This window comes from Roseobacter sp. AzwK-3b, from assembly GCF_000170875.1.
Classification (GTDB): Bacteria; Pseudomonadota; Alphaproteobacteria; order Rhodobacterales; family Rhodobacteraceae; genus Roseovarius; species Roseovarius litoreus.
In genome coordinates, this window is the sequence record NZ_ABCR01000015.1 from 1 (window position 1) to 54,429 (window position 54,429).

A 54,429-nucleotide genomic window follows, 5' to 3' on the forward strand; every position below is an offset into this window, starting at 1 on the left:
GCGCAGCTGGTCAATAGAAAGCAGCTTAACCAAGTTTGCCGTGTTCCTCGTGGAACATTTTAAGTATTAGGATTGTTCCAGAGTAATAATCACACGATTGACGTGCGTTACTCCCGCCCATACTGCTCATCCAGCAGCTTGACGGTTTCATGCAGACGCTCGGATGCAAGGTGAGCATAACGCTGCGTGGTGGCAATGTGACTGTGGCCAAGCAGCTTTTGAACTTCGTAGATGCTGACACCCGCATTGATTAGCGTGCTGGCATAGCTGTGGCGCAGATCATGCAGTCGAAGGTCAGGCAAATCCGCTTCTATGCGCACCCGTTTCCACGTTTCCCATATGTTGTGATAGGGTAGGAGTGTTTGAGGATTGGCGAATACTGCCGACACCTGCTTTGCCTGCTTGCCATAATGCCGTTGCTGATAGCTCCGCGCGGATTGAAGAATGGCGACAGCTTTCTGGCTTAGGATCACAGTGCGTGGTTGCCCGTTTTTACTAAGGGGAATACGCCACTCACACCTGTCCATATTGATGCTGCGCCATTCCGCGTTGAGCACTTCGCTTTTTCGAGCGCCAGTATAAAGCAGAAACAGGATGGCGAGGTTGACGGGTGTAGCGCCCCGTTTCCGCAACACGACCTGCAATTTCTGTGCTTCGTCACGTGACAAAAACCGCTCGTGTCGTTTTGTGTCAGGCAAGAGATTTGGCGGTTTGTGCAGGCTGTGATGAATGCGACACAGGCCCCAGTCATCCGCCCGTCGCAACATGCCGCGCAGCACAACCACAGTGGTGTTGACCGAACCGGGCGCATAGCCAAGCTGCTTCATCTCGTTTGTGAGCTGTTTCAAATCGGTTTGACTGATCGAGTGCAGCTGGCGGTGGCCAAATCGCAGATGGAAATTGCTGCGATACATTTGCACGATATTAGCGCTGGCACGCCGATAGGTCTTATACCAAGGCAAATAGTGGTCTTCGTAAAACTGATCCAGTGTGATGCTTTTGGTGGACTTGGCCAGCTCGTCAGCAGACGCCCCAACACTGATTTCGCGCTTGTGTTTCAGGCACAATTGGCGGGCATCCTCTGCCGAAAGCTCTGGAAAACACCCCAACTTGATCACCCGCATTTTGCCGTCAATGCTACTGCGTAGATTGAACGTGGCGGAACGTCTTCGGATTTCCACAAAGAAGCCTTTCACCGCTGTATCGGTCAGCGTAGCACGGCCATTGGTGAGCTGCTTTTGGTGCTGTTTGATCACATGATCTGTCAGTCGCGCTTTCATAATCCGAAGCCTTTTCAGCAGTTTACGGTCATATCGGAATAGTCGCGACTGAAAAAACAGTCACATGAACTCAACGACTTACGCTTAAAACAATAGTCGACATGCGTTTGCGGTGTAGTCAAACGCTGGTCGCAGGTGGCTTTTGCCGCCTTGTGTGGGTGTTAAGTCATTGAAAACACTGAGGCGTGTTCGCCCGGTTCGTTCGAGACATGGCTAAAGACTTTGCGGAACTCAACCGCTTGGAAAACGAGGCTGGTATTCAGGCACCTGAAGCCGGCACGAAAGAACAACTTGTCAACAAATTCGTTAAGGCATGGGAAAACGAAACGGCACGGCGTGCTGTTAAAGGTGGTACTGGCCTTTCCATGGCACTGACACTGGCCGCTTGTGGCGGCTCCAGCGGTGGTGGCTTTGCTTTTGCCCCTACTACGCCAGTAGACACTGTCACACCTGAGGCGTTGACGGTTGACGCATTCGTTGCTCAGGCTTTGGCCGGTACGTTGCCTGCCGCCTACACAATCGATATTTCCACATCGCCAATCAATGTTGGTCCGCTCTCCGCGGCGGAAGCTCTGGCTTTGGATGCTGCGGCCCAGAACGCGGTAAACTTTGACGAATATCTGCAGCAGACAACCGACGGAACGCTTGTTGCTAACGTTGCCATTGAAGATACTGTTGCCGCGTTTGTTGAGGGCGAGGCGGCTCTTGCTGCAGAAGCGGCGACCGCTGGTGGCGCAAACTTCAACTTTACCGTCGTCGACACCGCCGAGAACATTCTTGCTGGTGTCGCCGATATCACAGACGCAGATGGTGCTCTTTCGCCATTGCTGGTCGGTGTGAACGCGATTGATACTGAAATCACCGTCAACGCTGCAGATGCGCAGACTTTGATTGCGCTTGGTGTGAACCCTGCAGAAGGCGTTGTGCCCACAGTAGAAGATACTGCTGCAAGCATCGTCGCTATTGCTGCTGATCTTGTTGACGCAGATGGCGCGCCTCTGGCGGCTGTTTCGGTGACGGGCGAAGCTGTGACCGTATCGGTTGCTGATTTTGGTACACTGACGTCGCTGGGTGCCACATTCGGTGAAACTGCTGTTGTGACGGTTGAAGACACAGCAGAGACCATCATCGCCGCTGCCGCTGATCTTGTCGACGCAGATGGCGCGCCTCTGGCGGCTGTTTCGGTGACGGGCGAAGCTGTGACCGTATCGGTTGCTGATTTTGGTACACTGACGTCGCTGGGTGCCACATTCGGTGAAACTGCTGTTGTGACGGTTGAAGACACAGCAGAGACCATCATCGCCGCTGCCGCTGATCTTGTCGACGCAGACGGTGCGCCGATTGCGCAGATTGCTGTAACGGATGACGCAGTTATCGTTACGGCTCAGGATGCTCTTGTTCTTGATTCCTTGAACGTGGCTTTTGCTGCCGAGGCGGTAGTCACCGTTGAGGACACGGCTGCAGAAATTTTGGCGGTTTCTGATGCTATTGCAGCTGAGATTGCTGATCCGGAAGGCGTAAATGTTACAGTTTCAGTAACTGATGCTGAAGTCACCCTGACTGTTGCGGAGTATGAGACGCTGACCGGGCTTGGTGCAACATTTGCAGATGGCGCTGTTGTAACCGTTGCGGACACCGCTGCGAACATTCAAGGCGCTGCTGACCTTACAGGCGTTACAGTTTCAGTAACTGATGCTGAAGTAACGCTGAACGTCGCTGAGTTCGAAGCACTGGAAGGTACCTTTGCACCTGACGCCGTTGTATCTGTTCAGGATACTGCAGCAAACATCTTGGCCAGTGCGGCGGATTTGTCGGTCGCAGTTGTATCCGTAACTGACGAAGTGGCGCCTGAGCTCACTGTTGCGGAGCTGGGTGAGTTGAATGCTCTGAGCGCAACCTTTGTTGCGGCGCCCAACGTGGTCGACACCCTTGCTATCAGCGAGGTTGAAGGTGCTCTGGTCGCAGATGCCGTCGCAGTGGCTGGTGCCAACGACGTTAGCCTCACTGTCACGTCGCCCACTGCTGCTGCAGATTCGATTGCGCTGGACATCACAGCCACGGGTGCTGGCACGCTGACATTTGACTTTACGCAAGATGCTAACGACACTGTTGTTCTGAGCGCGACCAGCTCGATCACAGGTTTCACCACGCTGGCTGTTGTTGCTGGTACTGTTGATGTGACCGCAGCAACCATCGGTGCAGGCGTCACTCAGATCGACGTTGCTTCGGGCATCGTCCTCACTGCAGAGCAATTCCTCGCACTTGAGAATGGTGTTGTGGGTGGTTCGGCTGAGGCTGATGTGACTGTGATAGTGAGCACTGCAGCAGAAGCGGATGCGGTTATTGCAGCTGCGGCAAATATCACTGGCACTTTCGCGGCCAACGGCATCGTGATCCAGGGTGCTGAAGGCAGCGGTATCACGGCTGCTCAAGCAGACGGGTTTACCGGAGAATTGGAAGCAGCTATTCAAGCTGTTGCCACTGCTGACGGTCTGCCCCTAGCAATTCAGGCTGTTGTCGACGCTGCGGCTGCGCAAGACGCATTTGTCGCAACTGGGCTTGCAAATGATGCAGTCGTGGTTGAGCTGGCAAATCTGCAGCCTGCTCCTGTTCTCCAGGCAGACGCTGGCTTTATCGATGTTGATGCAGCAATTGATCTGGCTGTAATCACCGCAGAAAATGCTATTAATGGTGCATTGCCTCTAGGCGTTACGCCTTTTGATGGTACCAACAGTGCTGCGATTGTTGCGGAGTTTGACGCAGAGATCGGTGGTGCAACAACGGGTTTGACGGGTGCTTTGAATGATGCGCGCGATGCGCTGAGCGCAATCGATCCTGAGTTGGTGACCTTGGCTAACGCCGTGATTGCTGCTCAAGATGTGGCGGACGCTGCGAATACTGCACAGACGGAAGCCGAGGCGGCAACCGACGCTGCCATTGCTGCTGCTGTAGATGGTACCGCCGCAAGCATTACCTTCGCCAATGATACGCTGACGATCGATGGTAACGATGATGGTCAGAATCCGGTTGATTTCGCGGAGCTTGATGTCAACGGCAACCTCGTGTTGAACGCTTCTGTGACGCTGGACGCGCAGGCGGGTACGTATACCGTTGACGGTGTCGAGTTCGCGGTGGCAGATCTGGACGCGGTTGTTACGGCAGCCCAAGCCGAGCTGGACGCGATCGCGGCTGCGACTGACGCGGGCACGTCCCTGACGGATGCTGAAACCGCTTTGAACGACGCGGAATTCCTTGCCATTGCGGAAGCAGAGGGTGAAGCCTACATCGATGCAGAAGCTGCTCTGACGGCAGCGCAAGATGCCAAGGCTGCCTTCGAGGCTGGCGTTGCGAACTATGACGCGCTGGTTTCTCTGCAGGACCAAACCACGACCCTTGTTGATGGTTTGGATGACGCCGTTGCTGGAATTGAGAATGCTCCAGACGCTGATCCTGCAGGTTTCTCGATCGATGTTGTCACGGGTGCTGTCGGGGCCGTCGATATGGAAGACGGTGGTAATGCGAATAGCGAAGACGACCTTTACATCTTCGACGCTGATGACGCTGTCGCCGGTGAACTGACCGTGACTAACTTTGGTGCAGCAGGCACGGATAACATCTACTTCGGTGGTGCGGATTATACGTTCGTTGATCTTGGTAACGATGCTGATATTGCTGCTCCAACTGGTGATGTTGGTGTTCTGGAAATCTTCTTGAGCATCGACAGCCAGTCGGGTGACGCCACTCTGTTCGTGGAAGATATTCCGACTGCGGGGAATGGTACAACCACCGAGGATATGACGGTTGTCACATTGACGGATCCGAAGCTGCAAGGCGCTGAAGTTGGTCTGTCGTTCGATGAGAACACCGGTATCCTGACTGGTGAAGCTGCAGTCATCGCCTAAGCCAACCTAACCATTGACCTCGCCGTACGCGGCGGGGTCTTCCAAAGGCAGTATACCTGTCCCCCATGACAAATCGCACTCATACTGCCCCAGTGACGAGTTTGCTGAACTTTTACGCTCCTTATGAAATCAGCAGCAGAGGTCCTCAGGTTGTCCTGGGGGCCTTTGTATAGTGTAACACCTCGCAAATCGGACCAAGGAGGCCATACGATGATCCCAACCGATGATCTGCCGGAAACCATCACCATTGGCGACCAGGAATACGTGGTCGCGGAGATGAATGAACAGGCCTTGGCACAGCTGCGTGGCATTCAGTTCTGTGATCGCCAAATCCAGCAGCTGAACAATGAGTGGGCCATCGCGGATACAGCACGAATTGGCTATCAACATGCGTTGAAGCTGGAAATGCCTCAACCGCAGGCGCAATCATCCGAGTATGACGATGCCTGAGTATGTGAAATTCGGTGGTAAGACCTACGACTTTTCGCTGCTCAGCGCGGAAGGACGCAGAACCTTCGACATGCTGAAATACACAATCGACCGGCTTCACGAAGCACAGCAGAAAGAAGAGGCCCTGAAGCGAGCGAAGAACGCTTACGTGTCGGATTTAAGGAATGAAATCGTCAAAGGCACATCGGGCATCGATTTAGATGCGCTGCTTGGCGACTGACGGAAAGGACGAACCAATGCCTAAAATCACCGTGGATGGTCTAGAATACAACAGTGAAGACCTCACCGACAACGGCAAGGCGCAGCTTGCCAGCCTGCAGTTTCTGGAACAGCAGATGGCGAAGCTGAAAAGCGAGATCGCCGTGTATCAGACAGCCCGCAACGCATATGCACAGGCGCTGAAGGCCGAACTGGACAAAGCGCAGCAGAGCGAAGATGCCTGACCCTGTCCCGACGACAAGGACCTTGCTCTTTACACGGATTGCTTAGGCATCATGGCAGAAAAAGCAGCAGTTATCGTGGCACTGATCCTGATCTGCAGCATTGGCTTGGTGGTTGCTGAGCCACTGTTCATGCTTGGTGACCCTGTGGAATGGGATGAGATAAACTGATGCGCTGGCTTGGCCAAATCTTGCGATTCCTGCTGCTGTTGTCGTCACGTGTGGTGCTGATCGGTGGCGTGATAGGTGGCGCAGCAGCGGCGTGGGGCTATTACGGGTATCAGCGCATCGGCTGTCATCCCATGTTCTCCTCGGCCAATATCGAGTGCGGAACAGTACAGGTGATGTCGGCCGAACATTCCCTGGCCATGGTACGTGTGCTGGCGCCTTACCAACAGCAGCTCAGAGACAATCAAACCGAGCTGATGTTGTATGGTGGTATCGCTCTCCTCTGGGCTGTTGTGATTGAATTGGGGTTCAGTATCGTTGCCATCATTCGACGACGCAGGTCACAGCGCGAACAGGCTAGAAGCGCCGCTGCCTTGAAAACGCAAGAGAGCAACGTTCCAGTATGAGTGTTGAGAAAGAGCCGGTCCAGGTAGTCGCGTTGTCCGCCACCGCAATCGCGGTGTTCGTGAGCTGCCAGCTCGTAACATCTTATCTGACAACATATGTAGGCTTGCCCGTACAGGTGTTTTCCACGTCCATGCTTGAGCTTAATCTGGTGCACTCGGAAAATCGCGGTGTGAACTTTGGCTTGATGGCCGGTGACGACAGCCGCAACCAATTTATCCTGGCCGGTATCGCCATCGTGGTTGGCGCTGTCATGGCCACGATACTGCTGGGCAAGCGGCGAGTGTCTCACGCCATTGCGGGCGGTATGATCTTCGGCGGTGCGCTGTCCAACGTGATGGATCGACTGACGTTTGGATATGTGTTCGACTATATCAACACTCCGTTTTTGGGTTTGACCAACCCGTTCAGCTACAACATTGCCGACATCTTCATTGTGCTGCCCATCATTTGGTGGGTGTTTAAATCGTGAGGGCACAGAAACGATGATCAGTATCTGACCCCGCGTCACTATACTGGTAAACTGTTTGCCCCAGAAAACCTGGCCTGTTGACCCGTTCGTCAAGAAAACTGCGAAATCCCCGCACAAAGCACGTCTCGGTTGTTGACCGCTACATGACATGCTGAGCGGCATGGTCCGCGCATCGCAGGGCGCCGACAGCGTGTCGTTGACGCTGAACGCAACCCCAAGCGTACTCTGCCCAGTCAATTACCAGTATTTGAGCGCACCGCTGACGGGATGGGTGTAACGGGCACAGTGACGCTGGATCCGATCCAATTGAGATGCGCCTCAAGCTCGTCTCGGAGTTGATCGCTCAGTTTGAGCGTCTTGCGACTTTTCTTGGTAGAGCTGACCACAACAAGGGACCCTTCAGCGATCCGGTCCCGGATAAAGTTTTGCATTGTGAGATTTGTACGCCTGTTCGATCTGACACGATCAACGTAGTCTCCGATGCCGTAATCGGGATCGCCGTCACACGTATAAATCACAAGAAGCAGTTCCCAATACTCGACAGCGTGGGTGAATCTATAAAGAAAGGTCGTGCGCTTCCTGCTCGCCAAACGCTGCAGCTCGCGTCGCGCCATGATTTTTGTGAAACACTTTCCCATATATATTTAATACCAAAATGGGACATGGATACCAAAGTCTACTTTGCATAATAAACCTATAATTTTCATAACAATCATGGACTTGATCGCTGTACGGTGCAATCAGAGCGGGAAGCGCGGTCGATCTATTAGGTACTAAAGTGCAACAGGTGGTGTGATTATAGAGGTGGTCCTGCTTTTTCGACCAGATTGCAGCCCAGTTAAGGTGGATCAAGGTTTCACATCAGGCTGCAATTCTCATGGGTTCCGTTTTGCTTGCATGGACCTCATCCGGGGTCAAGATGCCATGGGTCGAGTGGGGCCGCTCGGCGTTGTAATAGGCCAGCCATCGCCCGATACCCTCCCTGGCTTGTGACCCGGTCTCGAAGGCACGCAGGTAAACGCACTCGTATTTCAGCGACCGCCAAAGGCGCTCTATCATTCGATTGTCGATCCAGCGGCCCTTGCCATCCATCGATATCTTCACCTTGGCCTCCTTCAGTTCATCGATCCAGTCGCTGCTGGTGAACTGCGATCCCTGATCGGTGTTGAAGACCTCTGGCGGGCCATAGGTGGCCAGCGCCTCTTTCAGCGCCGCGACACAGAAGTCTGCCTCTAAGGTATTCGACAGACGCCAGGCCAGAACCTTGCGGCTATACCAATCCATGATGGCGACCAGATACAGGAACCCCCGCTCCATCCGGATATAGGTGATATCGGCGCACCAGACCTGATTGGGTCGGGTGATCGCCAACCCCTTGAGCAGGTAGGGGTAGATCTTGTGCGCCGGGTGTTTCTTGCTGGTGTTGGGCTCCTGGTAGATCGGCACCAACCGCATCAGACGCATCAGGCGCCGCACACGATGACGGCCGCACTTGTGACCCTGCCGCTTCATGTGACGCGCCATCTGGCGAGAGCCATACCACGGGGTCTCCAGGAACTGCTTGTCGATGATCTCCATGAAACGTAAGTTCTCAGCGCTTTCACCCTTGGGACGATAATACAGCGTAGAGCGCGACAATTGCAGCAGCGCACATTGCCGCCGCTGGCTCAGCTCATGATCCTTGCTCACCATTTTTTGCCTCGCGTCCCGAGCAGCTGAACCGAGGCATTGGCTAAAAAATCCCGTTCCACCACCAGCTGCCCGATCTTCGAATGCAGCTTCTCGATCTCAGCCTCGTTAACCTTCCCGGGATCAGCACCCCGCCGGGTGAACGCCGTGGCCATGTTCTCAATCGCCGCCCGCTTCCATGTGCTGATCTGGTTCGGATGCACGCCATACTTCTTCGACAGCTCGGCCAGCGTCATCTCTTCGCGGATCGCTTCAAGCGCGACCTTCGCCTTGAAATCAGGCGTATGCGTCTTTCTCTTTGCCATTTCGGATCGTCTCTTTCGTCATGCGATCCACCTTAACGCTTGGTCCAAGTTTCCGCGACCACCTCTACCCAAAGCGGCCCTTGTTTGAAAGTCAGAAGGGCGGGCATTTCTCAGCCAACACCATGTGCCAGCTGTTCTTGGACATATACCGGGCTGTTGGGCTCAGGGACGCTTCCAGCCATTCGGGGCGCAGGACCTATATCACAAGATTGGCAAACAAGGGTGTGGGTGTCCGGTTGCTGGCCGAATTGGCCGGACACAGCCACATCTCAACCACGCAACGCTATATCGACGTCAATGTGGAACAGCTCAGCGCGGCTGTGGAGCTGTTGTGACTTGTATCACTGCAGGCGCAGCTCTTGCTTGAGCCACTCGACCCAAAACGCCAGAATTGCTGCCCTTCTGAAACTTGTAGACGCAGGACTTCGTAAAGCGTGCTTCAGCTTGCGGAGCCTCTTGCTCCGAGCATCTGGGTTTCATTCTGAAATCAGACGGAATACTTTAATGCGGTTTCATAACACCTATTTGCTATTAATCTCGAAGGAAAGTATCGTCCCGACGCATGATGGGAGATAAGATATTCATGAAAATCGATGGCATCGCTGCTTTGCGGGGACTGTTGCTGGACGCAGAAAAGTCTTTTGGATTAGAGAGCCTTAACCAGCATGAGCGCGATATTTACTATGCCACCGTTCTTTTAAGCAAACAGCACGTCGAACTGTCTGCTGGCAATATTTACTCGCACGAGCTGGTCCGTGATTTACCAAGGACTACCTTCTACCGAGTTTTAAAAGGGCTGGCGCAGAGGAACTTGCTCGTCGCACCTGAAAGAAAAAATGGGGCATATAAAGTGGTTCCGCATTAACATCTGAATGCGAAGATGTACTTGGGGGCTTTCGAAAATATGCAAACCCATATCCTGCGGATTTTGGTGCTCTCAAGTGCTTTTACTTTCAGCTATTTCGTCACCACCCTTCTACCGACAAATTGGGGAGACATCAGCGCAGTACAGTCGGCAAGCCTAATATTTTTGCCGCATGGAATTCGCGTGATTGCTGCATGGCTGTATGGGTGGACATCTGTGCTCTACCTGCTGCCGATACAAGCATACCTGCACTGGGCTCGTGTCGACCTCGTGGGAGCTGACTTGGGTGTGATACTGATGCCAGTATTTGGCTTAATTTGCGTTCCTCTGGTCTTTGAAATTGCATCGAGATTAGGGACCGATATGCGGCTCAGTGCTGGATACATCACCAGCTGGCGGAACGTCGTTGCCGTTGGGGGCGTCGCATCAGTGATTAACGCAGTAGGATCCAATGCCATCACGGGAAACTCTATGCAGACAATGATCTTTTATTTAATCGGCGACATCATGGGGATGCTGGTATTGATCACGGCGACCATGCTATTTTTTCGTATGCTCAGAAAAGCAGGCATATGAAACAAGATTTTATTTTGACTCAGGCCCCCTGCGCTCGCGCCACAACCGTTAGAACTGCTGGATTTTCTCGCAGTTGATGCTGCACACATACTGAGCGTCAAAGAACGGGATCAGATAGCGTTCACTGTAGACGATATGGCCGTGGTATACCTTCTTGTCCGAGCCTGTGTCCAACTGATTGGGTCGTCACATCTCAACCACGCAACGCTATATCGACGTCAATGTCGAACAGCTCAGCGCGGCTGTGGAATTGCTGTGAATTGAGCAATTAAATAAGGTCATCAACCGTGACGGCCAAAGCATCTGCCAGTTTGCGCAGTGTTTTAACAGAACCTGTCTTGCGACCGATTTCAATTTCTCCAACAGTCACGCGGTTTACGTCCGCCTTTTCCGCCAATGCGGCCTGTGTATAGCCACGCAGTTCACGATAAACTCTCAATGCATTTTCACCGTTTAAAAGCCGATTGACAAATTCTGCGGGGATCAGCTCGTCGTCACCACTGTCCAAGGCAGCTATGGCGCTGTCATAGGCTTTGAGATCAGCGAGGTCTTCTGCTGCCGCGCATAGCCGATCGTATTCCTGCTTTGTGATTGTAACCATGTCGTTCATGTTGTTTCCCTTCAGTCATAGACGCTGCTGCGATGCCCAATCTCAAGTACGGCCAAGACGTTACCCTGATTATCCATAATTACTCGCCAGTCGCCTACTCGCAGACGCACCCCCTCACGACCTTTCAGTGCCTTGATATTATTGTTCGGAGCAGCGGGATTGCTTGCGAAAGCTTCGATCTTTGTCCGGATAAGAGATGATGTATTTGCTGGCATTTTGCGCAGGGCACGCAACGCCGATTTCGTATATCTAATCTCTTTCATTGCGCAGCTCTAGGCTACAATAGGCGATGTGTCAAATAAATAGTAGCGTTTAGCTACAGATCTTGCATTGGGCATCACTCCAGCCCATACCCGGCATCCACCAACTTGACGGTTTCATGCAGACGCTCACTGGCCAGATGCGCATAACGCTGCGTGGTGGTAATGTTGGTGTGCCCAAGCAGCTTCTGCACTTCGTAGATGCTGACACCCGCATTGATCAGGGTGCTGGCATAGCTGTGGCGCAGGTCATGCAATCGAACATCAGTCAAATCGGCTTCCGCCCGAACTCGTTTCCAGGTCTCCCAAATATTGTGATAGGGCTGACGGGTTTTGGGATTGGCAAATACAGTGGAGACTGAGCGGGCTTGCTTGCCGAAATGGCGCTGCTGATACGCACGGGCCTGCTCCAGAATGTCAACAGCGCGATCGCTGAGAATGACTGTGCGCGGTCGACCGTTTTTGCTGATGGGTATGCGCCATTCCTGCCGCGCAAAATCCACATGTGCCCAGTCTGCGTTGAGCACCTCGCTTCTGCGAGCACCGGTGTAGAGCAAGAACAAGATGGCAAGATTTACGGGTGTGGCACCGCGGCGCTGCAAAACGGCCTGCAGTCTGTGCGCTTCCTCGCGCGACAGGAACCGCTCATGGCGGGGGTAATCAGGCAGCAGGTTGGGTGGCTTCTGAAGACTGCTGTGGATTTTACAATATCCCCAGTCGTCCGCGCGTCGGAGCATGCCACGCAAGATCACCACGGTTCGGTTGACCGATCCTGGTGCATAACCCAAGTCCTGCATTTCCTTGGTGAGTTTGCGCAGATCATCCTGACAGATCGTGTGCAGATGCCGATGCCCGTGCTGACAACTGCAGCAGTAGCGAACGACGCTTAAACAATAACAGTGCACGCAGAGCTTTTGCGCTTTGCGTGCACTTAACGTTTAAAGGGAGAAGTCTATGACGTTTGAAAAAAAGTACGAGCCACTAACAGTTGCAGAGCTGATATTTGCGGATCCAATTGCGCAGGCAACATGCCAGCGCTACGCCGCTGGCAAAGCCTACAAACCGCTTATGCTGTGGGGACCGCCCGGAACTGCAAAGACCACAACAGCACGGGTGATTATTCGCGAGCGCTATCGTGCCGCGGGACATACTGGCGCCATTGAAGAATTCAACGGCGCTGAGCTGACAGCCAAAGAGATTGCAAATCTCAGCAGTATTCAAATGCTGCAGCGGCTGACCGGGAAAGTGCCCATTATACTCATCAATGAATTTGATGAGATGGACCGTGACACGCAGGCTAAATTCCGGGCGTGGATGGAAAAGCACAAAGGGATTGAGCTGGTGGTCACCACGAACGAGCAACCAGGTGTGCAGGGCGTAAAGCAGAAAATCATGCCTGCGCTGCAAAGCAGGTTTGAGCGTGTAGAACTTGCACCGCCAAGCTTGCAGGATTGTTTGCCACGCGCGCAGGCCATTATGCAGCAAGAAGGCTTTGCGGTTAGCACACACGCATTGCAGATGTTGCTGAGCACATTTAACGGCGACATACGCGATATGCTGCCCAGGTTGGAGGAAGGGGTCGAGCAATTGCGGCAAGGTCTGCAGCTGCACCCGCCTAAGCCTAGCTTGACGGTGGTGCCAACACATACTGACAAATAAACGATCAGGGGCAGGCATCACAGTCTGCCCCTTTTTTTGTGAACAGGCTCCTGACGATCTGATGTTCAACATACTGTTGTTGACACACTATTGTCGAACAACTGTTGTCAGACCACTGTTGTCAGACCACTGTTGTCAGACCACTGTTGTTGAAGAACTGTGGTCGAACAACTGTGGTCAACCACTGTTGTCAGAGCGCTGTGTTTTCATGCAATCCGACCCACCGCAAAGCACCTGCTTTTTCGTCCTCGTTGATAAATACATGTGGAGGACCCCACATGACGATTGCGCGACGCAAACAGGAACGACGAGAACTGAATAGATATTTGCTCAGGGAAGACTGGGACGTGTTTGGCACGCTGAAGTTCGTCAACGGCAGAACCATCGGCAGTGACACCGCCCAAAAACTGCTACGCTCATATTGGAACCGAATAGATCGGGTGTTTTTCGGCCATGCTGCAGCACGACAGAAGATGCGCGTGCCGCGCTGGTGTTTTGCACATACCGGCAGCGACAGCGAAAATTTCCACGTCCACTTCCTGCTGAAATCCCCCATCGCGGACACAGAGCACGCCTGCACCGCGCTCAACGCGATTTGGGCACAGCATCATCAGCAGACAGCACCGTTGGACAAGAACTGGATCATGCCGGTGATCAATCGTGGGCGCACAGTGAACTATGTGACAAAGGAATATTGGCGGTTGGGCAGCGCGACCCTGTTGGATGAGATCAGCTGGGACCACACCGACCACAGGGAATTGGCCCGATACGAGCATGACGCTCAGGCAGAAAGAATTTCTAGGGCAGCCAGCCCGATCTGGCTCAGGCACGCACGACAGGCATTACAGGCTCAACAGGCAGCGTATGACGCAGACGACGGAAACCTCGTAGCGAAGCGTGGCTAGGCCCCTTCGCACTGCAACATACCAGACAACCCAAACGAGATCGTGTCCGAGATGGATTTCTTGGCACATCCTTGTTCATGACCAAATGTTCGAACAGGCGATGGTGAAAACGAACGAGAGTTAAAACGGCATCGATGAAACACCGCCACTGGTTCATAGACGAACAGATGCTCGAATACATACAATGGTTTAGGACTTGAGTGGCACATGCCCAACACACATGTGAGAGCGTCAGCGGTTAGCACCGTGGGACGCTTTTTTTATGAGCGTTGTTTCGGTTGGTTCGCTGGATAGGTTTCTGGCAGACCGCTTGCCTTTCTGATCGCGACCAGTGACGCCTGGAATTATATTCTCCTTATAGATGTATATCAAGGAGATCCTGAACATGAGCGCATTGGCAAAGCTCAACTTCCGATCGGTTACCCGTAGCACTGCACGTGATCCTGTTATCGCGCGTCGTGACAAACTCGTGGCCAATTTACAGGAGCAACAGCGGGTACATTCAGCAGTACTCAAGGGTGAGGACTACCGGGTTGAGCGACACAAATGGATGACCAACGACCAGGGCGAGCGGGTTGCTGTCAAAACCCATCGTCGTGTGCGGCCCTGGTTCTTTGAGCAAGACGGCGGGTGGTATGTGCAGTGCCGTTATGGGGCACGGGTGATGGCCGTTGATGGAAAGAACAATGCTGTGTTCGTGTCGTCGCTCCGAGAGGTGGGACAGGTCCTGGATGTGTTCTTGTCGGCAGTACAGGCCGGTGACTTGGACGCAGCTATTGCCCGGGCCACTGAACGCAGACCCCGCAACAAACCCGGTACAGCTCGGGCAGCACAAAATGGGTGAGTGTATCACTGCTCGTATTCGGGAGCTCAATGACCAGGCCCGGCAGTCATTCACTGGCTGTCGTGTCGTGATCACGCGGGGTATTGCGGCAATGGGTGATGACGCAGTTCAACACATACTGGCCCGGGTCAGAAGTTATGACCAATTCACAGCACACAACGACCCCTATCAGGAGCATGACTTTGGGTCGTTTCTGTGGGGCGAGGTGCAGGTGTTTTGGCGTTGGGACTATTACGATCTGGACTTCTCCATGCACTCGCCTGATCCCGCCGATGACACCGTCACAGCGCGGGTGCTCACGGTGATGCTGGCCGAGGAATACTGAGCGCTGGATGTCAATCTCGCCGACGTACAGCTTTTGAGTTGTGCTGACGCAAGGCCAAGATCATTTCTGCTTGAAGGTCTTTGGTGAACGCGCTGCTGAATGCGCCCATGTGACTATTGGGCTCGATGTAGAAGCTGTTTTCCAGCACATCCACGTTGTGTTCATCCACGATCACCCAAAGTGCATAGTCGCCATCCAGTCCAGCACGTCGCTTTTCTATTTCCGGGACTGCAACAGCACGTATGCCGGTTTGTGGTGGTTGCGTAGTGACTGCGCAGAGGCGAAGTTCAGTTTGCCCACCACCAGTCTGTAGTGCCAATATCACAGCACAGGGACGGGCTTTGCGACCTTCTGTTTCCCCATGAGTTGCCTGCCGCGCCCATAGGTAGGGATAGCGAAGGACATGACCTGCGCGCGGGGCATCAGTCATGCGCGATGCTATGCTCCAGTTGCGCGATCAATTCGTCTGCTTCTTCTGCAGTCAAATCCTCAACATGAACAGAGCGACGTTGATCGGCGCTCATGCTCAGTCGCTCAAACTGTTCCACGCTCAGCAGCACGAAACGTGTTTTGCCGTGGCGTTTTATATTCACGGGTTCCTGGGCGGCAGCGGCGAGCACGTCCCCGGTTTTGTTGGCCAGCTCAGTAGATGAAAAATTTCGCATGTTCCGTCCCTCGTTCGCGAATTACACATATTAGCTAAAATGCCTATCGTCAAGGAACCGCACCATGGGGCTGTATGGGAGTGAATTCCGTGCGGATGTTGATGCTGCATTCAACGATCAAGACCTAATAGAATATGTATTCCATTAGGTTTTTGCGTAACCCATTGAGAACCTTGGAGGTCAGGCCGAGCTGGAATTCGGTCGACGACCCAAAACCTAATAGTTTATACTCGAGCATATGAAAAAATGAGGTTTTTAGGGGATCGCAGCATGCGGCAAGCACAGACACTGAACGAAGCTCAACTGCGTCGGGTGACACAATACTGCCGCAGTCGGCGACATCCAGTACGCGATGAAACCATCGTGCTGTTCAGCTTCTACGCAGGGCTGCGTGCCAAAGAAATCGCTGCGCTGAAACGTGGGGATGTTTTTGACGACCAGGGCGCGGTACGTGACCAGTTCATCCTGTCCGCAGCCCAAAGCAAAGGCGGTCGGACAAGAACTGTATATCTGAACCAGCGGTTGCGCAGGGCATTGGCCGATTATGCCTCCGCCCTCAACTTGAGCGACCCAAAGCGGCCCTTGTTTGAAAGTCAGAAGGGCGGGCATTTCTCAGCCAATACCATGTGCCAGCTGTTCTTGGACATATACCGGGCTGTTGGGCTCAGGGACGCTTCCAGCCATTCGGGGCGCAGGACCTATATCACAAGATTGGCAAACAAGGGTGTGGGTGTCCGGTTGCTGGCCGAATTGGCCGGACACAGCCACATCTCAACCACGCAACGCTATATCGACGTCAATGTGGAACAGCTCAGCGCGGCTGTGGAGCTGTTGTGACTTGTATCACTGCAGGCGCAGCTCTTGCTTGAGCCACTCGACCCAAAACGCCAGAATTGCCGCCCTTCTGAAACTTGTAGACGCAGGACTTCGTAAAGCGTGCTTCAGCTTGCGGAGCCTCTTGCTCCGAGCATCTGGGTTTCATTCTGAAATCAGACGGAATACTTTAATGCGGTTTCATAACACCTATTTGCTATTAATCTCGAAGGAAAGTATCGTCCCGACACATGATGGGAGATAAGATATTCATGAAAATCGATGGCATCGCTGCTTTGCGGGGACTGTTGCTGGACGCAGAAAAGTCTTTTGGATTAGAGAGCCTTAACCAGCATGAGCGCGATATTTACTATGCCACCGTTCTTTTAAGCAAACAGCACGTCGAACTGTCTGCTGGCAATATTTACTCGCACGAGCTGGTCCGTGATTTACCAAGGACTACCTTCTACCGAGTTTTAAAAGGGCTGGCGCAGAGGAACTTGCTCGTCGCACCTGAAAGAAAAAATGGGGCATATAAAGTGGTTCCGCATTAACATCTGAATGCGAAGATGTACTTGGGGGCTTTCGAAAATATGCAAACCCATATCCTGCGGATTTTGGTGCTCTCAAGTGCTTTTACTTTCAGCTATTTCGTCACCACCCTTCTACCGACAAATTGGGGAGACATCAGCGCAGTACAGTCGGCAAGCCTAATATTTTTGCCGCATGGAATTCGCGTGATTGCTGCATGGCTGTATGGGTGGACATCTGTGCTCTACCTGCTGCCGATACAAGCATACCTGCACTGGGCTCGTGTCGACCTCGTGGGAGCTGACTTGGGTGTGATACTGATGCCAGTATTGTAAGCGTTCGCTGGACAACACTGACGGCTTAGCTTGACGGCTTGAAGTTCCACGGTAGCAAGTCTTCGATATGGTTTTGCGGGTGGCCATTGGCGATCGCTGTGAGGGTTGCCTTGAGATAGGCGAAGGGCTCGACGCCGTTGATTTTGCAGGTTTCGATGAGCGAGGCAATGCGGCCCCAAGCGATGCCGCCCTCGTCGTGACCCGCGAAGAGTGAGTTCTTGCGGTTCAAAGCGATCGGTCGGATCATGTTTTCGACGCGGTTGTTGTCGATCTCGACGCGACCATCAGCCAAGAAGGTCTGCAGCCCGTCCCAGTGATTGTGGATGTAAGTCAGCTTTTCGCCCAAGCGGGATTTGGCAGAGACCTTGCGTCGCTCAGCCTGCAGCCAATCACCGAAGGCCGCGACCAGTGGAGCGCTGTGGGTCTGGCGGGCAGACAATCGCTGGCCGGGGGAGATGCCACGAATGTCAGCTTCTACGGCATAGATCCCGGCGATGCGGCGCAGGCCTTCGGCGGCGATCTCTGATCTATCGCGGTCAAAGACTTCGTTCAGTTTGCGCCGGGCATGGGCCCAGCAATGGGCCACGCGAATGGGATTGCCGCCCTTGCGGGTAGGCTTGGTCAGCCGGTTGTAGCCCTGGTATCCGTCGATCTGAAGGATGCCATCAAAGCCTGTCAGGAATGTTTCGGCATTCTGGCCCGCGCGCCCGGGGGCATAGAAGTAGACCACGCCTGGCGGGTCCTCACCGCCCCATGGTCGGTCATCGCGGGCCAGTGCCCAGAGATACCCGGTTTTGGTTTTGCCGCGCCCTGGGTCCAGCACCGGGGCCGTGGTTTCATCCATGAACAGCTTGCTGGATCGCTTCAGATGGTCGGTCAGCCGGTCGACGACGGGCTTGAGATGGAACGCCGCCTTACCCACCCAATCGGCCAGCACAGCGCGGTGCAGATCAAGACCCGCCCGCGCCAGAATCTGGCTTTGGCGGTATAGTGGCAGGTGGTCGGCATATTTGCTGACCAGCACATGGGCGATGGTCGCCTCGGTCGGCAGGCCGCCCATGATCAGATGCGATGGTGCGGGGGCTTGGGTCACGCCGTCGGTGCAGGTCCGGCAGGCGTATTTCGGGCGCACGGTGACGATGACGCGCAACTGCGCTGGCACGATATCCAGCCGCTCGCTGCGGTCTTCACCGATCTTGTGCATGACGCCACAGCCACAAGGGCAAATCAGGCTCTCGGGTTCGATGACCTCTTCGATGCGGGGCAATGCTGTCGGCAGATTGCCGATGGTGCGCTTCGGCGCAGGCTTGGTTGTCGTCTTGTCACCTGACCTGTCAGCCAGATGTTCCTTCTGCACCTCGACCTCTGCCAGTGCGATGGACAGATCCTCGAACGCCAGCTGTCGCTCATCCTCGGTCAGCTTTTCCGACCGCTTCCCATGCAGGGCATGGTTCAACTCGGCGATCAGGTGCTCTTGCCGTTGGGTTATTTCTGTGAGCGCCGCTACCTTTTCCATCAACGCCAGAACCGCCGCGCGTTGCGCAGCCGGGATAGCGGAAAGATCAAGTTGCGGGGCAGTTTGCATAGGCCATAGCTACCCAGATGCCCCAGTAAAATCACGCAAAAACATATGGTTGATTCACTCTGCCGCAGCAGGGGGGCGCGCCTCTAAGGCTTTAACCTTACGCCAGTCCAGCCCGGCAAACAGCGCCTCGAACTGGGCATGGTTCAACGCCATCACCCCGTCCTTGATCGCAGGCCAGGTGAAGGTTGCCTCCTCCAGTCGCTTGTAAGCCATCACCAGACCGGTGCCGTCCCAGTAAAGAAGCTTCAGCCGATCGGCACGGCGCGATCGGAACACAAACACCGTGCCGGTGAACGGATCCTTGCGCAGCACAGATGACACGATTGCCGCCAGACCATCATGACCTTTCCTGAAGTCCACTGGCTGCGTCGAGACCAGAACCCGCACGCGGTTTGACGGGAACATCATGGCCGCGCCCCGATTGCCCGCACGATCTCGGCAATCCGGTCAGAACTGGTGGTGCCATCGACCCGGATTGTCACACGACCTATCGCAATCTCGATGGGTTTACAGGACAACCCGTCAGGCTTTGTGGGCTGCCCGGCGACAGCCGGCACATCCGCACCGCCGCCACCATCCGACACGACGATCGGTGCAAAACAGAAGCTGTCATCTTCAACCACAGGCAAAACCAACCGGCCATCACGTGCCCGACTACGCCATTCCGATAAATGGTTCGCCCGAAGACCATACCGCGCCGCAACTGCATTCACGCTCACACCTGGCTGCAAACTCTCAGCAACGATCCGAGCCTTTATCTCATCCGGCCAGCGTCGCTGTCCGTTGGTCCTTATGTCCACCCCGTAATCCCGGAGAGCTATGCGGGATTTTGGGTGACACGGCCTGATCAGGCGGCGCGGTTTTCAGTGTCGTTTATGGCAACACCGTCGGTGAATGTGACGCCTTCGATGACCAAAGGCAACTGGTTCGCGCCCTTCAGGCGCCGCCACGTCTTGGCTGCGGCCTGAACGAGCTTGAAGACCATCAGCTTCGCCGTCTTCTGCGACAACGCTCCCTTGGTGCGCACGGTCCGATGTCGGACGGTGGCGAAGACGCTCTCGATCGGGTTGCCCGTGCGCAGGTGATCCCAGTGTTCGCCCGGGAAGTCGTAGAAGGCGAGAAGCGCCTCGCGGTCCTTAGTCAGGCACGTGACCGCCTTGTCGTATTTGGCACCGTATTTCTCGGCGAAAGTGTCCATGGCGGTTTCCGCTGCGGCACGTGTGTCGGCCTGCCATATTTCCCGCAGATCAGCCTTCACCGCCGGCTGCATGGATTTCGGGAACTTGTTCAGGACGTTGGCGATCTTGTGGACCCAACACCTTTGATGACGCGTGCCCGGGAAGACCTCGTCGAGCGCCTTCCAGAACCCCATAGCCCCGTCGCCGACCGCGATCTCGGGCGGCACTGCGAGGCCGCGCGCCTTGATATCTACCAAGAGCTCCCGCCAGCTCTGGGCACTTTCTCGCACGCCGACCTGGAAACCGACGAGTTCCTTCTTCCCCTCGGGCGTGGCCCCGAGAATGACCAGCATGCACTCGGCCTGTGGCTCCATCCGGGCCTGCAGATACACGCCATCCGCCCAGATGTAGACGTATTGACGGGCCGAGAGGTCGCGGCGCTGCCAGCGGTTATAGTCCTGCTGCCACTCCCCGGTCAGCTGCGAGATCACGCTCGGCGACAGGTTCGGCGCATCCTTCCCCAGGATTGCGGCCAGAGCCTCCTGGAAGTCGCCTGTCGAGATGCCGCGCAGATACAGGACCGGCAGCAGCGCATCGAGGCTACGAGAGCGGCGCGCCCATTTCGGCAGGATCGCCGAGGTGAACCGGATCTTCTGGTCAGCTGGCACGTCAGTGGCGCGGTCGCGCACCTTCGGGCGCTGGACGTCGAGCGCCCCGATCCCAGTCTGGATGCTGCGCTCCGGCCCGTAACCATGTCGCACAACGCGCTGGCGGCCGTCCGGCAGGAGGTCTTCTGCATACTCTGCAACGAAGGCGTCGGCCTCTGCCCGCAGCGCGGCAGCCAGCATGCGGCGCGCCCCATCCCGGGCAATCTTAGTCAGCGGATCATCGACAGTTTCCGGCTGACGAAGGGCGATGATGTCTGTAGTCTTCTCCATGGCGTATCGTTCCTCTTGGAAGTTCTGGCAGGCTTCAGCACCCGCCACGATACGCCACCCTCTCAAACCCCGTCACCCAGTTTTCCGCATAGCTCAATCCCGGAGAAACTCCAACGTAGTCGCCATCGCGAAACTCCTGCACCGATCTCCATCGGACATGGCATCGCAGGTCAGACAAGCGGGTAAAAGGTGAGGGCCAGCGACCGCTTACCCAGTATTTGGCTTAATTTGCGTTCCTCTGGTCTTTGAAATTGCATCGAGATTAGGGACCGATATGCGGCTCAGTGCTGGATACATCACCAGCTGGCGGAACGTCGTTGCCGTTGGGGGCGTCGCGTCAGTGATTAACGCAGTAGGATCCAATGCCATCACGGGAAACTCTATGCAGACAATGATCTTTTATTTAATCGGCGACATCATGGGGATGCTGGTATTGATCACGGCGACCATGCTATTTTTTCGTATGCTCAGAAAAGCAGGCATATGAAACAAGATTTCATTTTGACTCAGGCCCCCTGCGCTCGCGCCACAACCGTTAGAACTGCTGGATTTTCTCGCAGTTGATGCTGCACACATACTGAGCGTCAAAGAACGGGATCAGATAGCGTTCACTGTAGACGATATGGCCGTGGTATACCTTCTTGTCCGAGCCTGTGTCCAACTGATTGGGTCGTCACATCTCAACCACGCAACGCTATATCGACGTCAATGTCGAACAGCTCAGTGCGGCTGTGGAGCTGTTGGGACATAAATCAGTGCTTTCCGTCCCGCTGATCTAATTTATCCAGCAATTCTAACCCGCGTGATGCAGAGCCTTTTGAAGCCAGCAATCTATACCGCAATTCGATATCGTTTTCGGTAAGCGCCTGAGCTGTCAATTGTTCAAAAAGCTTGTTGACACTGATGCCGCGCGATTTGGCCAGTGCTTTAAGTCTTTGGTGTTGCTCGTCTGGTAGCCTAAGGGTCACTACACTCATGTTGTACGTCCTCTTTCCAAAAAATCAGCAGGCGTCATGATTTTGATATCGTTGAACTGCAGGTCCATATCGCTGAAATCACGTCGGTTTTTAGTGATAATACATTCAGCATTCCCTGCCACGGCCAGCTCTAGAACGTGGTTGTCAGCTTCATCACGTAGATTGGGCCGCCATCTGTAGAAAATTGGTACCCAAATCGTGACGCTCAAGAATGCATGAAACAATTCAGTGCGTTCCTCTTCCGTCAGGCGGGAAGTCTCGAACAAGGACTGCCGCTTGAGCACATCTTCCAGCTCTAGGAAGAGCGTTAGTCCGATAAGTGGCTGCAATTCTGCATTAAAGCACCGCCGCAGAATTTCTCTTGATGCTCCGCCTTCGCGTAACATCGCGCCCACGATTACATTGGTATCAATCACAATTCGCATAGCTTAATGATATCATATGCGCTATCAAATTCAAGTTGGCGAGACTGTATTACTGTAACAAATATTCGCCCTGAGTGCTTCGTTCATCCCCACCCATACCCGGCATCCACCAACTTTACGGTTTCATGCAGACGCTCACTGGCCAGATGCGCATAACGCTGCGTGGTGGTAATGTTGGTGTGCCCAAGCAGCTTCTGGACTTCGTAGATGCTGACACCCGCATTGATCAGAGTGCTGGCATAGCTATGGCGCAGGTCATGTAATCGAACATCAGTCAAATCGGCTTCCGCCCGCACTCGTTTCCAGGTCTCCCAAATATTGTGATAGGGCTGACGGGTTTGGGGATTGGCAAATACAGTGGAGACTGAGCGGGCTTGCTTGACGAAATGGCGCTGCTGATACGCACGGGCCTGCTCCAGAATATCCACAGCACGGTCGCTGAGAATGACTGTGCGCGGTCGACCGTTTTTGCTGATGGGTATGCGCCATTCCTGCCGCGCAAAATCCACATGTGCCCAGTCTGCGTTGAGCACCTCGCTTCTGCGAGCACCGGTGTAGAGCAAAAACAAGATGGCAAGATTTACGGGTGTGGCACCGCGGCGCTGCAAAACGGCCTGCAGTCTTTGTGCTTCCTCGCGCGACAGGAACCGCTCGTGGCGTGGGTGATCAGGCAGCAGGTTGGGTGGTTTCTGAAGACTGCTGTGGATTTTACAATACCCCCAGTCGTCCGCGCGTCGGAGCATGCCACGCAAGATCACCACGGTTCGGTTGACCGATCCTGGTGCATAACCCAAGTCCTGCATTTCCTTGGTGAGTTTGCGCAGATCATCCTGGCAGATCGTGTGCAGGTGCCGATGCCCGTATCGGATATGATATGTGCTGCGATACAGTTGCACGATATTGGTGCTGTTTCGGCGGTAGGTTTGATACCAGGGCAGGAAGTGGTCACGGTAAAACTGATCCAGCGTCATGCTTCGGACGGGCTTGGTCAGATCATCCACGGTGGCACCTTGGCTGATGCGCTGCTTGTGTTCCAGACACAGTGCACGGGCTCGTTCGGTTGAGATTTCTGGAAAGCGTCCCAGCTTGATCACCCGCATCTTGCCGTCGATGCTGCTGCGTAGATTGAACGTGGCCGAGCGTTTTCGGATTTCCACGAAGAAGCCTTTGATCACGCTATCGGTTATGGAGGTGCGATCTTGCGTTAGTTGGTGTTGGTGGCGTTGGATGACGCGATCTGTGAGCCGAGTTTTCATATTGTGCCCTTTTCAGCACTTTATGGCCTGATCGGAAAAGTCGCGATTGAAAAATTCCCTCAGTCACACCAATAGGTTGCGCTAAGAAAAATTGTCCACATGCGCTCGTGGAATAGCGAAACGCATGTCGCGCTGGATTTTGCTGGAGTGATCTCCTTGCAACGTACTGATTTCGTTGAGGGAGCTGTCCATGTGCCGTTGCTAACATGGCTAAAGACTTTGCGGAACTCAACCGCTTGGAAAACGAGGCTGGTATTCAGGCACCTGAAGCCGGCACGAAAGAACAACTTGTCAACAAATTCGTTAAGGCATGGGAAAACGAAACGGCACGGCGTGCTGTTAAAGGTGGTACTGGCCTTTCCATGGCACTGACACTGGCCGCTTGTGGCGGCTCCAGCGGTGGCGGATTTGCGTTTGCACCGTCCACTCAGGGCCCGGCTCCCACAACGCCGATCGAAAACCTTATCGCACTGGTAGATGGTGGTATTACTGCGATCACCGGCGCTGACCCGATCATCGAAGTCGCAAGCCCCACAGCTGGTGCAGATGCGCTTGCCACCACAATAGGCGCTGGCGGCACCGGAACCCTGACACTGCGGTTTGACGATGCGGAAGACGTCGTCACGCTGGATGCGGCTTCGGACCTGAGCGGATACGACACGCTGGCCATCGCGGCTGGTACGGTCGACGTGACCGCAGTGGACCTGACCGGTATCGCGTCGATCACGGTCAGCTCGGGCGTCACGCTGACAGCTGCCCAGTTCCTGGGCCTGTCGGGTGGTGTCACCGGTGGCTCTGCTGATAGCTCGGTTACGATCATCGTGAGCTCCATCGCCGAAGCAAACGACGTCATTGCTGCAGTTGCGAGCCTTGGCGGTACGCTTGGTGCCGACAGCGTCACATTTGAAGCCGCGGCTGGGAGCACCGTGACTGCGGGTAATCTCGTCACCCTCAACGGTCAATTGGATGCGGCAATTGAAGCGGCTGCAACGGTTGATGCTCTTCCGCAGGCCATTCAGGCTGTGGAAGCTGCGGTAGCTGCGCAGGACGCTTTCGTCGCGACGGCGGTAGCTAACGAAGACGTTGTTACGGCTTTGGGCGCAGTCGATCCTGCTGATGCGACCTACGCTCAGGCAGACGCGGCAATTGATGCTGCAATCGTTACGGAAGTTGGGGCAATCGATGCTGCTTCTGTCGTCGTAAATTTTGTCGCAGCGCATGCTACAAGCGCGGCTGCAGCTCAGGCTGCCATCACCGATATTCGGGCAGAGCTTACTACTGCTCAAGAAACTGCCACAACAGCGGTCTCGGCTGCGGCTACAGCCGTTGATGATCCCGCATTGACAGCATTGGCGGATGATGTGGTTGCTGCTCGACAGGCTGCAATCGAAGCCGTAGAAGCGGAAGCTGCTGCAAGCGCGGCTACGACAGCCGCAATTGCTGAAGTGAATGATCCTGCTGCTGCTGTTTTAGCTTACGATAACAATGGCACATTGTCGTTTGATGCCGACGGAGTTGGTGTTGGTGTTGGTGTGAACTTTGCTACTGCCGTTAACGGTACGATTACTCTGGTTGATGCAGCGGTTACCGTCGATGCAGCCGCAGGCACTTACACAATCAACGCTGAAGTGCTTGACGCCGCAGAGATTGATGCAGTTATCGCTGCTGCGCAGGCTGAGCTGGATGCTGAAGAAGCGCTTCTTGCGGCAAACACTGCTCGCACGGATGCCGAAGATGCTCTGGTAGCCGGGGCAGAGGTCGCAAACTTTGGTGCCCTCCCAGCAGTCGTGACGGATTATATCGCTGCAGTTGAAGCGCTTGCTGTTGCTGACGATAACCTTGCGACATTCGAAGCAAACGTCGTGGATTACAACGATCTAGTTAGCCTTGCAGACCAAACTGATACTCTCGATCAGGCAGTTACTGATGCAGAAGCTGCAATTACAGACGCAGCGCCTGACGGTCTGGGCATCGATATTCTGGCAGCTGCTGGCGGTAATGTTGCTTTTGATGCTCCGGGTGCTCAGGCTGAGGTTTATTCGTATGACGCGGGCGACGCACTTCTTGGTGTACTCACTGTTGCTGATTTCGATGCTGACGGTTCAGATCGCCTCTACATGGGCGCAGGTGAGTATTCCTTCGTTGAACTTGCTGCGACGGATACCATTCCTGACGATAACCTCGGTAGCGCAACCACTCTTGAGATTTTTGCTGAGGAGACGGCCGCTGGCGTTACGCTCTGGGTTGAGCAGGTTGCAACTGCGGGTAACGGAACAACAGGGTCCGACATGATCCAAGTTGAAGTTGCTGGCCTCGACTTGGCAGATCTGTCTTTCGACGCAGTAAATGGCATTCTCACTGCTGAGACACCGATTGCCTAACTTAGTCTGACTACCGACCTCGCCGTACGCGGCGGGGTCACCCCTAGGCAGCACACTTGTCCCTCCATGAAAAATCTCACTTTCTGCTGCCGTATTGACGAGTTCCGCTGATTGTAACGCTCCTTATGAAATCAGCAGCAAAGGTCCTCAGGTTTTCCTGGGGGCCTTTGGCTAGTGGAGCGGATGGAAATTCTGACCCAAGGAGAGCACAGGATGATCTCAACTGATGAATTCCCCGAAACCATCACCATTGGTGACCAGGAATACACTGTCAGCTCAATGAACGAGCAAGCCTTGGCGCAGCTGCGCGGCGTCCATTTCTGTGACCAACAGATCCAGCAGTTGAACAATGAATGGGCCATCGCGGATACAGCTCGACTTGGCTATTTGCATGCGTTGAAGCTGGAAATGCCTCAACCACAGTCCCAATCCTCCGAGGTTGACGATGCCTGAGTATGTGAAATTCGGTGGTAAGACCTACGACTTTTCGCAACTCAGCGCGGAAGGACGCAGAACCTTCGACATGCTGAAATACACAATCGACCGCTTGCAAGAGGCGCAACAAAAAGAAGAAGCCCTGAAGCGAGCGAAGAACGCTTACGTGTCGGATTTGCGGAATGAAATTGTCAAAGGCACATCGGGCATCGACCTCGATGCGCTGCTTGGCGACTGACGGAAAGGACGAACCAATGCCTAAAATCACCGTGGATGGTCTTGAATACAACACAGAAGACCTCACTGAAAACGGCAAGGCGCAACTTGCCAGCCTGCAGTTTCTGGAACAGCAGATGGCGAAGCTGAAAAGCGAGATCGCCGTGTATCAGACAGCCCGCAACGCATATGCACAGGCGCTGAAGGCGGAACTGGACAAAGCGCAGCAGAGCGAAGATGCCTGACCCTGTCCCGACGACAAGGACCTTGCTCTTTACCTGGATTGCTTAGGTATCATGGCAGAAAAAGCAGCAGTTATCGTGGCACTGATCCTGATTTGCAGCATTGGCTTGGTGGTTGCTGAGCCACTCTTCATGCTTTCTGAACCCGTTGAATGGGATGAGATAAACTGATGCGCTGGCTTGGCCAAATCTTGCGCTTCTTGCTGCTGCTGTCGTCACGTGTGGTGCTGATTAGCGCAGTGCTTGGTGGCGCAGCAGCAGCGTGGGGCTATTACGGCTATCAGCGCATCGGCTGTCATCCGATGTTCTCGTCGGCCAACATCGAATGCGGCACTGTGCAGGTGATGTCAGCTGAACATTCCCTGGCCATGGTACGTGTGCTGGCGCCTTACCAACAGCAGCTCAGAGACAATCCAACCGAGCTGATGTTGTATGGTGGTATCGCTCTCCTCTGGGCTGTCGTGATTGAGTTGGCGTTCGGGGTATTTGCGATCATGCGTCGCCGCCGAACGAAACGGGATTTGTTCAAAGGCGCGACAAACGTCAAAGCTGAAGAGAGCACTGGCCAATCATGAGCAGTGAGAAAGAGCCTATCCCTGTATTCGCACTGGCTGTCACCACGATTTGCATACTTTTGCTGTGCCAAGCCATTACCTGGTACCTGACCGCACAGGCGAACCTGCCGATACAGGTGTTTTCCACGCCAGTGCTTGAGCTTAATCTGGTGCACTCGGAAAATCGCGGTGTGAACTTTGGCTTGATGGCCGGCGACAATGGCAGCAATCAATTTATCCTGGCCGGTATCGCCATCGTGGTTGGCGCGGTAATGGCCACGATACTGCTGGGCAAGCGGCGAGTGTCTCACGCCATTGCGGGCGGTATGATCTTTGGCGGTGCGCTGTCCAACGTGATGGATCGACTGACTTTCGGCTACGTGTTTGACTATATCAATACCCCGTTCCTGGGTTTGACCAACCCGTTCAGCTACAACATTGCCGACATCTTCATTGTGCTGCCCATCATTTGGTGGGTGTTTAAATCGTGAGGGCACAGAAACGATGATTAGTATCTGACCCCGCGTCACTATACTGGTAAACTGTTTGCCCCAGAAAACCTGGCCTGTTGACCCGTTCGTCAAGAAAACTGCGAAATCCCCGCACAAAGCACGTCTCGGTTGTTGACCGCTACATGACATGCTGAGCGGCATGGTCCGCGCATCGCAGGGCGCCGACAGCGTGTCGTTGACGCTGGACGCAACCCCAAGCGTACTCTGCCCAGTCAATTACCAGTATTTGAGCGCACCGCTGACGGGATGGGTGTAACGGGCACAGTGACGCTGGATCCAATCCAGTTGAGATGCTCTTCCAGCTCTTCTCGGAGTTGATCGCTCAGTTTGAGAGTCTTGCGACTTTTCTTGGTAGAGCTGACCACAACCATGGAGCCTTCAGCGATCCGGTCCCGGATAAAGTTTTGCATTGTGAGATTTGTACGCCTGTTCGATCTGACACGAGCAACGTAGTCTCCAATCCCGTAATCGGGATCGCCGTCACACGTATAAATCACAAGAAGCAGTTCCCAATACTCGACAACATGCGTGTATTTATACAAAAATGTGGTTTTTTTCCTGCTCGCTAGGCGCTGCAGTTCGCGTCTTGCCATTATTTTTGTGAAACACTTTCCCATATACGTTTTAATACCAAACATGGGACTAAGTCTCCAAGCTCTCATCCATATAAATTACCTATAATTTTCATATAAATCAGGGACTTTCAGCTTATTTGTGTAAATCGAAAGTAAAATTTTTACTCCAGAAAAATATTAATTTGATTAATTAGATACTTATTTTACGATGTGAGTGGAAATTAGTCTCGATGTATGAATCTCGAGTCTCATATGGCGCCTAATCGTCACGTGAACTGGCCCCCATTTCGACCGGACACCTTGGTCTGACCAAGGAGGCTTAAGGATAGCCTTAAGCATGTGCTTATGTCTGAGATAGAAATCATCACCGATTGCGGTCGTCGTCGGCGCTGGTCCGCGGCGGAAAAACTGAGGATCGTGGAAGAGACCCTTTATGACGGTGAGAGCATTTCCGCCGTTGCTCGCCGTAATGGCGTGGCCCCCAATCTGCTGTATCGTTGGCGCAAGCTGATGCTTGAGGGAGGCAGCATTGCGGTGACTGGGGATGACAGCGTGACCAGCAACAAAACCGTTCGTGAGATGGAAGCCCGCATCCGGGAGCTTGAGCGCCAGCTGGGCCGCAAACGCTGGAGTTGGAGATCCTGAAGGAAGCGCTGGACAAGTCACGGTCAAAAAAACCGACCTTGCTTGCGCAGTCGCTCAAACCGGACGCTTCCCGATGAAGGCGGTAGCAGAGACTTTGGGTGTGTCTCGTTCGAACCTGCATGACCGGCAGAACGGAGGCACGAAGCCGCGTCGGAGCTATCATAAAGCTCAAGACGCGGCGGTCCTGCCACGCATCGAGCGTTTGGTGGCGGAGCGCCCCACCTATGGTTACCGCCGGATCACTGCGGTTCTGAACCGTAAGCTCAAAGCTGAAGGGCTAGCACCAGTGAACCACAAGCGCGTTTATCGGATCATGAAGACCAACAACCTGCTACTTGAGCGATCCGACTTCGACCGGCCTGAGCGCACTCATGATGGCAAGGTGATCATGATGCGGTCTAACCTGCGCTGGTGCTCGGACGGGCTGGAGTTTGCTTGCTGGAATGGCGACGTCATTCGCGCGGCCTTCTTGCTCGATGCTCATGATCGCGAGGTCATCGCCTGGTGCGCCGTTGCCAATGCCGGGATCAGTGGCTCGGACGTGCGTGACATGCTTCTGGAGGCCGTCGAAAAACGCTTTGGCAGCTATCGCGCGCCAGAGGTCGTTGAGGTCTTATCCGACAACGGCAGCGCCTACACGGCGAAGGAAACGCGCATCTTTGCCCGCCAGCTCGGCCTGAAGCCATGCTTCACGCCGGTCGCCAGCCCGCAATCCAACGGCATGTCGGAAGCCTTCGTGAAAACGCTCAAGCGCGATCATGTGCGCGTCAATCCGCTGCCCGATGCTGAAACCGTTCTGAGATTGATAGGAGATTGGATCGAGGATTATAACGACAACCACCCGCACAGTGGCCTGAAATGGCGCTCGCCCCGCGAGTTCATAAGGGCAAAAACTGAAACCGCTTAGGTGTCCGGTGAAACGGGGGCCAGATCATCACGATAGTTTCAAAATCCTTCTCGCACGTGCACGATTTCTCTGCACGTAAGACAGTTGCTCTGCTCTGCTCCCCAACCTTGGACCGCAGGAGGCTGTATTTTCCGACTCTCGGTCTGACGATGACGGGCTGGTGACGCCATCAGGATGATGAATTTTAATAGGGACGTTGAGCCAGGTCACGTCTTTCGCCTGGACGGACCGGTTGCGCTGGACCGGCATGGGCATCTTGATGGTTGGGAAGGGCGCTTGCTCGACAATATCCTCATCGCGCGGCTGTGACGGACGCTGAAATACGGATGCGTCTACCTGCATGCTTAGGAACCCGGCTCAGAGGCAAAGGCAGGCATCCGAAAATGGATGACCGTCTACAATCGCCAACGCCCACATTCAGCCCTCGGCGGCAGGCCACCCATCTTGGTCTACTGGCTGAGAAGTGATTCAACCAGCCCTGGTCAGCTGTTGCAGAGAGTAGCGTAATTTACGCTAGATCCTGTCCAGCCGATGGGGAGTGGCTTATCTCCTTGATGCTGCGGGAAATATAACCCTTCTGGACAAATCCATTATGTTGTTCAGCTGCGCCGTATTTACAAATGAAACAATATGATCCATATTTTGAGACGAAATTACTTTGGAACGTTTGATGGCCTATGACGCTCTAATCACCCTTCGTCACCTGCGCTGCGCCATGAAGCACGTCGCAAATCAAATGGGTTTATCGGATTTAAATGAAGCTGAGTTGGACGCTTTGTCTGCCATAGGGGATCTTGCTGAAAAAGCGCCGACGTTCCAAGCTTGTCAAGTTGTTGAACACGAGAGCATGTGCGGAGTGTCGCGCACTTCAAAATATCGAGCAGTAAAGTCCCTGGAGGATAGGGGTGTTATTGCACGTGTTTGCCTAAACGGGAAACGTGTGCTGACTTTGAATCCAGACTTTTTCGTTCCTATTTCCCGCAACTGGGATGCAGATAAATCAATGAGCCCAGACAAAACGCTTTCGATTTAGGTTGGCATATATATCGCCCTGCTGAGGCCCTTGATTTGTTTGCCTGTATTAAGAAGGACTATTAGTGGAAGCTTAGGCTGCTTTTTGAAATCCATATAAGGTGGTCTTCCAGTTCTGTACGGAGTTCTTCACTCAGCGTTAGGGTTTTTCGGCTTTTCTTGGCCGATGGAGACACGATGAGATGCCCGTCTGCTATACGATCTTTTACAAATTGTGACATTGTGAGATGTGTTTTTCTCGATGTTTGTAATTTTGAGAGATAATCGGAAATACCATAATCGGGATTTCCATCCAATTTGTACACGACGAGCAGAAACTCCCATACAGCTGGTGCAGTGGAAAAATACTTGAGTAGCTTGCTCTGATGCTTCTGAGCTATGCGCTCGAGTTCAACATCGATCCAGAGTTTCTGAAGAGCGTCTTGTTCCATAAAGATACAGGATAACGCGTTCCTGCCTGTGTTGTGCTCTATCTTTGGTCGCCGATTTGTATCAATTGGGTCGGCGTCATTTGTGTGGTGTGGCGTTTTGCGAAGTATGCTGCGGCGGCACCGCATCAGAAATGGTACAGATTTGAATTGTCCCGACACATCCAAGCGGACGAATTAAACGGACAGATTGCGGCCAATCCGGCCGCGTGCCGACACGACGCCGCGAGGCTGTCAGATAGTCGAGGCGCAACTGTAATGGCCATTTAGCGTCCGTGCGGTTAGTCAATCCGCGACGGTTCCGATAGCATTTACAGGCGTCTCTTGTGTCCGGGCCGTTCTCTGATCCTCCGAAACACGGGGCAATCCTATCCCAACGGCTGCCCTGCGTCGGTGCAAGTGCGCAAGGCGCGCTCACATCGCCTTTGCGCGGGTGCCATGTCGCAAGAATATAAAAAAATTAGACATAAAAGACCAAATTGAATTGGGGCAGCCAACAATGGTTCAACGACGTTATCGCGTCGGGTCCGGGGTGCATCTTTGATGTTTGATGCGGGCTTGAGCAGTGATTTTCCAGGCTGACGGCGCTGCGCCGTTTCAGGCCTCAAACACTTGGCTCAGTATCTGGGCAACCAATGGAGCAGGATCATTGGAGGCATCATATAGGCCGGGTTCGTGTCTGCGTCAGGCGCTTGGGTTTTGTGTCTTCTCATGCTCGATGGTGGCGCGGAGCGCCATCACACAAACCGCCCGACTTGCCCGTTGGTCTTGTCTTGGCGCGGTCTCTGATCGGCAGTCGCGCGTTGACGGGGCATGGCGCAATCCTTCTCTTCCGGGTGGAGTTCACTGCATGGACCACCGTCATTATGCGCTTTTGTTGGGCGCATTTGTTCTCTCGGCATGTGCGGAAACTCCGCCTCAGCTGGACCATCTGGATGATGAGATCGTGGTCCGGTTGGCTGCCGGTGACATGCTGGCCCAACAGGCGGAAACGCTGGATGCGCGTGTCGATGTAAGCAAGGGATTCAAGGTCGCGCTGCTGGAGGCGCTTGAGGAAAATCCCGGGTACCGGGCAGCCGTCAAGCTGGAGGAAGAGGCCGCGGCGTCGATCGATGTTGCCGCGAGCGGTCAGCGTCCACAGATCACGAGTGACTCCACGCTTGGAGCAATCTACGAGGGCGATCCCGTTTCGGACACGACCTCGGGCGTTGCGGGCGGGCTGACCCTGTCGCAGTTGCTCTATGACGGTGGTGCCACTCTCGGCTCGATCAATCGCGCGACGGCAGACGCGGTTGCCGCGCGTGCCGAGCGTTTGGATCGGGGAAATGCAATTGTTCTTGAGGCGGCTCGTGCCTGGATTGATGTATGGCAATATCATCAGCGTTTGGTTTGGCTTACTACCAAGACGTCTGAGATGGATGCGGTCGTCTCACAGATCGAGCGGATGGCATTGAATGGTATGCTCGATCGGGCATCGCTGGATAGCGCGAAGCGTCAAATCGTAGACATCGCACTTGAACGCGCGACATTGGAAAGCCAACTCGGTGATGCAAAATCACGGTTTCAGCGATACTTTGGCGGGACGCCCGCATCTGTAGAAAATCCTGCAAAGATCATGACTGGCCAGGCGGCGCGTCTTCGGGCAACGGATTGGAAGACAGCGCCGCGTCTGCGACGCAGTGCGGCAGAACTTGTGTCGGCGCATAGTGCGCTGGCAGAGGCTGAAGCCGCCTTCAAACCCCGCGTGAGTTTGCAGACGGGCGTCATGTCGCCAATGAACAGTGATGATACAACGGATGTGACCGCCGGTTTTCGGGTCGAATATACCTTTGGTGACGGTGGCCGCCGAAAAGCTCGGCTCGAGGCAGCCAGAGCCCGCGTGGATGCGCTTGAGGCCAAGCTTGCTGATGAGCAACGTGATGCAGAATCTCAAATGGGGGCCGCCCTCGATCGTTTGACGTCGATTGAACGGTCGATGCCTCTCTTGAAGCAGAAGATCGCCTTGAGCGCCTCGGAGGCCAAAACAGCACGGTCGCAGATCGCTACGGGTCAATCCAACTTGCGCAACTTGGTGGAAGCGGAGGTCGAGAATTACCGGGCTCGCGACCAGGAGATACGCATGCAAGCGGAACTCCGTCTTTTGTTGCTGGAAATTGCCGCGCGCTCAGGGACGCTTACGAAACTCATTGGGGCCTCGGATTGAGGCGGCCCACCTTTTGTTGAGTGCGCGTGAACCGAACAGGAGGTGGAAAGACCTTGTCCTCAAAGACCATTGAAATTCTGCGTGGTGACGCCGAAGGCACACGAGCAGAAGGCACGGAAGTAAAGGACGTTGAGAGCTGTCCGATAAATCCCAAGGCCGAGCACGAGATATCCGGAGAAATCCCACAGGAGTTGCGCGGCCACCTGCAGCAAGGCGAGCTACTTGTCCTGTGTGTGCAGCACATCCTGTCTCATTCGGGAATGGCATTTTCCGAAGGCGCGGTGCGTGATTTGCCTGAATTGACAAGTGAAGTCTTTGATCCGCAGGCGGCAGTGTCCGCACTGATGCATGTAGGTTTCGACGCAAATTTCGGTGAAATGCCTGTTCAAAAGTTGCGCGAGGGACACTTGCCCGCGATTGGGTTTACCAAGGCGGGCGAGCCGTTGGTGATCCGCAGTGTGGCATCTTCGGGCAAAGCTGAGCTTTGGGACCCGCAAACCGCAGAAGTCCATTCTGTGGCGACAAAGGAACTGACGAACCAGCTGATACCCTATTTTGTCTTGGCGCGTCCGCGGCAGAAGGCAACAATGAAACGCGTCAAGAACGATTGGTTCTGGGGGTCGTTCGCACAAAGCAAATGGCTGTACCTGCAAGTCATAGCCGCGGCAGGATTGACCAACTTCCTGGGTCTGTCGACGTCTCTTTTCATCATGGTCGTCTATGACAGGGTGGTGCCGAACGAGGCAATGGAATCTCTGATTGCTCTAACAATCGGTGTGCTTCTGGCCTTGAGTTTCGATTTCATCATCAAAACATTGCGTGCGCAGTTTGTCGACCGGGCTGGCAAGCGCGCCGATCTGAGAATGTCGCGATTGATATTCGATAAAATCCTGAACATGCGGCTTGATCGACAGCGGCGCAAGGCGGGTGCGTTGGCCAGCATCGTCAGAGAATTCGACACATTGCGCGAGTTCTTTACCTCTGCAACTCTGGTCGCGATTGTCGATCTGCCGTTCATCTTCTTCTTTATTTGGGTCATTTCCCTTATTGCAGGGCCTTTGGCACTGGTGCCGCTTATCGCTGTGCCAATGGTGATTTTGAGTGGCTTGGTGATACAGCCGTTTCTGGCACGGATCTCTGAAGGATCCCTCGAAAGCAATATGTCCAAGCAGGCTGTACTGGTTGAAACGCTGAATGGGTTGGAAACTGTTCAAGCCACAGGGTCCGGCAGATTGATGCGTAAACGCTTCGAAGAAGCGGCCAGTGCGCAATCCGATCTTGGCCTGAAAAACCGTATGTTATCGCAGTTTGCCATAAACGCGGCCGCGTCCATTCAACAACTTGCACAAGTCGCAACAATTTTCTACGGCGTGTTCCTTATACAGGACGGTACTATTACGATGGGGGCGCTGATCGCTGCAGTGATCCTGGGCGGTAGAACTCTTGCTCCACTATCACAATTGGCGTCTGCAATGTCTCGTGCCAATGGCGCACGCCAGGCGTTCCGGTCTTTGTCTGACGTCATGCAAGAAGATGAGGGTGACTTGGCGGCAGACCAGCCGCGTTTGAGCCGACCACATCTCAGTGGAGACGTCGAATTCAAAAATGTCTCCTACACGTTCCCTGGTGCAAAAGAACCTGTCATTCGGAATTTGTCGCTGAAAATTCCTGCCGGACAGAAAGTTGCGGTTCTGGGCAAGATGGGATCTGGCAAATCTACTTTGGCGCGGTTGATCTCGGGTTTGGCAGAGCCGACCGAAGGGGCTGTCATGCTTGATGGTGTGGATTTACGCCAGATTGACAGATCTGACGTCCGGCGAAACCTGGGGGTGATGCTTCAGGAAACATGGCTGTTTTCAGGATCCGTCAAGGAAAATCTCCAGATGGGTTTCTTCGAGTATGATGATGCGCATCTTTTGAAGATTGCTGAAGTGTCCGGGGTCGACGATTTTGTGGCGAGGCATCCACAAGGCTATGACATGCAACTCAAGGAACGCGGTGAGGGGTTATCTGGGGGGCAGCGTCAATCCATTAATCTCGCGCGGGCGCTTTTGCATGATCCCAATTTGCTTGTGCTGGATGAACCCACCAGTTCCATGGATACGGCCACTGAAAAAGCCGTTCTCGAACGCCTGAAAGCTTGGTCAAGAGATCGCACGCTTTTGATGATCACTCATCGCAACACGCTTTTGGAACTGGCGGACCGGGTTCTGGTTCTCGACAACGGGATGGTGCTTGCAGACACGACACCCGAAAAGATCAAAGCGGGGCGGTAGGAGAACAATGTCGGATATTGATTTCAAGACTTTGTCACGAGATATGGCGGGCCACGAAGGACTCAGTGGCTCAGCTATTTTGGTGACTATCGCAGCCCTGATTTCGGTACTCTTGTTCTGGGCATCTTACGCCGAGCTTGACAACGTGACGCGAGGCGAAGGCCGTATTGTGTCATCGGTTCAGAACCAGATGATTCAGGCGGCCGAGGGAGGTGTGATCCTGCGACGGTATGTGTCTGAAAACACACATGTTGTGACAGATCAGGTTCTCTTCGAACTTGATCCCATAGATGCCAGCAGCGAATTAAATCGAACGGGTAAGCGCATGGCAGCTCTCAACATTAAGGAAGCCCGTCTCCGCGCCGAAATCAGTGGGGACCCCTTTGTTCTTGAGGCTGCATTGCGAAGTCAGGCGCCAACAGTCGCTTTGACAGAGGAAAGCCTTTTTGCTGCTCGCAAGGCCGAGCTTGCAGGTACGATTTCTGTGCTTGAACAGCGCAAACAGCAGCGTAAACAAGATTTTCAAGCGGCCGAAGCAGGTGCGTTGACCGCACAACGGACCATGGCACTCTTGGAGGAAGAAATTCAGGTTGTTGAGCCACTGGTTAGAGACAACATCGCGCCGGCGACACGTCTACTGGAATTGCAGCGCCAGTTTGAACAAGCGCGAGGGGATCGCGATCGCTCACGTGTGTCGATGGATCAGGCAAAATCTGGGATCCAAGAGCTAGAGAATGAAATAGAGAACGCGCGAGAAGCTTACACGCTTACGGCGATGGAGGAGTTGAATGGCGCGGTGGCGGAAAAATCAGAGTTGCAGGAAGCATTGCCGCGACTAGAGGAGCGGGTCAGTCGGACCGTGATCAGAGCCCCCATGGCCGGTATTATCAACCGTTTAAATTTCCGTACTCCAGGCGGCTACGTGAATACGGGTGACGTGGTGCTTGAACTCGTTCCGACCGGGGAAGCGCTTGTTATCGAGGCTAAGATTGCGCCTAAGGATATTTCAAATATTCGCCCCGAAGACGCAGTACGGATACGATTTTCAGCGTATGATTCTGCAAAATATGGCACCGTGGATGGGCGCGTCCTAAGGATCAGCCCTGATGCAATCGTCGATCAACAAAACCAGGGCCTCAGTCATTATTTGATTGATGTTGCCATCGAGGGAAAGCTGAATGTGGATGGAGAGCCAGTAACATTCATGCCAGGTATGACCGCCACTGTGGATGTCCTTTCGGGCAAGCGGACGGTCCTTGAGTATATCTGGCAACCCGTTGCCAAGGTTCAGGAGCTTGCGTTGCGCGACTAATGCCAGGATTGTTGAGCTTCCGGCCAACCACTGAACTTTCATCCGTTTGGACCTGAACCCCTATGGATTGATACGCTGATTGGCGCAGGTGAAACAAACGACAAGTGAGCGATCGGAGCGGCACGAAACAGTGACAGGTCCAGTCTGCCCGCAGATGGTCGGGTGCTGCCCACAGGCGCTTATTAATATATTCACTGAACATATTGTCGTTCTGCTGACGTTGAAGCTGTACACTCCAAGCATTTTCTCCAACCTAGAGGATCGGATGGCTGTGCGCCCAATCGAGACAAGAATTAGGTACCACCATTGGCGAATCCAATAGTTTTGACTCAGGTTGCGTCTCCTTCTCGTCGTCGAAGAAGACATTTTGCCTGAGTGGAGCGTATTGCTTGGCTATAAATGCCAGCTGATGGGAGACACATTGTTACTGTACACCTTCAAGTGGTCTCAGTCCCCATTAACAGGCTGCTGAAATAGTCCTGCCTCGACAACGATTTGAGAACATGATTCACCCTTTGCACGATAATGGCGGGGGTGAAGATGCGCGGGACGGACGAGACGAGCGGGTCACTGTTCAGCTATGTTGATCTTGAGGAGCGCATCCCGCCGCAGCATCCGCTGCGCAAGATCAGGCAGGTGGTCAATGACGCACTCGCCAGCCTCGATGCGGAGTTTGAGGCGCTTTACACAGATTTTGGCCGACCCTCGATACCGCCGGAACGGTTGATCCGGGCGAGCCTGCTGCAAATCCTGTTTTCGGTCCGGTCCGAGCGGCAACTGATGGAGCAGATGGATTACAACCTGATGTTTCGCTGGTTTGTGGGGCTGGGCATTGATGACCCCGTGTGGGTGCCAACCGTATTCACGAAGAATCGCGACCGGCTGCTGACGACGGAGATGTCGCGCAAGGTGATGGCGGCGATCCTTGCCCATCGCGAGATCGCGCCACTTCTGTCGGACGAACACTTCTCGGTCGATGGCACGCTGGTGAAAGCCTGGGCCTCAATGAAGAGTTTCCAGCCGAAGGCCGATGCGGCCCCGCCTTATGATGAAGGGCCGGGCGATCCGCCCTCCCCAAATGCCACACTTGAGCCCACGCCTTCTGAGACCGACCCAATGCCCCGCAACACCAAACCCCACCGCAATGCCGAGGTCGACTTCAAGGGTGAGAAGCGATCCAACGCCACCCATGCCTCAACCACTGATCCCGATGCGCGCCTTTACAAGAAATCCCCTGGTACGGGTGCCATGCTGTGCTTCATGGGGCATACTCTGATGGAGAACCGTAACGGGCTGGTCGTGCAGGGTGATCTAACCTTGGCCGACGGTCATGCCGAGCGCAAGGCAGCGTTGGATATGATACACCGCCATTGCCCCGGATCGACCCGGCGGCTGACGCTAGGTGCCGACAAGGGGTATGACGCGGCCGGGTTCGTGTCCGACCTGCGCAAAGCCTGCGTCACGCCCCACGTCGCACAGAAATCGCGATATTCAGCGATCGACGGGCGCACGACCCGACACGAGGGATATGCGGTGTCCCAGAAGCACCGAAAGAAGATCGAAGAGCCGTTCGGCTGGGCCAAAACTGTCGGCGGTATGACACAGACCATGTATCGCGGCGTTGAACGCGTCCGATCCCGCTTCATCTTGACCATGGCCGCCAACAATCTTGCCCGGCTACCACGTTTGCTGGGGGCATGATGGATAAGATGAAACCCAGGAGCAAGCCGCGAGGGCAACAACTGACGGGAACCATCAGTCGAACCCAGACCTGATGAAGGGAAAGCGTTCCAGCTCCGCGACTATTTCAGCAGACTGTTAAAGCTTTTGCGCATCAGCTACCGTAATAGGCCCTTAACTTGGTACGACGAGGTCGTGGAAGACGACCCAAAGCCCTCGCTACAAAACCACCAACTGAAGGAACAACCTGATGTCAGCTCCAGCGAATATCGCTCAGGGGCAGCTCATGCCTGTGCGCGAGCTAGCCCTGGGGGGTAACTTTCTGATTAAACCTATCTTTATCAATATTGGTAAGCGGTCGCTGGCCCTCACCTTTTACCCGCTTGTCTGACCTGCGATGCCATGTCCGATGGAGATCGGTGCAGGAGTTTCGCGATGGCGACTACGTTGGAGTTTCTCCGGGATTACGGGGTGGACATAAGGACCAACGGACAGCGACGCTGGCCGGATGAGATAAAGGCTCGGATCGTTGCTGAGAGTTTGCAGCCAGGTGTGAGCGTGAATGCAGTTGCGGCGCGGTATGGTCTTCGGGCGAACCATTTATCGGAATGGCGTAGTCGGGCACGTGATGGCCGGTTGGTTTTGCCTGTGGTTGAAGATGACAGCTTCTGTTTTGCACCGATCGTCGTGTCGGATGGTGGCGGCGGTGCGGATGTGCCGGCTGTCGCCGGGCAGCCCACAAAGCCTGACGGGTTGTCCTGTAAACCCATCGAGATTGCGATAGGTCGTGTGACAATCCGGGTCGATGGCACCACCAGTTCTGACCGGATTGCCGAGATCGTGCGGGCAATCGGGGCGCGGCCATGATGTTCCCGTCAAACCGCGTGCGGGTTCTGGTCTCGACGCAGCCAGTGGACTTCAGGAAAGGTCATGATGGTCTGGCGGCAATCGTGTCATCTGTGCTGCGCAAGGATCCGTTCACCGGCACGGTGTTTGTGTTCCGATCGCGCCGTGCCGATCGGCTGAAGCTTCTTTACTGGGACGGCACCGGTCTGGTGATGGCTTACAAGCGACTGGAGGAGGCAACCTTCACCTGGCCTGCGATCAAGGACGGGGTGATGGCGTTGAACCATGCCCAGTTCGAGGCGCTGTTTGCCGGGCTGGACTGGCGTAAGGTTAAAGCCTTAGAGGCGCGCCCCCCTGCTGCGGCAGAGTGAATCAACCATATGTTTTTGCGTGATTTTACTGGGGCATCTGGGTAGCTATGGCCTATGCAAACTGCCCCGCAACTTGATCTTTCCGCTATCCCGGCTGCGCAACGCGCGGCGGTTCTGGCGTTGATGGAAAAGGTAGCGGCGCTCACAGAAATAACCCAACGGCAAGAGCACCTGATCGCCGAGTTGAACCATGCCCTGCATGGGAAGCGGTCGGAAAAGCTGACCGAGGATGAGCGACAGCTGGCGTTCGAGGATCTGTCCATCGCACTGGCAGAGGTCGAGGTGCAGAAGGAACATCTGGCTGACAGGTCAGGTGACAAGACGACAACCAAGCCTGCGCCGAAGCGCACCATCGGCAATCTGCCGACAGCATTGCCCCGCATCGAAGAGGTCATCGAACCCGAGAGCCTGATTTGCCCTTGTGGCTGTGGCGTCATGCACAAGATCGGTGAAGACCGCAGCGAGCGGCTGGATATCGTGCCAGCGCAGTTGCGCGTCATCGTCACCGTGCGCCCGAAATACGCCTGCCGGACCTGCACCGACGGCGTGACCCAAGCCCCCGCACCATCGCATCTGATCATGGGCGGCCTGCCGACCGAGGCGACCATCGCCCATGTGCTGGTCAGCAAATATGCCGACCACCTGCCACTATACCGCCAAAGCCAGATTCTGGCGCGGGCGGGTCTTGATCTGCACCGCGCTGTGCTGGCCGATTGGGTGGGTAAGGCGGCGTTCCATCTCAAGCCCGTCGTCGACCGGCTGACCGACCATCTGAAGCGATCCAGCAAGCTGTTCATGGATGAAACCACGGCCCCGGTGCTGGACCCAGGGCGCGGCAAAACCAAAACCGGGTATCTCTGGGCACTGGCCCGCGATGACCGACCATGGGGCGGTGAGGACCCGCCAGGCGTGGTCTACTTCTATGCCCCCGGGCGCGCGGGCCAGAATGCCGAAACATTCCTGACAGGCTTTGATGGCATCCTTCAGATCGACGGATACCAGGGCTACAACCGGCTGACCAAGCCTACCCGCAAGGGCGGCAATCCCATTCGCGTGGCCCATTGCTGGGCCCATGCCCGGCGCAAACTGAACGAAGTCTTTGACCGCGATAGATCAGAGATCGCCGCCGAAGGCCTGCGCCGCATCGCCGGGATCTATGCCGTAGAAGCTGACATTCGTGGCATCTCCCCCGGCCAGCGATTGTCTGCCCGCCAGACCCACAGCGCTCCACTGGTCGCGGCCTTCGGTGATTGGCTGCAGGCTGAGCGACGCAAGGTCTCTGCCAAATCCCGCTTGGGCGAAAAGCTGACTTACATCCACAATCACTGGGACGGGCTGCAGACCTTCTTGGCTGATGGTCGCGTCGAGATCGACAACAACCGCGTCGAAAACATGATCCGACCGATCGCTTTGAACCGCAAGAACTCACTCTTCGCGGGTCACGACGAGGGCGGCATCGCTTGGGGCCGCATTGCCTCGCTCATCGAAACCTGCAAAATCAACGGCGTCGAGCCCTTCGCCTATCTCAAGGCAACCCTCACAGCGATCGCCAATGGCCACCCGCAAAACCATATCGAAGACTTGCTACCGTGGAACTTCAAGCCGTCAAGCTAAGCCGTCAGTGTTGTCCAGCGAACGCTTACTTTTGACCGATTGTCCCTTCCGAGCAGTTTCGCAAGGAGACGGGAATGAGTTTGCACAAACCGCTGCCCACGGCCGAACAAAAGGGCTTCATGTCGGGCTATCTTGATGCGCTGTCGCTGGTGGAACGCCTGCACCGGTTGCTTCTGGATGTCATCAAGGATGAATTCGAACGCCTCGGCGTGATCGAGGTGAATGCCGTTCAGGCGCTGTTGCTGTTCAATATCGGCGACAACGAGGTGACCGCCGGGGAACTCAAGACGCGCGGCTACTATCAGGGCAGCAATGTCAGCTACAATCTCAAGAAGTTTGTGACATATGAACATTCAGGAGAGGGTTCACTGCTTTCCGTCCTCGCAAGTTGCGACAACAGACAAATGTTCCGATAAGTCATCGGATCACACCCTCAGTCCCCCAAGGCCCCAGCGTCCCCTCGTGTCACATCAGTGGTGACACAGCCTAAAAAATAGGGGTTGCTCGAGGATTCCAAGTGACTCAGGGTACCCTCACAACCCACCATCACAAGGAGTACTAACCATGACCCTGACCCAGCAAACCCAAGAGGACCTCAGCAAGATCGAGGACATCCTGGCCCAGCGCATTCACGAACTCGAGGCCACCTCCCACAACACCGAGCGTCAGCGCCTCGAGGCCCTCATGTCCTCCCTGCGTACCTCAGCAGCATAAGCAGTCACAGGGTACCCCCCGGCCCCCCTCGAGTACACACAGGGGCGCTGGGCTACCCCCACGGGGGGAACGGGGGAAAGGGTTACGTATATATCCCCACTCGGATTTTTCTAGTGAAAACTAAAGGGTACCCCCCGCCGGGACGTCCCGCCAGATCGTCCCGAATAACCCAGTGAAAACAAGGGTACCCTCGCCATCACGTGACGGCAGATCGTCTCGACTAACCCAATGAAAACAAAGGTACCTCCCGGCGTTGTTCAACGCCAGATCGTCCAGAATAACCCAGAGAAAACAAAGATACCCGCCGTTGTTCAACAGCAGATCGTCTCGAATAACCCAGTGAAAACAATGGTACCCCAAGGGGAGGACCATAGGATCGCACAGGGTTTTTCGGGGCCATGGCACTGAAAACTTATCAATCGGATCGAACAGACTTTTCCACACTGCAGTGTCAAAAACTTATCAGCACTAGCGTTCAGTCAGATCGAACAGACTTTTTCGGGTCGCGACCTCAAAAACTTCTCTCTCTTGAAAAAACCCCGGTACCCAGGCTAGCCCCCTGCCGCTGTTTCTCGGAACTGAAGCGTACATAGGAGTAGGCGAGGGGCCGCTGCGTGTTCTCTTGTTCTGTGTCGTGCGTTTCGCCGGTCATCTCGAGGCCTCCTCAGGTCATGTGTATGACCCTAATCTTACCTCCCTCAAGTTACAAACATCAAGAAACTGGTGGATATGGGCTATATGCACCACCAACGCTGCGAGATTGATCGCCGCTCGGTCCGCGTCCGTCTGACCGGTCGGGGGCGCGATATCCGCGATATCGTGGCGGGCCTCTTCGAACGCCATGCCGAAGGGCTGCAGGGTCGGGGTGTGCTTGGCGCCGATGGCATCGACCAGATCACCATCGCGCTGCGCCGGGTCGAACATTACTGGACCGATCAGATCCGCTACATCTACTGAACCCGCAGCTACTGACCCGGTCGCGCCCCGCCTGTCCGCTCCTGTGACAGCACGGGCGCGGCCACTTCGCGCAGCAGCTTGCGCCGCATGGCATCGGCGAAATCCTCAAAATCGCGGGCGGTTTCGACAAAGGCATCGCGCCCGCGCAGCACATGGGCGCGGTAATAGGCCTCCAGCGTCAGCACCCCGGTCAGATCCTTGGTCGTATTGGCCCGCGATCCCGGGCCGATCACCAGCGCGTTGATGGTGATCCCGTCAAACGCCCCGCCGCGCAGATCGCCGGGATGCGGCCCGCGATTGGCCGGCCCGTCGCCCGAGATATCCAGCGTCCTCACCCAGCATTCCGCCTGCTCACCGAGCAGCATTGCGCCATGCAGCATGGCCGATCCGATCGCCGTGGCCGGATCCTCATAAACCGATTGCGTGGCCTCCAGCAGCCGGGCCACCGCCTCCAGATCCTGTGCGCTGTTGATGCGGCGCCAGCCCGCCAGACGCCGCTGATCTGCCAGCCCCGCCCATTCGAACACCAAAAGCCGCACCGGCGCCTGCGGCATCGCCAGAAAGGCGCGCTGCACCTGTGCATCGCGCAGCGCGGCCGCCAGCCCGTCCAGTTGCAGCCGGTATTCGCGCGCATCGACCGATCCCGACACATCCACCCCAAGCGCCAGCGCCTGCCGACAGGCTGCCTGCGCGCCCTCGGCCAATGCCGCGCACAGCCACAGCGCCGCCAGCGCGGTTCTCATCCCGGCTCTCGCCCGTCGTCACGGGGCAGGGCGCCCAGCATGATGTCGTTGATTTCCCGAAACAGCTTGCGGCTCATCGCCCGTTCGAAATCCTCGAACCCCTCGGCCACCTCCAGAAAGGCGTTCTGCCCCCGGATCACCTCCTCGCGGTAAAATCTCACCACCTCCGGATCGCCCTGCAGCACCACCAGCCCGTTGACCGTCACCCCGTCCAGCGGGAAATGCTTGTAGGCCAGCAGCGGCCCGAACCCCTCGTTGTTCAGCCCGTCGCCCGAGACGTCGATCACCCGCCGTGTGCAGTCCGGCCCGCGCCGCAACGCGCCTGCCGCATAGCCCAGCCCATAGCCCATCGCGGTGGGAAACCCGCTTTCGCTGCGCGTCGCTCCCGCCAGCGTCGCCACCGCCCGGTCGATATCGCCCTCGTCTCGCAGCGCGGTCCAGTCGAGCACCACGCTCTGTTTGCGCTTGCCGCTCCACTCATAAACCATCAGCGCCACATACCCCTCGCCCCCCTCGAGGATCGCGTGACGGATCTCCGGCGCATTGAGCGCCGCCGCCAGCCCGGTGCGCTGCAACCCGTATTCCACCTCATCCACCGAGGAGGACACATCCATCGCCAGCACCAGCGCCAGCCGGCACGCCGCCGCGGCAGGGCCAGCCAGCCCCGCCATCAGCACCAGCGCCAGCGCCGCCCTCACCAATGCCCCGTATTCTCCATGCTCGCCCACGGCTCCTGCGGCGGCAGCGGCGCACCCTCCTGCAACAGCTCGACCGAGATATTGTCGGGGCTGCGCACGAACGCCATCCGCCCGTCGCGCGGCGGCCGGTTGATCGTCACCCCATTGGCGGCCAGATGCGCGCACATCGCATAGATGTCCTCCACCGCATAGGCCAGATGCCCGAAATGCCGGCTGTCCGAGGGCAACCCCTCATCGCCATCCCAGTTCCACGTCAATTCCACCGGGCACTCTTCCTGCCCCTCTGGCGCCATGAAGACCAGCGTGAACCGCCCCGCCTCCACATCCGTCCGCCGCGTCTCCTTCAGCCCCAGAAGCGCATAGAACTTCATGCTTTCTTCCAGATCCTTCACCCGGACCATCGTGTGCAGATACCTGATGCGCATGTCTTCCCTCCATATGTTGCGTCGTCCCACAGGATAGGCCCATTCCCGCCCCTGTCGAGCCTTCTGCCATTCCACCCGATATTGTCGTTTTCACGCCCCCCCTCCGCAAGATATAGTAAAGCCGACTCGGAACAGACCCCGCGCCGCGAAAGGACGACACCCATGCCCCTGACCCCAGACCAGCAGGCCGACATCGACACGCTCCGCAGCACGCCGGCCCAGACCCTCCGGGCCGTCTCGCCGGGCATGGAGGCGCATCTCTACACCGCCCACCCGGTGCTCGATCACGGCTTCGTCCGGGTCATCGACTACATGGGCGACGACGCCGCCATCTGTCAGGCCGCCCGCGTCTCCTATGGCAAGGGCACCAAATCGGTCTCCAATGACGAGGGGCTGATCCGCTACCTGATGCGCCACTGGCACTCCACCCCCTTCGAGATGTGCGAGATCAAGCTCCACGTCAAACTGCCCGTCTTCGTCGCCCGCCAGTGGATCCGCCACCGCACCGCCAACGTCAACGAATACTCCGCCCGCTACTCGATCCTCGACCGCGAATTCTACATTCCCGCCCCCGACGCGCTCGCCGCGCAATCCACCACCAACAATCAGGGCCGGGGCGAGGCGCTTTCGGGCGACGAGGCCGAGCGTGTCCTGCGCATCCTGCGCGATGACGCGATGCGCTGCTATGACCATTACGAGGCGATGATTTCCGACGAGGGCCAGCAGGGTCTCGCCCGCGAACTGGCCCGCATGAACCTGCCCGCCAATATCTATACGCAATGGTATTGGAAGGTCGATCTGCACAACCTGCTGCACTTCCTGCGCCTGCGCGCCGATGCCCATGCCCAGTACGAGATCCGCGTCTATGCCGACGCGATCTGCGCCATCGTCGCCGATTGGGTGCCCGCCGCCTTCCGCGCCTTCGAGGATTACCGCATGGGCGGCGCCACGCTTTCGTCCACAGCTCTTGAGTGCGTGCGCCGGATGCTCAAGGGCGAGGAGGTCACGCAGGAAACCTCAGGCATGTCCAAGGGCGAATGGCGGGAATTTCAGGGGGTTCTGAACGGTCCTGCCTGAGCGTTCCGCCATGTGAATCGCCGCGCCCGTTGGCGCGGCGCGTAACGAATGAAAGGTGTGCCAGATGCGCCAGCCAGACCCATCATCGCCCCAAATCCGGGCGAAACCTTCATCAAACGTCCCGCCCGGCGGCACCGCCGGGCCGCGCCCGACCCGCCCCCATGGGCGGGCGCGTCTGCACCGTCTGACATTGAAAATCCCGGCTGGCTCGGTGCAATTCGGTTGCCCCAACCCACCGGTTCAAGCGCCTACCCTCGGGTCGGGCGCGTCCCGTTAATGCCATGCAATTCAGCAGGTGAATTTTAAGTCAAAAATCACAACTGGTTTAAATCTTAAACTGTAAATGTACTTTTAAGTGTGATCGGCTGGTTGGGTAAATCGGAAGTGTCAAGAACGTCGCGTGAACATCATTGGTGGCCCGTAGGTCTTCAAAAATACTGGGAAGACCCTGAAGGCTATATACACTTTGTCAAACCTTCAGGAGAATTTGACAAAAAGAAGAGGTCACGCAGAAAGATTGGCTATAAGTCGCATGGCCATACTGTTATGCGCGGTACGCCTTTCCAGGCTCAATTTGAAGATGAATTTGGTGACGTCGATAATCGTGTGCACGACATTTTGGGTAGGATTACAGAGAGTAGGCTCATAGGCCCATTAGCAGCATACTTTGCATCCGTTGCTCCTAGGTTAATGGATAGCGAAAGGAAACTCTCTGACTTATGCAAAACAGGTCTTATCGAAGACGCTGAATACAGGTTGCTTCTGGAAACTTTAGTTGCCTTGCTACTCAGGTCGCCAAGCACTCGGTTTTTCTTGGAAAGTTTTTCGATGATGGTGGAGCCTGATGAAACTGAAGATGTTGGAAAGTTGAATATGCGTTCGAGAGTTGAATTGGCGAAAAGAGTTATTTCGGCGCGAGTTCTACCAAATTTCTTTTTTGTCTTCATGATCTCTAAGGGCAAGAAATTCTTTTTTGGCGATGGCTTGCTTGACGCTATGACGCCAGCGCTCGTTGGTAACAGCCTTAGGGGTCATGCATTCATTCCTTTAAAGCCTAACTTGGCAGTTTATCTCTGCACGCCTCGCAGGATGAAGACTGATAGGAATTATGCTTCTTTTTTGGCTCCTGACTGGATGGTCGAAGAGGCAAATAATATAACTCAAATTTATTCTAAAGAATGGTTGTTCTTTCAGGGTGACCAGCCCTCAATAAACGAAAGCTTTAGGTCATCAAAATTCTTACAGTGGAAATATCATCAAAGCCCACTGTTCGATTATTTAAACGAAGTTGCAAACTACGGGTCGTATTACAGAGACCTCCGTGGAAATATTATCGAGCGTGTTTAACCGGTCTTGATAAAGATTTGCCTGTTCAAGGTTCTTACACCACCATACCCCCCCAAACCTTAACAAACCGTCACCACCACCCCTAAAACCGATCCACCCCACCCCCGGCGCCCGTATCTCCAATAATACCCCAAGCGCCGAAAGGGCCGTCATGCTGCATCTTCTCCTTCTCTACCTCGTTACGGCCGGGGTGTTTCTGATCCTCGATGCGATCATGCTGTCGACCGTCATGAAGCCGCTCTTCGAGTCCCATATCGGCGATCTGATGGCCGATGAGCTGCGCCTCGGGCCTGCGGCCCTGTTCTATCTCGTCTATGTCGCGGGCGTGTTGTGGTTCGTCTCGCTCCCGGCGCTGCGCGCCGATGCGCCGGGCACAGCCCTCCTGACCGGCGCGGCCCTCGGGGCGCTGGCGTACGGCACCTACGAGTTCACCAACCTCGCCACCCTGCGCGGCTGGTCGTGGCGGATGGTGATCGTGGATGTGACATGGGGTGCTGTCCTGACCGGGGTCTCGGCCTGGGCGGGGGTGATGGTGGCGCGGGCGCTCGGATGGCAGGTCGCGGGCTGAGTTGTGTACGGGATGGACACAAATTCCGGGTTTGATCTCGGGTTTGGTCCTGAACGCGTGTAGGTTTCGTACGGATCGTACCAAAGCGGGCGCAGGCAAGGTTTGACCGAGCGTTGACCAGCGGCTAGGCTGTTGGTGCAAGAAAGCCGTTCACGATCAACAGTTTACGAGGTTCCCATGCGTCTGTCCCTGACCCTTGCCGCAGGTCTTGCCTGTCTGGCTGCCCCTGCATTGGCCCAAACCCCGGTCTATGCCTTTGAATCCAAACACAATTTCTGCCCCTCCGGGTTGCAGCCGGTCACCGTCGCCGGCGCCGTCTGCTGCGGTGTGCCCAATCAGCACCAGACCTATCAGCAGGCCAAGCGCCACCCCGTTGCCAAACATTATTCGCACCGCACGGTAAAACAGGCCCGCACCTGCCCCGAAGGCGTGAAGGGCTGTTTCTGACGGCGTGCTCGCACAGCATGAAACGGGCGGCGCTGGACCGGCGCCGCCGCACCTGAGCATGACGGAAAGGCTATGGATTACAATAGCTTGAGGTCAGTCGCCATTTGCCGGCCGTCGCGGCCATCCTGCAAATCGTAGCCGACTTTCTGGTTGTCCGCGAGCCCCGTGAGCCCCGATCTCTCGACCGCCGAAATGTGAACGAACACGTCCTTACCGCCTTCATCCGGTGCGATAAACCCGTAACCCTTGGTCGTATTGAACCACTTAACGGTGCCTGTGGGCATTCCGTCTCTCCTTGCTGAGTCGCTTCATCTTCCCGCCGCATCTGCCTGCCACCATTGGAAAAAATCGCAACAGCAACACCAAATGCCACGCGGAAGATGATTACACGGGTCATGTAAAATGCAAGCAAAACACACGTGACCTCGAATCAAATGCCCGTTAAACAGGCATAAAACATGGGGGTTGCGATGATCCTGTATGGCTTGAAAACCTGCGATACGTGCCGCAAGGCCTTGAAATCCTTGGCCGACGCCCGCTTCGTGGATGTCCGGGACGAAGGTGTGCCGGCCGATCTGCTGAAATCCGCTCATGCCACCTTCGGCGAGGCGTTGCTTAACACGCGCTCGACAACATGGCGTCAACTGGATGAGTCTGAGCGTCAGCGCAACCCATTGGAATTGCTTGTAGATTATCCGACGCTGATGAAGCGACCCCTGATCGATGCCAGCGGCAAGCTCTATCTGGGCTGGGGCAGGGATGTGCAAAAGGCGCTGTTGGGCTGATACTTCCTCGGGTCGCGTCACGTCCCATGCTCCCGGCCCGGATCATGCCCTGTCGCCAAACAGAAGTCGGTCCAGCGACAACGGCCCCGCACCCTTCACCACAAGCGTCACCAACAGGAACACCCACAGAGCCCGTTGATCCAGGATCACCGAATCCGGGGCCTTGTCGAACCAGGCGCCAACCGTCCCCGCCTCGCTGATCGCGCCATGCCCGTAAAGGTCGGTGAGGGTTTGCATCACGACAAAACCGATCATCCCAAAGGCGGCCAGCCGGGTCAGAAGACCGACCACGATCATCAGGGGCAAAACGAACTCGGCCCAGGTTCCTGCCAGAACGACCAATGTATGAAACAGGCTCAACTGGCTCGCATCATAGCCCACTGCCTCCATCGCCTTTGGAAAGATCTGCGCATACGCGCCGACAGATGGCGAAAAGATCCCAAGCACGCCATCGCCAAACTTGGTCAGGCCGGACACCCAGAAATACATCAGGAAAAGTGCCGCAAACAGAAATCTGGCCATGATTGACAAAAGCCAGTCCGCCCGGGTCAGCGAGACGGTGACGGTTGTGTAGGCTGCGCTGATGTTCATGTCTCAAACCTCGGGTTCCACGGCGATTATCGCGCCGCTCTGCAACAGCAGGCCAAGCATTGCGGCAAGATCGAATGCCTCGGCATCTATTTCGCCTGCCTCGCAGGCTTCGGTGAGTGTGGCGCCCGCCAAGATTGCAGCTACAAAAGCCGCTCCGCCCTGCGGCAGGACAAGCAATTCGGGATCATATTCGGGGCGCGTGACCAGAACATCTTGCGCCTGAGCAGTGGGTTTCGGTGCGCCATCCATGGTCGCGAACCGCCAGATGTCATGGACAGGCCAGACCGAGCGGATCAACCTTATCGCGGGAGCAAGCCGGAACCGGGATTGCGCCAGCGTGTCGGGCGAGAGCCGCGCCAGGGCCTCGGGGGCAAGGGCTTGTGCGTCGGCGGCGTGATACGCCTCGCGCTGCGCTTGCTCGAGGCGGGCGACGTCCCCAAGATACCGGATATCCGACAGGGGCGCGAAGCTCTCGAGGAAGTCCGGAAATTCCTTGCCATACAGCATCATCATGGGCGCCGACGGCGGTGTTTGGCGCAGAAAAAGGCCAGATACTTTCCGGAAATTCTCGTTGCCAATCAGCGATTTGACCGCAGGAAACCCAATCTCCAGCGCTTCGGTCAGGGAAACCGCAACGTTGTTGCGATAGACGTTGAACCGGCGCCCGGCAGGCAGGCCTTGTCCATCCTGCAGGCCCATCGGCACCGGTTTCGCGCGATCGAAAAGCGCATCGCGAAAACATGTTTGACTGATCGTCATGCCGCCACCTTTTCAAGGATGCGGGCCGCGCGGTGCGCCTCTTGCGCAAGCACGGGCCAGTCCGGCACATTGGCGTCCCATTCGATCAAAAGTGGGCGCGGACCTGACCTTTGAAGGGTATGGTCCAGAAGCGCCCAGACCGGATCGGCCACCGCGCGCCCATGGCTGTCGATCAGTAGTGGTGCGCCGTGGTCGTCCTCATCCTCGTCATGGCCGCCGAGGTGGATTTCGCCCACCTGCGCCAGGGGGAACGCATCGATATAAGCCCGGGGATCAAGCGCAAGATTGGTGGCGGAAACGAAGACGTTGTTCACATCCAGCAGCAGGCCACAGCCGGTGCGGCGCGCGATCTCGGTCAGGAAATCCGTCTCGGAGAAGGTGCTTTCGGCAAAGGCGAGATAGCTCGAGGGGTTTTCCAGAAGCATCCTGCGGCCAAGCGCCTCTTGCAGCTCGTCGATGTGATCGGCCACCCGCGCAAGGGTGGTGGCGGTATAAGGCAGCGGCAAAAGATCGTTCATGAAGTGGCTGTCATGGGTGGACCACGCCAGATGTTCGGAAAAGCTGGCGGGTTGCAACCATCCGCACAGTGCCTTGAGCCGTGCCAGATGTTCGGGATCCAGCCGCCCCTCGCCGCCGATGCTCAGTCCGACACCGTGCACCGAGATCGGAAACCGTTCGGCAAGATGTCTGAGTTGCGCCAGCGGTCGGCCACCCTCGCCCATGTAGTTTTCGGCGTGAATTTCAAGCCATGCCACCGGGGCGGGATCATCCATGATGGCTTGAAAATGCTGGGGTTTGTAGCCAACGCCGGGGGCTGTGGGCAGATGCATGGGGTTGCCGGAGGTATCAAGCATGACAGGTCTCGGTCTGGTGCGTGGAACTGAGGGATACGCGGGGCGCGCCCCACGTATCCCTGCATGATGTGCCGATCAGGCGGGCAGATCGCGTTCGAGCGGTTCCAGAGACCCTTTGCGCTCTGTGCCGTCTGCCATCGCGGGCAGCTCGATCTCGGTGCAGGTGCCCTTGTCGACCAGGGTCCAGGCGTTGCCCTGATAGTCAGCGGTCGAGCTTCCGGCACAGGTCGTGCCGGCGCCGGCCTTGCAGTCGTTCTGGCCCGCAAGCGATACCCCGTAGCATTTCTCTTTGGCCTCCGCAGCGGCAGGTGTGGTGTGCGCAGCCAGAGCGGCGGTCATGGCGCCGGCAATGGCAAGTGTCTTCATGGATTTCGACATTACGTGTCTCCCTAGTGGGTTGCATGGCATGTCGCGGCATTGGCGCATCGGATCGGTGCAAGTGCTGCGACAATTTGACGTTAAGCTGATCTGGCCTCGCAAAACCATTCACGAGCACGTCAGACACGGATGCGTCAAAACATGTGAGCGGCCCGCATGGGGCCGCCCATTGAAAACTAGGGATTTTTTCTGGGTTGTCTGTCTAGGCGTCATGGTTTGGGACGCTGTTTCGCCCCATCATGCGTGCGATTGTTACAGAAGATCCGGGGGGGGGTCGCTTCGCGTTTCAACGCCTCTGTGACATCCGCGAGAGGCTGAACCGTGCTCTGCTTCTCACCCAGGCGGCGCAGCGACACCGTGCCGTCCTCGACTTCCTTCATGCCACAGGCCAGGATAACGGGCACCTTGCCGACGGAATGTTCGCGGACCTTGTAATTGATCTTCTCGTTGCGGATATCGGCTTCGGCCCGGACGCCAGCGGCGACTAGTCGGGCGACCACATCCTGAACATAGGCGTTCGCCTCGGATACGATCGAGGCCACGACGACTTGGCGCGGCGCCATCCAGAAGGGCAGCTTGCCGGCATGTTCCTCGATCAGAATGCCTATGAAACGCTCGAAACTCCCAAGAACGGCTCGGTGCAGCATGACGGGTCGGTGCTTGGCGCCGTCCTCGGCAATATAGGTGGCGTCCAGCCGCTCGGGCAGCACGAAATCCACCTGCAGGGTGCCGCATTGCCAGTCCCGTCCGATTGCGTCGGTCAGCACGAATTCCAGCTTCGGGCCATAGAATGCACCTTCTCCGAGGTTCAGTTCGAAGTCGGCTCCGGCGGCGGCTGTTGCGGCCTTCAGGGCGCTTTCCGATTTGTCCCAGACATCGTCGCTCCCGGCGCGCTTTTCGGGGCGATCCGAAAACTTTACCTTGAAGTCCGAAAAGCCGAGGTCGCGGTAGATTTCAGACAAAAACCCAATGAATTTCTTGGTTTCCGCCTCGATCTGATCTTCGCGGCAGAAGATATGCGCGTCATCCTGAGTGAAGCCGCGCACCCGCATGATGCCGTGCAACGCGCCTGAGGGTTCGTAGCGGTTGCAGCTGCCGAATTCCGCCATGCGCAAGGGCAGATCGCGGTAGGATTTCAGCCCGCGATTGAAGATCTGCACATGGCAAGGGCAGTTCATCGGCTTGAGAGCATTGATAGATTTCTCGCGGGCGTGGTCTTCGTCGACTTCGACGATGAACATGTGTTCCTGGTATTTGTCCCAGTGCCCCGAGGCTTCCCAAAGCTTGCGGTCGACAACTTGTGGTGTGTTTACCTCGACATAGCCGCCGCGGCGTTGTTGGCGGCGCATGTAATCCTGCAGGGTGGTGTAGATCGTCCAGCCGTTGGGGTGCCAGAAGATCTGACCGGGGGCTTCTTCCTGCATGTGGAAGAGATCCATCTCGCGGCCGAGCTTGCGGTGGTCCCGTTTCTCAGCTTCTTCGAGGAAGGTAAGGTAATCCTTGAGTTTTTCGCGATTGAGGAAGGCCACGCCATAGATGCGCTGCAACATTTGGCGATTGGAGTCGCCGCGCCAATAGGCGCCGGCCACGGACATCAATTTGAAAGCGTCTGCAGGGACTTGGCCGGTGTTCTGAAGGTGGGGGCCGCGGCAGAGGTCTTGCCAGGGACCGTGCCAGTACATGCGCAGGGGTTCGGTGCCGGGAATGGCCTCGATCAGTTCGACCTTGAAGGGTTCGCCGCTGTCCTCATAGTGCTTGACGGCGCGGGCGCGGTCCCAGATTTCGGTGCGGACGGGATCGCGTAGGTTGATGATTTCCTTCATCTTTTTTTCGATCACGCCAAGGTCTTCGGGTGTGAACGGGTCCTTGCGGTCGAAGTCGTAATACCATCCGTTCTCGATCACCGGGCCGATGGTGACTTTCACATCGGGCCAAAGCTCCTGAACCGCGCGGGCCATGATGTGGGCGAGGTCGTGACGGATCAGTTCGAGCGCCTGAG

The 54,429-nt window shown here is 55.8% G+C and carries 58 protein-coding genes and 5 pseudogenes (1 of these 63 only partly in view); 39 read left to right on the forward strand and 24 right to left on the reverse strand.

Translation table 11 applies throughout. The annotated features are described in order from the left end of the window. Nucleotides 1–107: 107 nt before the first annotated feature. The gene (locus tag RAZWK3B_RS20335) at nt 108–1,280 is read right to left on the reverse strand and encodes a tyrosine-type recombinase/integrase (protein WP_007817880.1); all 1,173 of its coding nucleotides are present in this window, start codon (nt 1,278–1,280) and stop codon (nt 108–110) included. A gap of 209 nt (nt 1,281–1,489) precedes the next feature. Between RAZWK3B_RS20335 and RAZWK3B_RS18530 the strand changes: the two genes are divergently transcribed. The 6 genes from RAZWK3B_RS18530 to RAZWK3B_RS18555 all read left to right on the forward strand — a co-directional run bounded on the left by RAZWK3B_RS18530 (nt 1,490) and on the right by RAZWK3B_RS18555 (nt 7,117). Further along, on the forward strand, nt 1,490–5,182 hold the full coding sequence (locus RAZWK3B_RS18530) for a beta strand repeat-containing protein (RefSeq protein WP_198133308.1): 3,693 nt from the start codon (nt 1,490–1,492) through the stop codon (nt 5,180–5,182). A 210-nt stretch (nt 5,183–5,392) separates the two neighbouring features. Further along, nucleotides 5,393–5,632: a DUF6447 family protein gene (locus RAZWK3B_RS18535; protein ID WP_007817885.1), complete on the forward strand. Its 240-nt coding sequence runs from the start codon at nt 5,393–5,395 to the stop codon at nt 5,630–5,632. Next, nucleotides 5,625–5,852 (forward strand): hypothetical protein, encoded by a 228-nt coding sequence (locus RAZWK3B_RS18540; protein ID WP_007817887.1) that lies wholly within the window; start codon nt 5,625–5,627, stop codon nt 5,850–5,852. The genes RAZWK3B_RS18535 and RAZWK3B_RS18540 overlap by 8 nt, the downstream gene beginning before the upstream one ends. 16 nt (nt 5,853–5,868) lie before the next feature. After that, nucleotides 5,869–6,075, forward strand: a complete 207-nt coding sequence (locus RAZWK3B_RS18545; RefSeq protein ID WP_007817889.1) for a DUF6447 family protein — start codon at nt 5,869–5,871, stop codon at nt 6,073–6,075. 167 nt (nt 6,076–6,242) lie between these two features. Beyond that, nucleotides 6,243–6,647 carry a hypothetical protein gene (locus tag RAZWK3B_RS18550; protein WP_007817892.1) on the forward strand — a complete coding sequence of 135 codons (405 nt, stop codon included), beginning with the start codon at nt 6,243–6,245 and terminating at the stop codon, nt 6,645–6,647. Beyond that, on the forward strand, nt 6,644–7,117 hold the full coding sequence (locus tag RAZWK3B_RS18555) for a signal peptidase II (protein WP_007817894.1): 474 nt from the start codon (nt 6,644–6,646) through the stop codon (nt 7,115–7,117). The genes RAZWK3B_RS18550 and RAZWK3B_RS18555 overlap by 4 nt, the downstream gene beginning before the upstream one ends. Nucleotides 7,118–7,978: 861 nt before the next feature. On the opposite strand, the gene RAZWK3B_RS18565 is transcribed toward RAZWK3B_RS18555, so the two are convergent. After that, a protein-coding gene (locus RAZWK3B_RS18565) for an IS3 family transposase (protein WP_502685140.1) occupies nt 7,979–9,111 on the reverse strand; the annotation gives its coding sequence in 2 pieces (ribosomal slippage) (nt 7,979–8,838 and nt 8,838–9,111; 1,134 coding nt in all). A gap of 68 nt (nt 9,112–9,179) precedes the next feature. Here RAZWK3B_RS18565 and RAZWK3B_RS18575 point away from each other — a divergent pair. From RAZWK3B_RS18575 to RAZWK3B_RS18585, 3 genes and pseudogenes are all read left to right on the forward strand, one after another. Next, nucleotides 9,180–9,446, forward strand: a pseudogene (locus RAZWK3B_RS18575) (tyrosine-type recombinase/integrase); the annotation flags it as partial. A 248-nt stretch (nt 9,447–9,694) separates the two neighbouring features. Continuing rightward, nucleotides 9,695–9,976 carry a hypothetical protein gene (locus tag RAZWK3B_RS18580; RefSeq protein WP_157132323.1) on the forward strand — a complete coding sequence of 94 codons (282 nt, stop codon included), beginning with the start codon at nt 9,695–9,697 and terminating at the stop codon, nt 9,974–9,976. 39 nt (nt 9,977–10,015) lie between these two features. Next, entirely contained in the window at nt 10,016–10,552 is a 537-nt protein-coding gene (locus tag RAZWK3B_RS18585; RefSeq protein WP_157132324.1) for a hypothetical protein, read from the forward strand. 268 nt (nt 10,553–10,820) lie between these two features. Here the strand turns inward: RAZWK3B_RS18585 and RAZWK3B_RS18590 are convergent, their stop codons facing one another. The 3 genes from RAZWK3B_RS18590 to RAZWK3B_RS20760 form a co-directional block, all read right to left on the reverse strand. Next, entirely contained in the window at nt 10,821–11,162 is a 342-nt protein-coding gene (locus RAZWK3B_RS18590) for a helix-turn-helix transcriptional regulator (RefSeq protein ID WP_007817906.1), read from the reverse strand. Nucleotides 11,163–11,173: 11 nt separating this feature from the next. Then, a complete protein-coding gene (locus tag RAZWK3B_RS20755) occupies nt 11,174–11,425 on the reverse strand; it encodes a type II toxin-antitoxin system RelE family toxin (RefSeq protein WP_007817907.1) in 252 nt (83 codons plus the stop codon). 74 nt (nt 11,426–11,499) lie between these two features. Further along, entirely contained in the window at nt 11,500–12,210 is a 711-nt protein-coding gene (locus RAZWK3B_RS20760; RefSeq protein WP_232279568.1) for a tyrosine-type recombinase/integrase, read from the reverse strand. 166 nt (nt 12,211–12,376) lie between these two features. On the opposite strand from RAZWK3B_RS20760, the gene RAZWK3B_RS18605 reads away from it, so the two are divergent. The 4 genes from RAZWK3B_RS18605 (at nt 12,377) to RAZWK3B_RS18620 (ending at nt 15,155) form a co-directional block, all read left to right on the forward strand. Continuing rightward, complete coding sequence (locus RAZWK3B_RS18605) at nt 12,377–13,081, forward strand: ATP-binding protein (protein ID WP_007817913.1); 705 nt, start codon at nt 12,377–12,379, stop codon at nt 13,079–13,081. A gap of 278 nt (nt 13,082–13,359) precedes the next feature. Further along, nucleotides 13,360–13,986, forward strand: coding sequence for a hypothetical protein (locus tag RAZWK3B_RS18610; protein WP_007817915.1), 627 nt, complete (start codon nt 13,360–13,362; stop codon nt 13,984–13,986). Nucleotides 13,987–14,371: 385 nt separating this feature from the next. After that, nucleotides 14,372–14,830, forward strand: coding sequence for a hypothetical protein (locus tag RAZWK3B_RS21500; RefSeq protein ID WP_007817916.1), 459 nt, complete (start codon nt 14,372–14,374; stop codon nt 14,828–14,830). Nucleotides 14,831–14,897: 67 nt separating this feature from the next. Next, the gene (locus RAZWK3B_RS18620) at nt 14,898–15,155 is read left to right on the forward strand and encodes a DUF3768 domain-containing protein (RefSeq protein ID WP_286131817.1); all 258 of its coding nucleotides are present in this window, start codon (nt 14,898–14,900) and stop codon (nt 15,153–15,155) included. 10 nt (nt 15,156–15,165) lie between these two features. Here the strand turns inward: RAZWK3B_RS18620 and RAZWK3B_RS20765 are convergent, their stop codons facing one another. Together RAZWK3B_RS20765 and RAZWK3B_RS20770 are read right to left on the reverse strand one after the other, a co-directional pair. After that, nucleotides 15,166–15,585, reverse strand: coding sequence for a hypothetical protein (locus tag RAZWK3B_RS20765; RefSeq protein WP_083799265.1), 420 nt, complete (start codon nt 15,583–15,585; stop codon nt 15,166–15,168). Beyond that, nucleotides 15,578–15,820 (reverse strand): type II toxin-antitoxin system prevent-host-death family antitoxin, encoded by a 243-nt coding sequence (locus RAZWK3B_RS20770; RefSeq protein ID WP_083799266.1) that lies wholly within the window; start codon nt 15,818–15,820, stop codon nt 15,578–15,580. The genes RAZWK3B_RS20765 and RAZWK3B_RS20770 overlap by 8 nt, the downstream gene beginning before the upstream one ends. 270 nt (nt 15,821–16,090) lie before the next feature. Here RAZWK3B_RS20770 and RAZWK3B_RS18635 point away from each other — a divergent pair, with 270 nt between their 5' ends. Together RAZWK3B_RS18635 and RAZWK3B_RS18640 are read left to right on the forward strand one after the other, a co-directional pair. Then, entirely contained in the window at nt 16,091–16,657 is a 567-nt protein-coding gene (locus tag RAZWK3B_RS18635) for a tyrosine-type recombinase/integrase (protein WP_037296278.1), read from the forward strand. Between the two features lie 248 nt (nt 16,658–16,905). Beyond that, complete coding sequence (locus RAZWK3B_RS18640) at nt 16,906–17,187, forward strand: hypothetical protein (protein ID WP_157132323.1); 282 nt, start codon at nt 16,906–16,908, stop codon at nt 17,185–17,187. Nucleotides 17,188–17,524: 337 nt separating this feature from the next. Here RAZWK3B_RS18640 and tnpC (RAZWK3B_RS18650) read toward each other — a convergent pair whose 3' ends face one another. The 7 genes from tnpC (RAZWK3B_RS18650) to RAZWK3B_RS20340 form a co-directional block, all read right to left on the reverse strand. Beyond that, nucleotides 17,525–19,084, reverse strand: coding sequence for an IS66 family transposase (tnpC, locus tag RAZWK3B_RS18650; RefSeq protein WP_007813144.1), 1,560 nt, complete (start codon nt 19,082–19,084; stop codon nt 17,525–17,527). A 54-nt stretch (nt 19,085–19,138) separates the two neighbouring features. Beyond that, nucleotides 19,139–19,492 carry an IS66 family insertion sequence element accessory protein TnpB gene (gene tnpB, locus RAZWK3B_RS18655; protein WP_007812645.1) on the reverse strand — a complete coding sequence of 118 codons (354 nt, stop codon included), beginning with the start codon at nt 19,490–19,492 and terminating at the stop codon, nt 19,139–19,141. Then, nucleotides 19,489–19,884: an IS66-like element accessory protein TnpA gene (tnpA, locus tag RAZWK3B_RS18660; RefSeq protein WP_232279570.1), complete on the reverse strand. Its 396-nt coding sequence runs from the start codon at nt 19,882–19,884 to the stop codon at nt 19,489–19,491. Before tnpA (RAZWK3B_RS18660) ends, tnpB (RAZWK3B_RS18655) begins: the two co-directional genes overlap by 4 nt. 47 nt (nt 19,885–19,931) lie before the next feature. After that, on the reverse strand, nt 19,932–21,200 hold the full coding sequence (locus tag RAZWK3B_RS18665; RefSeq protein WP_007817930.1) for an IS256 family transposase: 1,269 nt from the start codon (nt 21,198–21,200) through the stop codon (nt 19,932–19,934). Between the two features lie 752 nt (nt 21,201–21,952). Then, a complete protein-coding gene (locus tag RAZWK3B_RS20780; protein WP_007817934.1) occupies nt 21,953–22,177 on the reverse strand; it encodes a toxin-antitoxin system HicB family antitoxin in 225 nt (74 codons plus the stop codon). Beyond that, nucleotides 22,174–22,602, reverse strand: coding sequence for a putative toxin-antitoxin system toxin component, PIN family (locus RAZWK3B_RS18675; RefSeq protein ID WP_007817936.1), 429 nt, complete (start codon nt 22,600–22,602; stop codon nt 22,174–22,176). The genes RAZWK3B_RS20780 and RAZWK3B_RS18675 overlap by 4 nt, the downstream gene beginning before the upstream one ends. Before the next feature lie 83 nt (nt 22,603–22,685). Then, nucleotides 22,686–23,858, reverse strand: a complete 1,173-nt coding sequence (locus RAZWK3B_RS20340) for a site-specific integrase (RefSeq protein ID WP_157132326.1) — start codon at nt 23,856–23,858, stop codon at nt 22,686–22,688. A 206-nt stretch (nt 23,859–24,064) separates the two neighbouring features. On the opposite strand from RAZWK3B_RS20340, the gene RAZWK3B_RS18685 reads away from it, so the two are divergent. The 6 genes from RAZWK3B_RS18685 to RAZWK3B_RS18710 all read left to right on the forward strand — a co-directional run bounded on the left by RAZWK3B_RS18685 (nt 24,065) and on the right by RAZWK3B_RS18710 (nt 28,177). Continuing rightward, nucleotides 24,065–26,239, forward strand: a complete 2,175-nt coding sequence (locus RAZWK3B_RS18685; protein ID WP_007817940.1) for a hypothetical protein — start codon at nt 24,065–24,067, stop codon at nt 26,237–26,239. 213 nt (nt 26,240–26,452) lie between these two features. Continuing rightward, nucleotides 26,453–26,692, forward strand: coding sequence for a DUF6447 family protein (locus RAZWK3B_RS18690; protein ID WP_007817943.1), 240 nt, complete (start codon nt 26,453–26,455; stop codon nt 26,690–26,692). Then, nucleotides 26,685–26,912: a hypothetical protein gene (locus RAZWK3B_RS18695; protein ID WP_007817944.1), complete on the forward strand. Its 228-nt coding sequence runs from the start codon at nt 26,685–26,687 to the stop codon at nt 26,910–26,912. The genes RAZWK3B_RS18690 and RAZWK3B_RS18695 overlap by 8 nt, the downstream gene beginning before the upstream one ends. Before the next feature lie 16 nt (nt 26,913–26,928). After that, the gene (locus tag RAZWK3B_RS18700) at nt 26,929–27,135 is read left to right on the forward strand and encodes a DUF6447 family protein (RefSeq protein ID WP_007817946.1); all 207 of its coding nucleotides are present in this window, start codon (nt 26,929–26,931) and stop codon (nt 27,133–27,135) included. A 167-nt stretch (nt 27,136–27,302) separates the two neighbouring features. Beyond that, nucleotides 27,303–27,707, forward strand: a complete 405-nt coding sequence (locus RAZWK3B_RS18705; protein ID WP_007817948.1) for a hypothetical protein — start codon at nt 27,303–27,305, stop codon at nt 27,705–27,707. Beyond that, nucleotides 27,704–28,177, forward strand: coding sequence for a signal peptidase II (locus RAZWK3B_RS18710; protein WP_007817951.1), 474 nt, complete (start codon nt 27,704–27,706; stop codon nt 28,175–28,177). The genes RAZWK3B_RS18705 and RAZWK3B_RS18710 overlap by 4 nt, the downstream gene beginning before the upstream one ends. 233 nt (nt 28,178–28,410) lie before the next feature. Here the strand turns inward: RAZWK3B_RS18710 and RAZWK3B_RS18715 are convergent, their stop codons facing one another. Then, nucleotides 28,411–28,836 carry a hypothetical protein gene (locus tag RAZWK3B_RS18715; RefSeq protein WP_007817953.1) on the reverse strand — a complete coding sequence of 142 codons (426 nt, stop codon included), beginning with the start codon at nt 28,834–28,836 and terminating at the stop codon, nt 28,411–28,413. Nucleotides 28,837–29,118: 282 nt separating this feature from the next. Here RAZWK3B_RS18715 and RAZWK3B_RS18725 point away from each other — a divergent pair. The 13 genes and pseudogenes from RAZWK3B_RS18725 to RAZWK3B_RS18775 all read left to right on the forward strand — a co-directional run. Further along, nucleotides 29,119–30,325 (forward strand): annotated as a pseudogene (locus RAZWK3B_RS18725) (IS3 family transposase). Between the two features lie 270 nt (nt 30,326–30,595). Continuing rightward, a pseudogene (locus RAZWK3B_RS21765) lies at nt 30,596–30,832 on the forward strand (integrase core domain-containing protein); the annotation flags it as partial. Between the two features lie 163 nt (nt 30,833–30,995). After that, complete coding sequence (locus tag RAZWK3B_RS21335; RefSeq protein ID WP_157132329.1) at nt 30,996–31,358, forward strand: hypothetical protein; 363 nt, start codon at nt 30,996–30,998, stop codon at nt 31,356–31,358. A 1,277-nt stretch (nt 31,359–32,635) separates the two neighbouring features. Beyond that, complete coding sequence (locus RAZWK3B_RS18730) at nt 32,636–33,988, forward strand: TolC family protein (protein WP_007817962.1); 1,353 nt, start codon at nt 32,636–32,638, stop codon at nt 33,986–33,988. Between the two features lie 53 nt (nt 33,989–34,041). Continuing rightward, complete coding sequence (locus RAZWK3B_RS18735) at nt 34,042–36,264, forward strand: type I secretion system permease/ATPase (protein WP_007817964.1); 2,223 nt, start codon at nt 34,042–34,044, stop codon at nt 36,262–36,264. Between the two features lie 7 nt (nt 36,265–36,271). Beyond that, nucleotides 36,272–37,576, forward strand: coding sequence for an HlyD family type I secretion periplasmic adaptor subunit (locus RAZWK3B_RS18740; RefSeq protein ID WP_007817965.1), 1,305 nt, complete (start codon nt 36,272–36,274; stop codon nt 37,574–37,576). A gap of 540 nt (nt 37,577–38,116) precedes the next feature. Then, the gene (locus RAZWK3B_RS18745) at nt 38,117–39,277 is read left to right on the forward strand and encodes an IS5-like element ISRosp6 family transposase (protein ID WP_037295186.1); all 1,161 of its coding nucleotides are present in this window, start codon (nt 38,117–38,119) and stop codon (nt 39,275–39,277) included. A 414-nt stretch (nt 39,278–39,691) separates the two neighbouring features. Further along, entirely contained in the window at nt 39,692–40,123 is a 432-nt protein-coding gene (tnpA, locus tag RAZWK3B_RS18750; protein WP_007811945.1) for an IS66-like element accessory protein TnpA, read from the forward strand. Next, the gene (gene tnpB, locus RAZWK3B_RS18755; protein ID WP_007812645.1) at nt 40,120–40,473 is read left to right on the forward strand and encodes an IS66 family insertion sequence element accessory protein TnpB; all 354 of its coding nucleotides are present in this window, start codon (nt 40,120–40,122) and stop codon (nt 40,471–40,473) included. The genes tnpA (RAZWK3B_RS18750) and tnpB (RAZWK3B_RS18755) overlap by 4 nt, the downstream gene beginning before the upstream one ends. Nucleotides 40,474–40,527: 54 nt before the next feature. Continuing rightward, complete coding sequence (tnpC, locus tag RAZWK3B_RS18760) at nt 40,528–42,087, forward strand: IS66 family transposase (protein WP_007813144.1); 1,560 nt, start codon at nt 40,528–40,530, stop codon at nt 42,085–42,087. A gap of 74 nt (nt 42,088–42,161) precedes the next feature. Continuing rightward, nucleotides 42,162–42,428: pseudogene (locus RAZWK3B_RS18765) on the forward strand (MarR family transcriptional regulator); the annotation flags it as partial. 223 nt (nt 42,429–42,651) lie between these two features. Then, nucleotides 42,652–42,801: a hypothetical protein gene (locus tag RAZWK3B_RS21340; RefSeq protein WP_007817972.1), complete on the forward strand. Its 150-nt coding sequence runs from the start codon at nt 42,652–42,654 to the stop codon at nt 42,799–42,801. A gap of 708 nt (nt 42,802–43,509) precedes the next feature. Then, nucleotides 43,510–43,758 (forward strand): annotated as a pseudogene (locus RAZWK3B_RS18775) (winged helix DNA-binding protein); the annotation flags it as partial. A gap of 8 nt (nt 43,759–43,766) precedes the next feature. Here the strand turns inward: RAZWK3B_RS18775 and RAZWK3B_RS18780 are convergent. The 3 genes from RAZWK3B_RS18780 to RAZWK3B_RS18790 are packed head-to-tail and all read right to left on the reverse strand — an operon-like array spanning nt 43,767 to nt 45,624. Continuing rightward, nucleotides 43,767–44,501 carry a DUF1194 domain-containing protein gene (locus RAZWK3B_RS18780; protein ID WP_007817976.1) on the reverse strand — a complete coding sequence of 245 codons (735 nt, stop codon included), beginning with the start codon at nt 44,499–44,501 and terminating at the stop codon, nt 43,767–43,769. Then, nucleotides 44,498–45,229, reverse strand: coding sequence for a DUF1194 domain-containing protein (locus RAZWK3B_RS18785; protein ID WP_232279571.1), 732 nt, complete (start codon nt 45,227–45,229; stop codon nt 44,498–44,500). The genes RAZWK3B_RS18780 and RAZWK3B_RS18785 overlap by 4 nt, the downstream gene beginning before the upstream one ends. Then, the gene (locus RAZWK3B_RS18790) at nt 45,196–45,624 is read right to left on the reverse strand and encodes a VOC family protein (RefSeq protein WP_007817980.1); all 429 of its coding nucleotides are present in this window, start codon (nt 45,622–45,624) and stop codon (nt 45,196–45,198) included. Before RAZWK3B_RS18790 ends, RAZWK3B_RS18785 begins: the two co-directional genes overlap by 34 nt. Before the next feature lie 162 nt (nt 45,625–45,786). Here RAZWK3B_RS18790 and thyX point away from each other — a divergent pair, with 162 nt between their 5' ends. The 4 genes from thyX (at nt 45,787) to RAZWK3B_RS18810 (ending at nt 49,063) form a co-directional block, all read left to right on the forward strand. Next, nucleotides 45,787–46,701, forward strand: coding sequence for an FAD-dependent thymidylate synthase (gene thyX, locus RAZWK3B_RS18795; RefSeq protein ID WP_007817982.1), 915 nt, complete (start codon nt 45,787–45,789; stop codon nt 46,699–46,701). A 369-nt stretch (nt 46,702–47,070) separates the two neighbouring features. Further along, nucleotides 47,071–48,048 carry a DUF4238 domain-containing protein gene (locus RAZWK3B_RS18800; protein ID WP_198133309.1) on the forward strand — a complete coding sequence of 326 codons (978 nt, stop codon included), beginning with the start codon at nt 47,071–47,073 and terminating at the stop codon, nt 48,046–48,048. 154 nt (nt 48,049–48,202) lie between these two features. After that, entirely contained in the window at nt 48,203–48,616 is a 414-nt protein-coding gene (locus RAZWK3B_RS18805) for a DUF2177 family protein (protein ID WP_037296283.1), read from the forward strand. A gap of 177 nt (nt 48,617–48,793) precedes the next feature. Next, a complete protein-coding gene (locus RAZWK3B_RS18810; protein WP_007817988.1) occupies nt 48,794–49,063 on the forward strand; it encodes a hypothetical protein in 270 nt (89 codons plus the stop codon). 77 nt (nt 49,064–49,140) lie between these two features. Here RAZWK3B_RS18810 and RAZWK3B_RS18815 read toward each other — a convergent pair whose 3' ends face one another. Next, entirely contained in the window at nt 49,141–49,347 is a 207-nt protein-coding gene (locus RAZWK3B_RS18815; RefSeq protein ID WP_007817990.1) for a cold-shock protein, read from the reverse strand. Nucleotides 49,348–49,533: 186 nt separating this feature from the next. On the opposite strand from RAZWK3B_RS18815, the gene RAZWK3B_RS18820 reads away from it, so the two are divergent. Next, the gene (locus RAZWK3B_RS18820) at nt 49,534–49,848 is read left to right on the forward strand and encodes an ArsC/Spx/MgsR family protein (protein ID WP_037296284.1); all 315 of its coding nucleotides are present in this window, start codon (nt 49,534–49,536) and stop codon (nt 49,846–49,848) included. Nucleotides 49,849–49,890: 42 nt separating this feature from the next. Here the strand turns inward: RAZWK3B_RS18820 and RAZWK3B_RS18825 are convergent, their stop codons facing one another. The 5 genes from RAZWK3B_RS18825 to thrS all read right to left on the reverse strand — a co-directional run. Further along, complete coding sequence (locus RAZWK3B_RS18825) at nt 49,891–50,439, reverse strand: DoxX family protein (RefSeq protein ID WP_007817994.1); 549 nt, start codon at nt 50,437–50,439, stop codon at nt 49,891–49,893. Between the two features lie 3 nt (nt 50,440–50,442). Continuing rightward, nucleotides 50,443–51,198, reverse strand: coding sequence for an HvfC/BufC N-terminal domain-containing protein (locus RAZWK3B_RS18830; RefSeq protein ID WP_007817995.1), 756 nt, complete (start codon nt 51,196–51,198; stop codon nt 50,443–50,445). Beyond that, on the reverse strand, nt 51,195–52,052 hold the full coding sequence (bufB, locus tag RAZWK3B_RS18835; RefSeq protein WP_007817997.1) for an MNIO family bufferin maturase: 858 nt from the start codon (nt 52,050–52,052) through the stop codon (nt 51,195–51,197). The genes RAZWK3B_RS18830 and bufB overlap by 4 nt, the downstream gene beginning before the upstream one ends. Nucleotides 52,053–52,127: 75 nt before the next feature. Beyond that, nucleotides 52,128–52,430 carry a BufA1 family periplasmic bufferin-type metallophore gene (locus RAZWK3B_RS18840; protein ID WP_007817999.1) on the reverse strand — a complete coding sequence of 101 codons (303 nt, stop codon included), beginning with the start codon at nt 52,428–52,430 and terminating at the stop codon, nt 52,128–52,130. Nucleotides 52,431–52,639: 209 nt separating this feature from the next. Then, nucleotides 52,640–54,429 carry the 3' portion of a threonine--tRNA ligase gene (thrS, locus tag RAZWK3B_RS18845; RefSeq protein ID WP_007818001.1) on the reverse strand. It continues 202 nt past the right edge of the window, so only the last 1,790 of its 1,992 coding nucleotides appear in the window; the start codon falls outside the window, past its right edge — the gene reads right to left on this strand; it ends in the stop codon at nt 52,640–52,642.

Bases quoted from the DNA above. Each gene is read 5' to 3' on its own strand.
- RAZWK3B_RS20335 (WP_007817880.1), bottom strand. From the start codon at position 1,280: ATGAAAGCGCGACTGACAGATCATGTGATCAAACAGCACCAAAAGCAG.
- RAZWK3B_RS18530 (WP_198133308.1), top strand. From the start codon at position 1,490: ATGGCTAAAGACTTTGCGGAACTCAACCGCTTGGAAAACGAGGCTGGT.
- RAZWK3B_RS18535 (WP_007817885.1), top strand. From the start codon at position 5,393: ATGATCCCAACCGATGATCTGCCGGAAACCATCACCATTGGCGACCAG.
- RAZWK3B_RS18540 (WP_007817887.1), top strand. From the start codon at position 5,625: ATGCCTGAGTATGTGAAATTCGGTGGTAAGACCTACGACTTTTCGCTG.
- RAZWK3B_RS18545 (WP_007817889.1), top strand. From the start codon at position 5,869: ATGCCTAAAATCACCGTGGATGGTCTAGAATACAACAGTGAAGACCTC.
- RAZWK3B_RS18550 (WP_007817892.1), top strand. From the start codon at position 6,243: ATGCGCTGGCTTGGCCAAATCTTGCGATTCCTGCTGCTGTTGTCGTCA.
- RAZWK3B_RS18555 (WP_007817894.1), top strand. From the start codon at position 6,644: ATGAGTGTTGAGAAAGAGCCGGTCCAGGTAGTCGCGTTGTCCGCCACC.
- RAZWK3B_RS18580 (WP_157132323.1), top strand. From the start codon at position 9,695: ATGAAAATCGATGGCATCGCTGCTTTGCGGGGACTGTTGCTGGACGCA.
- RAZWK3B_RS18585 (WP_157132324.1), top strand. From the start codon at position 10,016: ATGCAAACCCATATCCTGCGGATTTTGGTGCTCTCAAGTGCTTTTACT.
- RAZWK3B_RS18590 (WP_007817906.1), bottom strand. From the start codon at position 11,162: ATGAACGACATGGTTACAATCACAAAGCAGGAATACGATCGGCTATGC.
- RAZWK3B_RS20755 (WP_007817907.1), bottom strand. From the start codon at position 11,425: ATGAAAGAGATTAGATATACGAAATCGGCGTTGCGTGCCCTGCGCAAA.
- RAZWK3B_RS18605 (WP_007817913.1), top strand. From the start codon at position 12,377: ATGACGTTTGAAAAAAAGTACGAGCCACTAACAGTTGCAGAGCTGATA.
- RAZWK3B_RS18610 (WP_007817915.1), top strand. From the start codon at position 13,360: ATGACGATTGCGCGACGCAAACAGGAACGACGAGAACTGAATAGATAT.
- RAZWK3B_RS21500 (WP_007817916.1), top strand. From the start codon at position 14,372: ATGAGCGCATTGGCAAAGCTCAACTTCCGATCGGTTACCCGTAGCACT.
- RAZWK3B_RS20765 (WP_083799265.1), bottom strand. From the start codon at position 15,585: ATGACTGATGCCCCGCGCGCAGGTCATGTCCTTCGCTATCCCTACCTA.
- RAZWK3B_RS20770 (WP_083799266.1), bottom strand. From the start codon at position 15,820: ATGCGAAATTTTTCATCTACTGAGCTGGCCAACAAAACCGGGGACGTG.
- RAZWK3B_RS18635 (WP_037296278.1), top strand. From the start codon at position 16,091: ATGCGGCAAGCACAGACACTGAACGAAGCTCAACTGCGTCGGGTGACA.
- RAZWK3B_RS18640 (WP_157132323.1), top strand. From the start codon at position 16,906: ATGAAAATCGATGGCATCGCTGCTTTGCGGGGACTGTTGCTGGACGCA.
- tnpC (WP_007813144.1), bottom strand. From the start codon at position 19,084: ATGCAAACTGCCCCGCAACTTGATCTTTCCGCTATCCCGGCTGCGCAA.
- tnpB (WP_007812645.1), bottom strand. From the start codon at position 19,492: ATGATGTTCCCGTCAAACCGCGTGCGGGTTCTGGTCTCGACGCAGCCA.
- RAZWK3B_RS18665 (WP_007817930.1), bottom strand. From the start codon at position 21,200: ATGGAGAAGACTACAGACATCATCGCCCTTCGTCAGCCGGAAACTGTC.
- RAZWK3B_RS20780 (WP_007817934.1), bottom strand. From the start codon at position 22,177: ATGAGTGTAGTGACCCTTAGGCTACCAGACGAGCAACACCAAAGACTT.
- RAZWK3B_RS18675 (WP_007817936.1), bottom strand. From the start codon at position 22,602: ATGCGAATTGTGATTGATACCAATGTAATCGTGGGCGCGATGTTACGC.
- RAZWK3B_RS20340 (WP_157132326.1), bottom strand. From the start codon at position 23,858: ATGAAAACTCGGCTCACAGATCGCGTCATCCAACGCCACCAACACCAA.
- RAZWK3B_RS18685 (WP_007817940.1), top strand. From the start codon at position 24,065: ATGGCTAAAGACTTTGCGGAACTCAACCGCTTGGAAAACGAGGCTGGT.
- RAZWK3B_RS18690 (WP_007817943.1), top strand. From the start codon at position 26,453: ATGATCTCAACTGATGAATTCCCCGAAACCATCACCATTGGTGACCAG.
- RAZWK3B_RS18695 (WP_007817944.1), top strand. From the start codon at position 26,685: ATGCCTGAGTATGTGAAATTCGGTGGTAAGACCTACGACTTTTCGCAA.
- RAZWK3B_RS18700 (WP_007817946.1), top strand. From the start codon at position 26,929: ATGCCTAAAATCACCGTGGATGGTCTTGAATACAACACAGAAGACCTC.
- RAZWK3B_RS18705 (WP_007817948.1), top strand. From the start codon at position 27,303: ATGCGCTGGCTTGGCCAAATCTTGCGCTTCTTGCTGCTGCTGTCGTCA.
- RAZWK3B_RS18710 (WP_007817951.1), top strand. From the start codon at position 27,704: ATGAGCAGTGAGAAAGAGCCTATCCCTGTATTCGCACTGGCTGTCACC.
- RAZWK3B_RS18715 (WP_007817953.1), bottom strand. From the start codon at position 28,836: ATGTTTGGTATTAAAACGTATATGGGAAAGTGTTTCACAAAAATAATG.
- RAZWK3B_RS21335 (WP_157132329.1), top strand. From the start codon at position 30,996: ATGGCCTATGACGCTCTAATCACCCTTCGTCACCTGCGCTGCGCCATG.
- RAZWK3B_RS18730 (WP_007817962.1), top strand. From the start codon at position 32,636: ATGGACCACCGTCATTATGCGCTTTTGTTGGGCGCATTTGTTCTCTCG.
- RAZWK3B_RS18740 (WP_007817965.1), top strand. From the start codon at position 36,272: ATGTCGGATATTGATTTCAAGACTTTGTCACGAGATATGGCGGGCCAC.
- RAZWK3B_RS18745 (WP_037295186.1), top strand. From the start codon at position 38,117: ATGCGCGGGACGGACGAGACGAGCGGGTCACTGTTCAGCTATGTTGAT.
- tnpA (WP_007811945.1), top strand. From the start codon at position 39,692: ATGGCGACTACGTTGGAGTTTCTCCGGGATTACGGGGTGGACATAAGG.
- tnpB (WP_007812645.1), top strand. From the start codon at position 40,120: ATGATGTTCCCGTCAAACCGCGTGCGGGTTCTGGTCTCGACGCAGCCA.
- tnpC (WP_007813144.1), top strand. From the start codon at position 40,528: ATGCAAACTGCCCCGCAACTTGATCTTTCCGCTATCCCGGCTGCGCAA.
- RAZWK3B_RS21340 (WP_007817972.1), top strand. From the start codon at position 42,652: ATGACCCTGACCCAGCAAACCCAAGAGGACCTCAGCAAGATCGAGGAC.
- RAZWK3B_RS18780 (WP_007817976.1), bottom strand. From the start codon at position 44,501: ATGAGAACCGCGCTGGCGGCGCTGTGGCTGTGCGCGGCATTGGCCGAG.
- RAZWK3B_RS18790 (WP_007817980.1), bottom strand. From the start codon at position 45,624: ATGCGCATCAGGTATCTGCACACGATGGTCCGGGTGAAGGATCTGGAA.
- thyX (WP_007817982.1), top strand. From the start codon at position 45,787: ATGCCCCTGACCCCAGACCAGCAGGCCGACATCGACACGCTCCGCAGC.
- RAZWK3B_RS18810 (WP_007817988.1), top strand. From the start codon at position 48,794: ATGCGTCTGTCCCTGACCCTTGCCGCAGGTCTTGCCTGTCTGGCTGCC.
- RAZWK3B_RS18815 (WP_007817990.1), bottom strand. From the start codon at position 49,347: ATGCCCACAGGCACCGTTAAGTGGTTCAATACGACCAAGGGTTACGGG.
- RAZWK3B_RS18820 (WP_037296284.1), top strand. From the start codon at position 49,534: ATGATCCTGTATGGCTTGAAAACCTGCGATACGTGCCGCAAGGCCTTG.
- RAZWK3B_RS18825 (WP_007817994.1), bottom strand. From the start codon at position 50,439: ATGAACATCAGCGCAGCCTACACAACCGTCACCGTCTCGCTGACCCGG.
- RAZWK3B_RS18830 (WP_007817995.1), bottom strand. From the start codon at position 51,198: ATGACGATCAGTCAAACATGTTTTCGCGATGCGCTTTTCGATCGCGCG.
- bufB (WP_007817997.1), bottom strand. From the start codon at position 52,052: ATGCTTGATACCTCCGGCAACCCCATGCATCTGCCCACAGCCCCCGGC.
- RAZWK3B_RS18840 (WP_007817999.1), bottom strand. From the start codon at position 52,430: ATGTCGAAATCCATGAAGACACTTGCCATTGCCGGCGCCATGACCGCC.